The sequence below is a fragment of the Nocardioides gilvus genome, from assembly GCF_003194605.1.
GTDB classification, from domain to species: domain Bacteria; phylum Actinomycetota; class Actinomycetes; order Propionibacteriales; family Nocardioidaceae; genus Nocardioides; species Nocardioides gilvus.
In genome coordinates this window covers 966,577-1,022,521 of the sequence record NZ_QHKY01000001.1, presented here as the reverse complement: position 1 = coordinate 1,022,521, position 55,945 = coordinate 966,577, and the positions used below count along the sequence as shown (strand labels likewise).

Sequence of the window (55,945 nt, the reverse complement as noted above, 5' to 3'; positions counted from 1 at the left end):
GCGTCTCTCACCCCCGGGAGACATGGCATGCGCAATTCGCGCATTCTCGCATTGCGCGCCGGGCCAGGCAGGGACCCGGACAACTTATTGATCGACGAGTGCTGCAACTCGACATTCACGTGTGACGGTCAGTTCACCGATCGGACCCCAAATGGTCATCGCAGGGGCTGGACCTCCGGCTGAATCTTGGTAGTGTTTGGCGCGCAACAGGTGCAAGTTCCAGCAGGTAGACGCCCGCGGAGTTTGTGATCCAACGGCGTTTCTTCAGCGGGTAGGACCCGAGGTAGGGGCGACGTGTCACCGCATCTGGTGTGTGTTCGTTGAATTGACGAACTCTCGCCTCATATCAAGGAGTACAGAGCAATGGCTCAGGGCACCGTTAAGTGGTTCAACGCAGAAAAGGGCTTCGGCTTCATCGCACAGGAGGACGGCGGCGACGACGTCTTCGTGCACTACTCGGCGATCCAGTCGCAGGGCTACAAGTCCCTCGACGAGAACCAGAAGGTCGAGTTCGACGTCACGCAGGGCCCCAAGGGTCCCCAGGCGGAGAACGTTCACGCGATCTGATCGAGTGAGCTGAAGGACAGCACCTGTCCTCAGACATTTGACCGAGGCTCCACCCGCAAGGGTGGGGCCTCGGTTGCGTTCTGCGAGACCCTGTGCGGGGGACTCCGGTGCCCCCGCCCCTGATGGATTGTCAAGAGTCACATCGGGCCATGCCGAGACCCCCTCATCTGGGGGGGTTTTTCCGGATTCCGGTTTTATTGCGCCCACGAGAGGGCACGATTGTTCTCAAGTTAGACGCGGGGCCCAGACGACCATGGGCCGTCAGCCCGCGTGCAATTGGGTCGACCAGGTCAGGAGGCCATGGGTGTCAGATCCCTTCGATGTCACGCTCGAGGACGGCGACCTGCTGGGCGAGGTCGAGATGACCACCATGCTCATCGTCGCTGCGAGTGAGTCCGACGATCGCTTGAGCCAGGACGAGATCGATCGTCTGCTCGGCGTGGTGCCGATCCCGCACCAACGCTGACCCTCACACAAAGCTTCGGTCCCACCCGCGGACCGCCCGCGAGCCCCGCCACCACCTGGTGGCGGGGCTCGCGCCATTTCCCACCGCTGCCCTTGATTTCGATACCCCCCAGGGGTATGCATGAGGTGTGGAACACCAACACGGGTACATCAGCGACAAGTCCGCCCACCTCAAGCGCCTCAAGCGCATCGAGGGGCAGGCGCGCGGCCTGCAGCGCATGGTGGAGGAGGAGAAGTACTGCATCGACATCCTCACCCAGGTCGCGGCCATGACCAAGGCTCTGGAAGCTGTCAGCCTCGCGTTGCTCAGTGAGCACATGAGTCACTGCGTGGTCTCCGCTGCCCGCGCAGGAGATGACGAGGCGGGCGAGAAGATCGACGAGGTCATGGCCGCCATCGGTCGCCTCGTGAAGTGACGCCCGCCGGTCCGGCAGTTCACCACCACCACCACCACCCCTCAACGCACACCAGGAGCAGCCATGAGCACCAGCACCAGCACCTACACCGTCACCGGCATGACCTGCGGCCACTGCGTCGCCTCGGTCACCGAGGAGATCAGTGAGATCGAGGGCGTCACCTCCGTCGACGTCATCCTCGAGACCGGTCTGGTGACCGTCACCGCCGATATCGACCTCGACCCGCTCGCCGTCCGGACCGCCATCGCCGAAGCCGGCTACGCGGTCGCTGATTCGCGCTGATCATCAGTCGGCGTTGATTCACCTTGAATCACGCCGCAACCACCCGAACGATCCAGCAGAAGAGGAACAGACATGAGTACGCCGTTACGGCTGGCAACCTTTGCGGCCGGCGTGGTCGTCGTCTTCCTGCTCGCCTTTGGCGTCGGCCAAGCCCTCGGGCCCTGGTCTTCACAGACGCCCGAGCCTGCACGGACGCCCGCCCCGACCCACGGTGAGAGCCACAGCGACAGCCAGGCACCTCACGACCAGACCCGCACGGAGGCGCCAGATGTCGATTGAGTCGCTCACGACGAAGCCCGCAGGCATACGCCAGGTCGAGCTCGACATCTCAGGCATGACCTGCGCGTCCTGCGCCAACCGGATCGAACGCAAGCTCAACAAGCTCGACGGGGTCACTGCCACCGTCAACTACGCCACCGAGACCGCTCGCGTGCACCACAGCGACGACTTGGGCCTCGACGTACTGCTGGCGGCTGTGGAGTCCGCCGGCTACTCCGCCACCGTCCCGCCTCCGCCCTCCGCCCCCGACGCTTCGCCGGCCGCGGGGGGAGTGGTTGATCGTCGCGACGCCGAGGTCGAGGCCCTGCGCCAACGCCTGGTCCTCTCCGCGCTGCTCAGCGTCCCGGTGATCGCGATGGCGATGACTCCGGCGCTCCAGTTCACCTACTGGCAGTGGGCCTCGTTGACCCTCGCTGCCCCCGTCGTCGTCTGGGGCGCCTGGCCGTTCCACCGTGCGGCCTGGGCCAACCTGCGCCACGGCTCCGCGACCATGGACACCCTCGTCTCGATGGGTGTGCTGGCGGCCTTCGGCTGGTCGCTGTACGCCCTCTTCCTCGGCACCGCCGGCGAGACCGGGATGACGCACCCGTTCGAGTTCACCATCGAACGCGGTGACGGGGCGATGAACATCTACCTCGAGGCCGCCGCCGGGGTCACCACCTTCCTGCTCGCCGGGCGCTGGTTCGAGAAGCGCGCGAAGCGGCAGAGCGGTGCGGCGCTGCGGGCGTTGCTCGACCTGGGTGCGCGCGAGGTGAGGGTCCTACGGGCAGGTCGCGAGATCCCTGTGCCGGTGGAGGAGCTGCGCGTCGGCGACGAGTTCGTCGTACGCCCCGGGGAGAAGTTCGCCGCCGACGGGGAGGTCCTCGAGGGCACGTCCGCGGTTGACACCTCGATGCTGACCGGCGAGTCCGTCCCGGTCGACGTCGGCCCGGGCGATCCCGTGGTCGGCGCCTGCGTCAACGCTCACGGCCGCCTCCTGGTGCGCGCCACGAAGGTCGGTTCGGAGACCCAACTGGCCCAGATGGCCCGTCTGGTCGAGGACGCCCAGTCGGGCAAGGCCGAGGTGCAGCGACTGGCCGACCGGATCTCCGGGGTCTTCGTGCCGATCGTGCTGCTGCTCGCCGCTGGCACCCTCGGCTTCTGGATCGGCGTCGACGCCGGCGCCAGCGCGGCCTTCACCGCCGCGGTCGCGGTCCTGATCATCGCTTGCCCTTGCGCGCTGGGCCTCGCCACGCCCACCGCGCTGCTGGTCGGTACCGGCCGCGGAGCCCAGATGGGCATCCTGATCAAGGGCCCTGAGGTGTTGGAGTCCACCCGCCGTGTCGACACGGTCGTGCTCGACAAGACCGGCACCGTCACCACCGGCGTGATGGCCTGGGTCGAGACCGTGGCCGCCGATGGCGAGGAGGTCGCGCTGGTCCAGGCGCGGGCCGCCGCGGTCGAGGCCGGCTCTGAGCACCCCATCGCCACCGCGATCACCGCCGCCACCCCGACCCGCCCCACCGCCACGGACATCACCGGACTCCCCGGGCTCGGCGCACGCGGCGAGGTCGACGGCCTCACCGTCCTGGTCGGGCGCGCCTCACTCTTCGACGAGGTCCCGCCCGAGCTGGGCGACGCGATCGCTGCGGCCGAGGCCGAGGGACGTACGCCCGTGGTCGCGGGTTGGGAGGGCCACGCGCGCGGCGTGCTGGTCGTCTCCGACACGATCAAGCCCAGCTCCGCCGAGGGCGTACGCCAGCTCAAGGCACTGGGCCTGACGCCTCTGCTGGTCACCGGCGACAACGAGGGGGCGGCCCGTGCGGTCGCCGCGGCCGTCGGCATCGACCGGGTGATCGCCGGGGTGCTGCCAGCCGACAAGGTCGACGTCGTACGCAGCCTCCAGGCCGAGGGCAAGGTCGTCGCGATGATCGGTGACGGCGTCAACGACGCGCCAGCGCTAGCCACCGCCGACCTCGGCCTCGCGATGGGGGCCGGCACCGATGTCGCCATCGAGGCCAGCGACCTGACGCTGGTCCGCAGCGACCTCACTGCCGCAGCCGACGCCGTACGACTCTCCCGGCGCACCCTGGGCACCATCAAGGGCAACCTCTTCTGGGCGTTCGCCTACAACGTCGCCGCGTTGCCGCTGGCGGCGGCCGGACTGCTCAACCCGATGCTGGCCGGGGCGGCGATGGCCTTCTCGTCGGTCTTCGTGGTGACCAATTCGCTCCGGTTGCGTCGCTTCCGCTGAGGGGGACTTGCTTCACCCCTGTTTCGTGTCGGCCGCACCTGCCACGATGGCTGCATGGCCGCCATTGAACTGCGTGACGTCGTCAAGACCTTCGGTGCCGTACGCGCCCTCGACGGGTTCGACCTGGAGGTCGAGGCGGGTGAGGTGCACGGCTTCCTGGGGCCCAACGGCTCCGGCAAGTCGACGGCGATCCGGCTCCTGCTCGGGCTGCTGCGGCCCGACTCGGGGGGTGCGACCCTGCTCGGCGGAGACCCGTGGCGCGACGCCCCGACGCTGCACCGGCGTCTGGCCTACGTGCCGGGTGAGGTCAACCTGTGGCCCAACCTGACCGGGGGTGAGGTGATCGACCTGCTCGGTCGGTTGCGCGGCGGCCTGGACCAGCGGCGGCGCGCCGACCTGGTGGAGCGGTTCGGTCTCGACCCCACCAGACGCTGCGGCACCTACTCCAAGGGCAATCGGCAGAAGGTGGCGCTGGTGGCGGCGCTGGCCTCCGACGTCGAGCTCTACCTGCTCGACGAGCCGACGTCGGGGCTCGACCCGTTGATGGAGGCGGAGTTCCAGACGTGGGTGCGGGAGTCGCGCCCCGAGGGGTCCACCGTGCTGCTCTCCAGCCACATCCTGGCCGAGGTGGAGGCGCTCTGTGATCGGGTCAGCATCATCCGGGCAGGGCGTCGCGTGCAGTCGGGCACGCTCGCCGACCTGCGCCACCACACCCGTACGACGGTGGTGGCCGACACGTCCGCCGACGACGAGACGACCGCCGCTGCCCTGCGCGGATTGGCGGGCATCCACCACCTCAGCCTCGAGCGGGGCCGGCTGGTGATGGAGGTGGAGAGCCACGATCTCGCCGGCGTGCTGCGTCACCTCGCCGACCTCGGGGTCACTTCGTTGCAGGCGCATCCGCCGACCCTCGAGGAGCTCTTCCTCCACGAGTACGGCGAGGTGCCGACGTGAACGTGGGCCACGCGCCGGACGTCCAGCGCCCCTCCGCCGCTCCTTCCAGCGACGGCTCCGCCGGACCCTTCACCGGGACGGGACAGCTCTTCCGTCTCGCGGCTCGACGTGACCGGGTGCGGCTGCCGGTCTGGCTGATCGGCCTCACCGCCGTCATCGGAGCCTCGACCAACGCGCTCGTCGGCTTCTACGACACTCCGGTCAAGCAGGCGGGTTATGCCGCGACCGTCGAGAACAGCGCAGTCTCCCGGTTGATGGGCGGCACGCCCTACGACGTCGACACCTTCGGCGGCATCCTCGCCTACGAGATCACCGCCGTGGCCGGGGTGACGGTCGCGTTGATGGTCATCTTCCTCGTCACCCGGCACATCCGCGGTGAGGAGGAGTCCGGCAACGCCGAGCTCGTGCGCAGTGCTGTCACCGGTCGCCACGCCGCGCTCGCCGCCACCCTTGCCCTTGCCTCGGTCGCTTCCGGGCTCGCCGGGCTGCTGGTCGCCGGGGTGCTGGCGCTCTCCGGCGTTGCGGTCGGTCCCTCGCTGCTCTTCGGCGCCGGTCTGGCCGCCATCGGGTTGGCCTTCACTGCGGTTGCTGCGGTGGCCGCCCAGGTCGCCTCCACGGCCCGTACGGCGCTGGGTGGCGCGATCCTGGTCATGCTGGCGCTCTTCATCGTCCGCGGGATCGGGGCGGTCGAGGACAACTGGCTCACCTGGCTCGCACCCTTCGGTTGGCAGGACGAGATCCGTCCCTTCGGCGAGCGGGCGCAGGGCTGGCCCCTGCTGGTCTCGATCGGATTCGCTGCGGTGGTGCTGGCGCTCGCGGCCTGGCTGGCGGCCCGCCGCGACTTCGGGGCTGGGTTGCTGCAGGCCCGCGCCGGGCGTCCCACCGCGGCCGGGTGGCTGCGTACGCCGATGGCCCTGGCCTTCCGGATGCAGCGGGGACTGCTGCTGGCCTGGGGGGTCGGACTCGTGGTGCTCGCCGCGGTCTTCGGAGCGGTGGGTCGCGAGGTCCGGACCATGATCGACTCCAACCCCGAGGTCGGGCAGGTGATCCTGGGGCAGATCGACGACGTGGTGCTCGGCTACCTCTCCTTCGTCACCCACTTCATGGGCGTGACCGTCGCGACGTACGCGGTGGTCTCTGCCCTGCGTCTGCGCCGCGAGGAGGAGTCCGGGCGCGCCGATGCCGTGTTGGCGGGTGGGGTCTCGCGCACCAGGTGGGCGCTGTCCGGGATCGTCGTCACGGCAGGGTGCTCGGCGCTCATGGCCGTTGCGGTCGGTCTCGGGGTGGGGCTCACCCACGGGCTGGTCTCCGACGACATGGCCCGGGTCGGCCCCCTGCTCGGGGCTGCGCTCGGGACCCTGCCCGCGGTCTGGACCCTGGCTGCGGTGGCATTCGCCCTGCACGGCTGGGTGCCGCGCTGGACGGCCCTGGTCTGGCTCCCGACGGCGTGGGCCTTCATCCAGGCCTATCTCGGGGACCTGCTCGACTTCCCCGACGGGATCTCGGGGCTCTCGCCCTTCTGGCATCTGCCCAAGGTGCCCGCCGAGTCGTTCGAGCCGGTCGCGTTCGTCGTGCTCACCGGGCTCGCGCTGGCGCTCACCGCGCTCGGTGTGGCGGGCCTGCGCCGTCGCGACCTGGCCTGACCTGAGAGGCTGACGTCATGCCGTGGACCCGTCCTGAGCCGACGCCCGACATCATCGCCGCTGGGGCCGTCGTGGTCCGCAAGCGCAACGGCGGGTACGAGGTGGTGCTGGTGCACCGTCCTCGCTACGACGACTGGTCCATGCCCAAGGGCAAACTCGACCCCGGTGAGCACGTCACCGCCTGCGCGGTGCGCGAGGTGCGTGAGGAGACTGGTCTGCGGGTTCGTCTCGGCGTGCCGTTGGCCGACCAGCGCTACCGGGTCGCCGGGCTGCGGCGAAAGACGGTGCACTACTGGATGGCCCGGGTCCGCGGCGACGACGATCTCTCGGGCTACAAGCCCAACCACGAGGTCGACGCAGTGGAGTGGGTCCCGTTCGACGACGCTCTCCACAGGCTCACCTACCGCCGGGACCGGGCCGTGCTGGCGGAGGCCCGCGCCGACCTGCGCCGCAGCCAGGTGCTGGTGGTGCTGCGGCACGCCCACGCGTACCCCCGCAAGAAGTGGGACCGCGACGACCGGCTGCGACCGCTGCTCGACGAGGGACACGCACAGGCGGCTGCGCTGGTGCCGGTGCTGCAGGCGTACGGCGTGAGCGACCTGCTGTCGTCGACGTCGACGCGCTGCCTGCAGACGCTGGAGCCGTACGCGAGCGCCGCCGGACTGGAGGTGGTGCGTGACCCGGCGCTGAGCGAGGAGGACGTCGACGCAGCACGGATCGCGGAGCTTCTGGGCGCACGGACCGCCGGAGCACGGGCGTCCGTCGTGTGCAGCCACCGCCCGGTGCTGCCGCTGCTCTTCGAGACCTTGGGCTTGGAGCCGCGTCGGCTCGAGCCGTCCGCGATGGTGGTCGTGCACCACCGGGGCGGCGAGGTGCTGGCCCGGGAGGCCTGGCCGGTCACTCCAGAGTGACCGATCGTGTTCACCCTTCGTTCACTAAGGGCGCAGGGTCTGGTCACCTGAGGCGTTCACGATCATCTGGACAACACTTTGAGAGATCCAGGAGACCTGAAGTGATTCGCACTTCTCTGCGTCGGGCAATCGTGCCCGGCATTGCTTCACTCGCACTTGTCCTTTCCGCCTGTGGTGGCGACGACGCCGAGAGCGTGGACGGAGACGTCACCGGCGAAGTGGCCGTCGATGGCTCCTCGACCGTCTACCCGATGAGCGCAACCGCCGAGGAGATGCTCGCCGAGGAGGGCTCGGCCGTCGAGGTGTCGGTCGGCTTCTCCGGGACCGGCGGCGGCTTCGAGAAGTTCTGCGCCGGCCAGACGGACGTCTCCAACGCATCGCGTCCGATCAAGGACGAAGAGGCAGCAGTCTGCGAGGAGAACGGCGTCGAGTACACCGAGCTGCTGGTCGCCACCGACGCGCTCACCGTCGTCGTCCACCCCGACCTGGCCGTGGACTGCCTGACCAGTGACCAGGTGGTCGAGCTCTTCAGCCCCGACTCCAAGGCGAAGAAGTGGTCGGACCTCGACGCGAGCTTCCCCGACACCGACATCGCCGGCTTCATCCCCGGCACCGACTCGGGCACCTATGACTACATGGCCGCCGACGTCGTCCAGCACGAGACCGAGGCACTGCGCAACGACTTCGAGGCCTCCGAGGACGACAACATCCTGGTCCAGGGTGTGTCTGGCACCGAGGGTGGTGTGGGCTTCTTCGGCTACACCTACTTCGAGGAGAACGCCGACAAGCTCAAGGCTCTCTCCATCGACGACGGCGCTGGCTGCGTCGAGCCGTCCGCGGAGACCGCCCAGGCTGGCGAGTACTCCCCGTTGGCCCGTCCGCTCTTCATCTACGTCGACAACGCGAAGTACAACGACAACGAGGCCGTCGCCGCCTACGTCGACTTCTACGTCGAGAACCTGACCACCGTTGCCGAGACCGCCCAGTACATCCCCCTGAGCGAGGAAGCACTCTCCGAGACCGAGGAGAAGCTCGCCGGCATGGCTGGCTGACGCCAGCAGGCCGAACAGCTGTACACCACATGTCAGTGAGCAGTACGACGCAGGCAGGCTCGCCCTCGGGGGCGGGCCTGTCCGCTGCGCCCCCGGACCTGAGCGCGAAGCGCCGGCCGGGCGAGATGGTCATCAAGTTGATCCTGAGGATGGCGACCCTCCTGTCGGTCGTCATCACCTTCGGGATCATCGCCGCGCTCATCGATCCGGCTCTCGCCTTCTTCCGCGAGGTGCCTCTGAGCGACTTCTTCTCCGCCACGGACGAGCCCGGAGCCGTACGCTCCGCGGTCTTCCCGCTGATGGTCGGCACCGCCCTGACCACGGTGATCGCGCTGGCGTTGGCCGTACCCATGGGGCTCGGAGCCGCGATCTACCTGGCCGAGTACGCCTCGCCGCGGTCCCGCAAGTGGCTCAAGCCGACCGTCGAGCTGCTGGCCGGTGTGCCGTCGGTGGTCTACGGCTTCTTCGCACTCTTCTTCGTCACCCCCGTGGTGCTGCAGGGCTGGCTCGGCCTCGACGTGAACTTCACGAACTCCTGGGCCGCCGGGCTGGTCCTGGGCGTGATGATCATCCCCACGGTCGCCTCGCTGTCCGAGGATGCCCTCTCAGCCGTGCCGCAGGCCCTGCGGCAGGGCTCGTTGGCGTTGGGCGCCAACCGGATGCAGACCACGCTCCGGGTCGTCCTGCCTGCCGCCCTCTCCGGGGTGGCGGCTGCCGTCGTCCTCGGCCTCTCCCGCGCCGTCGGCGAGACCATGATCGTGACCATGGCCGGTGGTGCGGTGAAGAACATGGCGCTCGACCCGGGTGAGCCCCACATGACGATGACCGCCTTCATCGCGATCACCGCCCAGGGGGAGAACCCGGTCGGTTCGACCTCCTACAACATGCTCTTCGCGGTCGGTCTGCTGCTCTTCGTGATCACCTTCGTGATCAATGCGATCAGCGTGACCGCCGTCCGACGGTTCAGGCAGGAATACTGATGAGTGTCGCCACGAGGTCAGCGCGGGAGACCGTGGAGATCAGGTTGTCGGACGGTCGCAGTCGCGAGCGGAACCCAGCGTCGATCCTCTTCCTGATCGCGTTGTGGTTCTCACTCTTCTTCGGTGTGATCGTCCTGGTCTCGCTGATCGTCGACACCGCCATCTCCGGCGCCGGTCGCTTCGACGCGAACCTGTTCACCAACTACGAGTCCAAGCTCGACAAGTCCACGACCGGTTTCCGGGCCGGCATCCTGGGCTCGATCTGGCTGATGGCCTTCACCGCACTGCTGGCGATCCCGCTGGGCATCGCGGCCGCGATCTACCTGGAGGAGTTCGCCGACCGGCGCTCCCGCTTCAACCGGCTGGTCGAGATCAACCTGCAGAACCTGGCAGCGGTCCCGTCGATCATCTACGGCATGCTCGCCGTCGCGGTGATGGGCCTACTGGGGTATCAGTTCAAGGGGATCGTGCTGGGCGGCGCGATAGCGCTGGCGCTGCTCATCCTCCCGGTCATCGTCATCACCACCCGTGAGGCGATCCGGGCCGTGCCGCAGGAGATCCGCCAGGGCTCGCTCGCGCTGGGTGCGACGGTGTGGCAGACGACGTGGCGCAACACGCTCCCGTCGGCGGTGCCGGGCATCGCGACCGGCACCATCCTGGGCCTGTCCCGGGCGATCGGTGAGGCCGCCCCGCTGCTGATGCTCGGCATGGCCATGGTCCGGTGGGACCCGTCCAGCATCGAGTCGAAGGTGACCGCTCTGCCGATGCAGATCTACCACCTCTCCTCCATGCCCCAGGAGGAGTACCAGGTGGCCGCGTCCGCCGCCATCATCGTCCTGCTCGTGATGATTCTGGGCATGAACGCCTTGGCCATCTTCATCCGCAACAAGTTCCAGAAATCTTGGTGATTCTCATGAACAAGACTCCCAGTACCATCACGATCACGCCCGACCACGACCCGTACACGCCCCATGGGACGGAGAACTCCGTGAGCCAACTCGCCACGCCAGTCCGCGACCAGCCCGGTGAGCTCCCGCTCGTCCCGCCGGACCCGGTGATGGACGCTCGCGACCTGAACGTCTTCTACGGCGACTTCCACGCTGTGCACGACGTCAACCTGAAGTTCGGGCGCAACGACATCACCGCTCTGATCGGTCCCTCGGGATGCGGCAAGTCGACGGTGCTGCGCTGCCTGAACCGGATGAACGACCTGGTCACCGGCGCGCGAGTCGAGGGGGCGGTCAACTACCACGGCCAGAACATCTACGCCAAGGGCGTCGACCCGATCGCGGTGCGCACCCACATCGGCATGGTCTTCCAGAAGCCCAACCCGTTCCCCAAGTCGATCTACGAGAACATCGCCTACGGCCCCAAGGTCACCGGCATGAAGGTCGACAACATGGACGACCTGGTCGAGGAGGCGCTGCGCGGCGCGGCGCTGTGGGACGAGGTCAAGGACAAGCTGAAGCAGTCGGCGTACGGGCTCTCGGGGGGCCAGCAGCAGCGGCTCTGCATCGCCCGCACCATTGCCACGCGACCCGACGTGATCCTGATGGACGAGCCCTGCTCGGCGCTGGACCCGATCGCGACCTCGCGGATCGAGGACCTGATGCTCGACCTGAAGCAGGACTACACGATCATCATCGTCACCCACAACATGCAGCAGGCCGCCCGGGTCTCCGACCGCACCGCCTTCTTCACCGCGCGGCCCGACGAGACCACCGGCAACCGGACCGGTCTGCTCGTCGAGTTCGGGCTGACCAGCACGATCTTCTCCAACCCGCGCGACAAGCGCACCGAGGACTACATCTCGGGTCGCTTTGGCTGAGCGGCAGCTCGGCTCGGCTCGAAAACTGGCGGGTTGATGGTGCTGGGAGTTCCCGGCTCGACATCAACCCGCCAGTTGCGTCAGCGGCGGACGATCCTGACGGTCTTCTTCTTCGACTTCGAGGCCTTGACCTTCCTCGAGCCGACGTACTTGACCGTGAGCTTGTGCTTGCCGACACGCAGGCTCTTCAGGCGCAGGGTCCGCTTGCCCTTCTTGAGCTTGACCTTGCCGACCAGCTTCTTGCCGGCGTAGACCTTGACGGTCCCGGTGGCGGTGGTGCCCTTGGCGCTGACCTTCACCGTCACCTTGATCCGGGCCTTGGCCTTGCCCTTCGCGCTGACGCGCTCGGCGACCTTGAGGGTCGCCTGCGAGGCGACCTTCCCGGCCGTGGGCGGTGTCGCGATCGCGGCCACCTTCACCGTCGGCGAGGCCACTGCACCGGGGGCGTGCCCGGGGAGGTTGCCGGTGGTCACCACAGCGAGGGAGCGGCCGGCGTCGGCGGTGACAACGACGTACGTCTCGCCCTTGGCGCCGCTGATCGGCTGACCGTCGCGCAACCACTGCCGCGACTGCGTGACACCCGGGAGGCTCCAGGTGACCTGGGGCGCCCGCAGCGTGGCGCCGACCTTGCCGGTGCCGGTGGGCGCCTCCACTCCGGTCGCTCCGGGCGCGTCGCCGCGCCCGACGGTCAGGCTCTGGCTGGAGGCCTCCGCGTCCTCGTGGCCCGGGACCGCGCCGACGTAGCGCACGCTGATCCGGGTGCCGAGGTCTCCGGCGGCCAGACGGTAGGTGGGGCGGGTCGCGCCGGCGATCGGGCGACCGTCACGCAACCACTGGCTGCTGGACTGGACTCCCGTCGCGGCCCAGGTGGGCGGCGTGGCCGTCAACGTGGATCCCACCTTCGCGGCGCCGTGCACCGTCGCAGGGCTCTGCCACCACGTCGCGTCCCCGAGGGCCACGGTGACCGGCTCGGAGTCGACCGTCCCCGGCGCGTACCCGGGGCGGACGGCGGTGAAGCGTACCGAGATCGCCCGACCGAAGTCGGCGGCGACCGGCTCGTACGTCGGGCCCTTCGCTCCGGAGATCGGCTCGCCGTTGCGCAACCACTGTGAGGAGGTGGTGACGCCCGGCAGGGACCACCACGGCGTCGCGGCGCTGAGGGTGCCTCCGACCTTGGGCGCTCCCGAGAGGGTCGGGCGCACCTCTGCCTTGGCTGCCTCGCCGACTCCCACCTTCACCGAGGCGGAAGTGGTGCTGCCGGGCGCGTACCCGGCCTTCTCGGCGGTGACCCGCACGGAGATCAGGCGGTCGAGGTCATCGTCGGCGATGGCGTACGTCGCCTGGGTGGCGTTCGGGATCTCCCGCCCGTCAGCCAGCCACTGGTAGGAGGGGTGGGCGTCCGACTCGTCCCACCGCGGGGGGACGACGCTCAGCGTGTTGCCGACCTTGGCCGCGCCCTCGATGACCGGGGTCGTGGTGGCGCGTGGTGCTGCGCCGAGCACGCCGCGGACGGCGTTGCTGGTCACCAGGGTGGGCAGACGTCCGGGCCTGGTGCCGGTGACCCGCAACGTGACGGGCTTGCCCACGTCAGCTGCGGTGACGGCGTACGTCCCAGCGGTGGCACCGGGGATCTCGCTGCCGTCGCGCAGCCACTGGTGGACCACGCGCACGTCGTCGTCACGCCAAGTGGCGGGTGTGGAGGTCAGGGTTGTCCCGACGGCTCCGGTCCCGCTGATGCGCGGGGTGGCCGTGGCCTCCGGTCCGGCTCCGGGCTGGCCCTCGACGGTGTTGCTGATGGAGGTGCCCACGCCGAACTCGGAGGAGACGCCGGTGGCCCGGACACGGATCTTCCGGCCGACGTCGTCGACGGTGACTCGGTACCGCTCACCGGTGGCGTCCTCGATCGCTTCGCCGTCGCGCAACCACTCGTAGGTGTTGACGACGCCTGCGCGGTTCCAGGTCGGGCCGGTGACGACCAGGTCCGTGCCCAGGGTCCCCGAGCCTGCGAGGTCGGTTTCGACGACAGGGCTGGGCGGTCCGCCGATGGTGAACTTCCGCCAGCTGCTCTGCCCGAGCACCCGCTTGTCGGTGTCGAGGGACTCGACCTGCCACTCGTAGTCGGTGTCGACCACGAGCCCGCTCGGCGCGAAGGACGTGGCGGCCGTGACAGCCGCCGTGGTCGTCGAGGCGCCCACCTTGCGGTACTGCACACGGTGGCGCGTGGATCCGACGACCGGTTCCCACGTCAGGGTCAACGCCCGCGGACCGACAGTCGATCCGTCGAGCGGTGTGAGGGGAGTCGGGTCCGCGGAGACGACCTTGAAGCGCTCGGGCTCGGTCCACCTGCCGCGGTTGCCGCCAGCGTCGACGCGGCGCACCCGCCACACGTACGGGGTCGCTGAGGGCAGGAGCGGGGAGGACCCGATGCCGGTGGTCCAGGAGGCCCGCTTGGTGCTCTTCGTGGTGGTCACGAGGTTGGCCGTGGAGAAACTGGTGTCCTCGTTGGCCGCGATCTGGATCTCGTACGCACTGGCGAAGGGCTGCGGCTTCCAGGAGAAGGCGACGTGAAGGCTCACCGATTCGCCCGCCGAGGGAGCGAGCAGCTCCGGCGCGGGACTCGACTTGGTGAAGGTCCGGGTCTCGGACCACCCCAGTTTGTTGCCATGACCGTCAATGGCACGGACCCGCCAGTGGAGGGGACCTTCGGGATACATCTTGCCGGCCGAGGTGTAGGTCGTCTGGTCGACGGTCGCAGTCTCGAGCACCGTGCTGAAGGTCGAGTCAGTGGCCACCTGGAGCTCGTAGGACATCGCCGACTGCGTGCTGGTCTCGCGGGTCTCGTGGTACGTGGTGGCGCGGTTGGTCGCCAGGTAGTCCTTCCAGTCGAACCTCACCGCGGTGCTGTCGACGTCTGCCTGGACGGCAGGGGTGATCAGTTCCACCCGCGGGGAGGTCTTCCGGAAGGCGTGCTGGGCGGGCTTGACCATGGAACGCGGGTCAGGTCCGCACTGGGTGGTGGTCTTGCAGGGCTGGATGACCCAGTGGTAGGCCGTGTTGGCCTGGCTGTCGGGCAAGGCAGCCGCGGCGTGACCGGCCCGGGGAGTCCATCGAGTGTTGACCGTGCTCGCCGGGCCGTCGAGGACACCGCTGGTGAAATCGTTGTCCCGCGAGACGTGCACGCGGTAGAACGAGGCGTACGGGACCCCTGTCCAGTCCAGGACGGGGGTGGTGGGGACGCTGTCGCACCAGTTCGTGGGGCCGGTGACGAGCGACTTCGTGCAGGCGTCGTCGGCGTCGAGCCCGGCGCCCGACAGGGCGAGGCGGTGACCGCTGACGGCCGGGAGCGCGAGCACCTTGGCGGTGGCGGTCGGTCCGGTGTGCAACGTCGCGCCCGACTTGTCGTGGGCGGTGACGTACCACTCGTAGGTCCCGTCGCTCAGGAGAGCGGCGGAGACGTCCGTGGCGGCGGGGAACTCCCACTTGGTGGAGAGAAGGGGCGCGTGGTCCTCGTGGAACCAGACGGGCGTCGCGGTGTCGCGGAGGTGCACCCGGTAGTGGTCGGTGCCGATCCTCTTGTCGCCGGGATTCTCGTCAGCCAGGGGGGACCAGGAGAACGACGGAGCGTCGTAGGTCGGCGCCTTCTTCACCGGCATCAGCGCGTCGGCTGACTCGTCGACATCAGGGCGCGTGACCCCGAAGCTCCGGGAGGCGATGGCCGTGGTGTTGCCCGAGATGTCGACGGCGTTGATCCGCACCCGGTAGGCGCTGCTCTTGTCCAGGTCGAACGCGGAAGGGGTGTACGACGTGGAGAGGGTGGTGGCACTGAGCACCATCTTGTTGGTCGCGTCGAAGAATTCGAGGACGTACTTCTCGGTGCTGTCGACCGGCTCCCAGGAGACGGTGGGGACATCCACGGTTGCGCCCGCGGCGGGCGTGAGGAGGGTGAACGCGCTCTTGTCGTTGTAGATGAAGGCCTGCGGCTCGGAGAAGATCCCCTCCACGCCTGTACGCCCGTACGGCTTGTCGAACGCTCGGACCTTCCAGTAGTGGACGGTGCCCTCGGTCGAGGGCATGCACGGATCCTTGAGCTCACCGGGCGTGTAGGTGGTCCCCATGACCAGGCACTGTCTGGTGTTGGCGGAGGGGGTGGTGAAGTGGGGGTCGGTGCTGACCCACACCTCGTAGTGCGACGCGTTCCGCACCGGTGTCCACTCGTAGTGGAGGTCGTCGCCGACCGTCTGCACGGCCCGTTCGGTCCCGGGGTTCTCTGCGACTGCCGGGTCGGAGGGGTGGACCAGGGTGGGGGTATCGCGCCAGACCCGCTCGAACTCGTGGTGGTCTCCGTCGGCCAACTTCACCCAGGGGGACTCGTTGCCGTCGGCGTCGACGGCGCGCACGCGCCAGTAGTACTGGCCGTTGCCGAATGTCGTCGTAGGTGAGTATCGGATGCCGAGGATCTTGTCGGGCACCCCGGTGACGGGACTGGAGAACGCATGGTCGTCGTCGACCTCGAGGTTGTAGTGCTTCGCGCCGGGCACCGGCTTCCACTCGAGCACCACGTCGGTGATGTCGTCGCCATTGCGGGGAGCGACGACCTCAGGGGCCGGCAGGGCGAAGACCTGATAGGTCCGGGTGTCGGAGAAGGCGGTGAAGACGCCGCTCGCCAGCGTCGCCCGGACCCGCCAGTGGTACTCCTCGCCGGGGCTCTGGTTGGCCGGGACAGCCAAGGAGGCGGACTTCGTCGTGTACGAGGTCGGGTCGATGAAGTCCGGCTCGGTGTCGAGCTCAACGACGTAGCTCTGCGCGCCCGTCGTGGGCTTCCAGACGAGCAGGGGCGTGTCATTCGGCTGGGCGAGCTCGGCTCGGTGGTCGGGTGAGACGAGTTCCGGTCCGTCCGTCTCGTCCATGGTGAAGGAGCTCTCGCTCCAGTCGCTCCAGGCCGCGCGGGAGTCCCGGGCGCGCACTCGCACCGTGTAGGTGCCCCGAGCCAACGGTTCCAACGGCACGGAGACGGTGTTCGTCGTCACCGCAGGCTTCCACTCGGGTGAGGTGAAGTTGGAGTTGTCGTCGACCTGGACCTCGTAACCGGTCGCACCGATTGAGGCCTCCCAGGCCAAGAGCGGCTGTCCGGTCACGGTGCCTGACGGCCCGATGATCACTGGCGGGGCGGGGGCTGCGACGGCCGGCAGCGCCTGGAAGGCAGCCGAAGTCACCGCGACGGCCAGGGCTCCGCGAGCCCAGGTCCGGGCCGACGGGAACGCCGCCGCACGTGAGCGTGCAGCGCGTGGCGCGGTGCTGGACGTGGACATGGACAGGGCCCCCTGAAAGTGAAATGCAGACAGGGCCAGACGCTAGTCATCCCCCGCCCGGAGTGACCCGGAAACGGGGGATGAGTGGCCCGAACGGGCCATGCTGCTCAACCGATCAGGGCAGGAACGGCGCCAAGGTCCAGTAGGACAGTGCCGCGACCAGGGCGGCCATCGGGAAGGTGAGCACCCAGGCCCAGAGGATCGACTTGGCGACACCCCACCGCACCGCGGAGAGGCGCTTGGTCGCACCCACACCCATGACGGCGGAGGTGATGGTGTGCGTCGTGGAGATCGGCGCCTGCCAGACGTACGCGGTGGTGTAGAGCACCGACGCGGCGACGGCCTCGGCGGCGAAGCCACGCGGGGGGTCGAGGTGGATGATGCGGCGACCGAGCGTCCGCATGATCCGCCATCCGCCCGACCAGGTGCCGAGCGAGATCGCGGCGGCGGCCGAGAAGATGACCCACAGCGGCAGGTCGTCGGCGGGGGTGACGAACTCGCCGGCGAGCAGCGCCAGGAAGATGACACCCATCGTCTTCTGCGCGTCCTGGAGACCGTGACCGAGCGCCATGGCGGCGGCCGAGACGGTCTGGGCGATCTTGAAGCCGCGGTTCGCCTTCGACGGGTTGGCCCGGCGGAAGGCCCACATGATGGCGAGCATCAGGAGGAAACCGAGCGAGAACGCCACCAGCGGCGAGATCAGCATCGGCAGGACGACCTTGTTGCGGACCGTGTCCCAGCTGACATAGACGCTGGCTGCCAGCGCCGCTCCGACCAGGCCGCCGATGAGGGCGTGCGAGGACGACGACGGGAGGCCGTAGTACCAGGTGATCATGTTCCAGGCGATCGCTCCCAGCAGGCCCGCCATCACGATGGTGAGGGCGTGGGCGCCGGTGCCCGGATCGATCGTGTCGGAGACGGTCTGGGCGACCTTCTGGCCCAGGAACGCTCCGACGAAGTTCATGACTGCGGCCATACCGAGCGCGACCCGAGGGGTCAGAGCTCGCGTCGACACCGAGGTGGCGATGGCGTTGGCGGCGTCGTGGAAGCCGTTGGTGTAGTCGAAGATCAGGGCGACTACGACGACCGCGATGATGATCGCGAGTACCATCAGGTCAGGACTCCTTGACCGCGATCTGCTCCACGGTGTTCGCGATCTTCTCGAAGGCGTCGATGGCACCCTCGAGCGAGCTCACGATGTCCTTGAGCTTCAGGACGTCCATCGGCTCGTACTTGCCGGAGAAGAGGCTCGCCAGGATGCGGCGGTAGCTCTTGTCGCCGGTGTTCTCGAGGCGGTTGATCTCGATCCAGTACTCCTCGAGGTCACGCATCGACTTCAGCCGCGGCATCGCCTCGTGGGTCAGCTCGGCACAACGCTGGATGACCTCGACCTGGTTGGAGAGCTCGCTCGGCAGCACCGAGGGCTCGTACAGCAGGATCATGTCGACCGCTTCGTCCATCATGTCCATGATGTCGTCGAGGCCCGACGCGAGGTCGTAGATGTCCTCGCGGTCGAAGGGGGTCACGAAGGTCGAGTTGACCTGCTTGATGATGCGGTGCGTGGTGTCGTCGCAGTCGTGCTCGGCCTCACGCATCAGCTTGGCCACCGCTTCACGGTCGGCGCCGTCAGCGAGCATCTGGGCCAGCAGGCCCGCCCCCCTGACGATGTGACCGGCTGACTCATGGAAGAGGTCGAAGAATGACGCGTCGACAGGACGGAATTTCAAACCCACAGGAAACTCCTGGTGAGGAGGACGAGAACGCCAGCCATGCTAAGGGCATCTGTCGCGCTCGGCGCAACTCAGGGCACCCGTGGGCGTTTCAGCGGCGGCGTCGCTGACGCTCGATGAGCGCGTCGTGGAGATGCACCTCACCCTGGTGCAGGGTCCAGGTGCCGTCGGGGCCGAGGTCCCACGCGGTCGTGCCGGGGTCGAAGGCCAGGTCCAGCATCGACTCGACCCGCTCGCGGATCGACTCCTGCGGCAGCCGTACGAGCACCTCGACGCGGCGGTCCAGGTTGCGGTGCATCACGTCGGCTGATCCGATCCAGACGGTCGGCTCCCCGCCGCCGGCGAAGGAGTAGATCCGACTGTGTTCGAGGAAGCGCCCCAGCACCGAGCGCACCTCGATGGTCTCCGAGAGCCCCGGGATCCCGGGACGCAGGCCGCAGATGCCGCGTACGAGAAGCTGCACCGGCACCCCCGCCTGCGAGGCGAGGTAGAGCGCGTCGATGACGCCCTCGTCGACCACGGAGTTGGCCTTGAGACGGATCCGCGCGGGGCGTCCCGCGACGTGGTGCGCGATCTCCTCGTGGATGGCCGAGACGATCCCGGAACGCACGGTCTCGGGCGCGACGAGCAGGTGGTCGTAGTGGGCGTTGCGGGAGATGCCGGAGAGATTGTTGAAGAGGTGGGCGACGTCCTCACCGATCGCCTCGTCGGCGGTCAGCAGGCCGAGGTCCTCGTAGAGTCGCGCGGTCTTCGGGTTGTAGTTGCCCGTGCCGATGTGGGTGTAGCGGCGGATGCCCTCCGGCTCCTCGCGCACCACCATCGACAGCTTGCAGTGGGTCTTGAGCCCGACGACGCCGTAGACCACGTGGCACCCGGCCTGCTCGAGCTTGCGGGCCCAACGGATGTTGGCCTGCTCGTCGAAGCGGGCCTTGATCTCCACGATGACCAGCACCTGCTTGCCGGACTCTGCGGCGTCGATCAGGGCGTCGATCACCGGAGAGTCGCCGGAGGTCCGGTAGAGGGTCTGCTTGATCGCGAGCACGTGCGGGTCGGCCGCCGCCTGCTCGATGAAGCGCTGCACCGACGTGGCGAACGAGTCGTACGGATGGTGCAGGAGGACGTTGCCGTGACGGCGCAGCGCCTCGAAGACGTCGACCGGGGAGGACGACTCCACCTCGGCGAGCAGGGGATGGGTCGACGGCACGAACGTCGGGTAACTGAGGTCGTCGCGGGGCAGGTCGGCGATCCCGTGCAGACCGCGCAGGTCCAGCGGCCCGGCCAGGTGGAAGACCTCCGCGGGGGAGACGTCGATCTCGGAGACCAGGAGCTCGAGCATGCGTTCGTCCATGGTGGCCTCGACCTCGAGGCGTACCGGCGGCCCGAAGCGGCGCCGCAACAGCTCCTTCTCCAGTGCCATGAGGAGGTTCTCGGCGTCGTCCTCCTCGACCTCGAGGTCCTCGTTGCGGGTGACCCGGAAGGTGTGGGTGGAGACGATCTCCATGCCGGGGAAGAGTCGCTTGAGGTGCTCGGCGATGACGTCCTCGAGCGGCACGAAGCGCTGGTTGCCGACCGGCACGAACCGGTTGAAGGTCTGCGGCACCTTGACCCGGGCGAAGTGCTCCTTGCCGGTCTTGGGGTGGCGCACGATCACGGCGAGGTTGAGCGAGAGCCCGGAGATGTAGGGGAAGGGGTGGGCCGGGTCGACGGCCAGGGGCGTCAGGACCGGGAAGATCCGCTCCTTGAAGAACTTCTTGCAGTACTTCTGCTCCTCGCGGTCGAGCTCCTCCCACCGGCACAGCTCGATGCCCTCGGCTCGCAGCGCCGGGATCAGGTCGTCGGCGAAGACCCGCACCTGACGGCGCATCAACTCCCCGGCCTCGGTGTGGATGGCTGCGAGTACCTCACGCGGCAGCATCCCGGAGGCGGCTCGCACGGCCACCCCGGCAGCGATGCGTCGCTTGAGACCGGCGACCCGGACCATGAAGAACTCGTCGAGGTTGCTGGTGAAGATCGCCAGGAAGCGGGCCCGCTCCAGCAGCGGGAGGCTCGTGTCCTCGGCCAGCTCCAGGACGCGTTGGTTGAAGCGGAGCCAGCTGAGCTCGCGGTCCCCGAAACGGTCGGTGAAGGCCGCCACGGCCGCGAGTGCCTCGGCATCGGGCACGTACGGAGGGTCGACGTCGAAGGTGTCGTGGGGGTGCTCGCGCGAGGTGCTGTCAGCGGGGCCTTCGTCGGGGGCGACACCGTCACGCGGCGAAGTGAGCGTCATGCCTGTCAGTCTGGCACCGCAGGGTGAACAGCAGAAGGCGCTCCGGCGAACGGGTGTGGAGAAGGCGCTCCGGCGCACCGGTGTGGAGAAGCCGCGGCGGGTGGCGGGGGAGGGCGCACGGTTCAGCGTTCGAGGATGAGCGTGACCGGCCCGTCGTTCGTGCTGCTCACCGCCATGTCGGCGCCGAAGACCCCGCTCTCGACGTGGGCGCCGAGCCTGCGCAGCTCGTCGCAGAACCCCTCGTACGTCGGCTCGCTCACCGGCCCCGGCGCGGCGGCGCTCCACGAGGGTCGCCGCCCCTTGATCGCGTCACCGTAGAGAGTGAACTGGCTGACCACGAGGATCGGTGCAGCCAGCTCGGAGGCGGAGCGTTCGTCGCGCATGATCCGCAGGTCCCAGATCTTGCGCGCCATCCACGCGACCTGCTCGGGCCCGTCGTCGTGGGTGACGCCGAGGTAGACCAGCAACCCCGGGCCGGCGTCGGGGGTGATCTCACCGACGACGTCACCGGCGACGACCACGCAGGCGGAGGTGACGCGTTGGACGACGGCCCGCATCAGGCTGCCCGCATCAGTAGACGATCGCCTGGACGCCTTCGCCCAGGATCTCCTCGGCGAAGGAGGCGGCGCCCGCTATCCGTACGCCGGCCAACAGGTCGTCCTCGCCGATCTCGCGCCGCGCTGCGCACTGCGAGCAGACGGTCAGGGTGCCGCCGGCGATGACGGAGTCGCGCAGGGCTGCCAGTGGCGTGGCCAGGGGCAGTTCGAACTCCTCGGCCGGGCCCGGGAGCCCCAACCACGCGGCTTCTCCGGTCAGCCACAGCGAGACCTGGGCCCCGGAGGCGACGGCTGCGGCGGCGACGGTGAAGGCCTGGTTGAGGCGTTCGGGGTCTTCGGTGCCGCAGGTGACCTTGACGACGAGTTGGCGTGCCATGGGTCAACACTAGAGTGGAGCCCATGGCGTTCGAACTCCCCGACAATCTTCACCCCAATGCCGGCCCCCTGGCCTGGCTCCTCGGCACGTGGCGCGGCAACGGTCACGGTGACTACCCGACGATCGAGAAGTTCGAGTACGGCCAGGAGTTGATCTTCACCCACGACGGCCGGCCGTTCTTCCACTACATGGCGCGCTCGTGGATCACCGACGAGGAGGGCAACCGGGTGCGCGACGCCGCGATCGAGACCGGCTTCCTGCGCTTCCCCGAGGCCGGTACGGTCGAGATGCTGCTCACCCACGCCAACGGCATCAGCGAGCTCTGGCACGGCACCGCCGCCGACGGCAAGATGGAGCTGACCACCGACGCCGTGATGCGCACGGAGACGGCCAAGGAAGTCACTGCCGGCAGGCGCCTCTACGGCAACGTCAACGGCGAGTTGATGTACGCCTACGACATGGCCGCCATGGGCCAGGCCCTGCAGCCGCACCTCTGGGCCCGGCTCAAGCGGGTCTGACCGCCGCCACACCCGCGCGCCCGCAGTGCGAACCAGTAGCCCAGCGACCAGGAGACGTACGTGCCCGATGAGCTCGCCTCACGCCTGCGCGGCAGCGGCTACCGCCTGACCCCGCAGCGCCAGCTGGTGCTGGCGGCGGTGGAGGCGCTCGGGCACGCGACCCCCGACGAGGTGCGCGACCACCTCGAGGGGGCGGTCAACACCTCGACGGTCTACCGCAATCTCGAGGTCCTCGAAGAGCTCGGTCTGGTCCGCCACACGCACCTGAGCGACCGGGCGCCGACCTACCACTCGGCCCGCGAGGCGGAGCACTTCCACCTGGTCTGCCGTCAGTGCCAGCGGGTCACCTCCGTCGAGCCGGCGCAGGCGGGGCCCTTCCTGGAACAGATGCGGGCCGCTCACGGTTTCGTCACTGACGTGGGTCACCTGGCGATCTTCGGCCGGTGCGTCGACTGCTCGGCTGCGGTCGAGGCAGCGCCGCACGAGCACGGCCACCCCCACACCCACCCGACCCGTCCAGACCCAACCCCGGAGCCCTAGATGACCAGCCCCTTCCTCGACCTGACCGGTGCGGTCGCTGCTGACGGCGTCGACGCGCGCGTGGCCGCCCACTACGGTTCGTTCAACGTCGAGCAGCGCACGCTGGTGGCCGGGGACGGCTTCGTCGACCTGTCGCACCGCGACGTCTTCCGGGTCACCGGTCCCGAACGCCTCAGCTGGCTGCACGCGTTGACCACGCAGCACCTCGCCTCGTTGGCCCCGAAGGTCTGGACCGAGGCACTGATCCTCAGCCCGCAGGGCCACGTGGAGCACCACTTCGTCGGCGTCGACGACGGCGAGACCTTCACCGCGCACACCGAGCCCGGCATGGGTGAGGCGTTGGTCGGGTGGCTCGACCGGATGCGGTTCATGACCCGCGTCGAGGTCTCCTCGGTCGACGATCTGGCGGTCTGCTGGCGCCCGGTGCCCGACGTGGAGTCCGGCGGCACCTTCGACCTGGTCCCGCGCGACGCGCTGCTCGCCTACGCCGAGGCGGCAGGCCCCGCTGCCGGGCTGATGGCGTACGAGGCCCTGCGCATCGCCCGCGGCGCACCCCGCCTGGGGATCGACACCGACCACCGGACGATCCCCAACGAGGCCGGCTGGATCGGCCCCGCGGTGCACCTGGACAAGGGGTGCTACCGGGGTCAGGAGACCGTCGCGCGCGTGCACACGTTGGGTCGTCCGCCGCGTCGTCTGACGATGCTGCACCTCGACGGCACCGAGAACCGTCTCCCGGTCGTCGGCTCCGACGTGCTGCTCGGTGAGAAGGTCATCGGTACGGTCGGCTCTTCGGCCCGCCACCACGAGCTGGGCCCGATCGCGCTGGCGCTCCTCAAGCGCAACGTCGCTGTCGACGCGCAGGTGAGCGTGGACGGCATCGCCGCGATGCAGGAGGTCGTGGTCGATCCCGAGGTCGGTCTGCACGTGCGCCCCAAGTTGCGCTGACGCGTACGCCCGCCTGGTGCCGGTGTTGTGTGGCGAGAGCTGCGAGCCAGCCTCAGTCGGGCTGGCGGGCGTACATCACGTGCGTGTCGGCGTCGGCGTGGGTGAAGCCGAGGCCTTCGTACGTCCTCACGGCCGCCTTGTTGGTCGCCTCGACGTAGAGCAGCACCTCGGTGATGCCTTCGTCGGCGAGGTGGTGCAGGCCGGCCAGCGTGACGAGCCGGCCGATCCCGCGGCCCTGTGAGCGTGGGTCGACGCCCACGACATAGACCTCTCCCAGGGTTTCGGAGTGCCGCTTGGTCCAGTGGAAGCCGAGGGTGCCGAGACCGTTGTCGGGCGCGGCGAGGATCAGGCCGGCGGGGTCGAACCACGGCTCAGCCATCCGCTGCGCCATGTTGACCAGGTCCATCGAACCCTGCTCGGGGTGGTCGGCGAAGGCTTCGCGGTTGACCCGGAGCACCTCGTACGAGTCGCCCGTACGTTCGCCGAAACGGTGCAGCTTCACCCCGGCGGGCACCTCGAGCTCGGGGAGCGGTTCGGCGTCGGGACCGAGGGGCCGACGCATGACCCACAGGTCCCGTACGCGGTCCCAGCCGGCGGAGGCTGCGAGCGCGGCGGCGCCGGGGTGGTTGCCGTGGCTCCACGCGCTGCTGAGTTGGGGGTACTGGGCGAGTGCCTCCCCGAGGAGAGCGGTGCCCAGGCCATGGCGTCGCGCCGGCGGGTCGACGACCAGGGTCAGCTCGGTGCCGCGCACGAGGTAGAAGGCGCCGTCGTGCTGGGTCGACTTCACCTGTCCGGAGCGCAACGCCATCAGGGTGGCCTCGTCGAGCGGTGCGGCGCCGTCGGCGGCGGCGGCGCGCTGGGCGATGGCCTCGATGCTGGGCATGGCAGGAGCCTATTGCCCTCGCAGGTGAGACGGCTGTTGCCCTGCCCGAGTCGGACGGCTGCGCCTTGCGGACGCCATCGTGTGCGTACGTCGGGGCGACCGTTCCTGATGACGTCCCGGGTTGGGGGCCTGCGGGCCTTCAGCGGCTGGTGGACTCTGCGGCGGCTGCTGCAGCGGCGTCAGCGCTCGCCTCGGCGGCGTCCGCAGCGGCCTCGTTGGCGGCAGCGGCCTCGCTGCGGTCCTTCTGCAGCACGAATCGGTAGCCGACGTTGCGAACGGTGCCGATCAGGGTCTCGTGTTCGGGGCCGAGCTTGGCGCGCAGACGACGTACGTGCACGTCGACGGTGCGGGTGCCGCCGAAGTAGTCGTAGCCCCAGACCTCCTGCAGCAACTGCTGCCGGCTGAAGACCCGACCCGGGTGCTGGGCCAGAAACTTCAAGAGCTCGAACTCCTTGAACGTGAGGTCAAGGGTTCGAGCTCCGAGGCGCGCTGTGTACGTGGCATCGTCGACCACCACTTCGCCGCTGCGGATGACGTGCGCGTTGGGGTCCGCAGCCTCGCGTTGGGCAGTGAGGCGCCCGATCGCGAGGCGCACCCGGGCCTCGATCTCGGCCGGCCCGCAGGTGTGCAGGATGACGTCGTCCATGCCCCAGTCGTGGGCCACCACGGCGATCCCGCCCTCGGTGACGATCAGCAGGACGGGGATCTCTGCCCCCGTGGTCCGGATCAGCCGGCACAGGTCTCGGGCATGCGCCAGGTCCTGACGGCCGTCGACCAGGAGGAGGTCGGCATCGGGTGCCTCGAGCAGCGCGCTGCCCTCGGCGGGAAGGATCTTCACCTGGTGGCCGAGCAGCGCCAGACCGGGGAGGACCTCCGCGGACGCCTGCAGGGTGCTGGTGAGTAGCAGCAGAGTGCTCATGCGTGCCGCCTCCTCACTTCTTTGGGGTGGGGGTGAGAATATCTTCTATGTCGACCTCAGGTGTGCAGAAGCGTCCATCCGCTGGTCGTGGCGTCGCGCACATCACACTCCGCTACTGGGCCGGGGCGCGCGCGGCGGCCGGCGCCGAGTCCGATGTGATCGACGTCGACGGGCCGGTCTCGGTGGCTGAGCTGCGGGAGCGGGCGCTCGCCCTGCACCCCGACGCGGAGACGCTGCCGCGGGTCCTGGCGACCTGCTCGGTGCTGGTCGACGACCGCCCGCTCGGACTGGCTGATGCCGCATCAGTCCTGGTGCCGGTCGGCAGCACGCTCGAGTTTCTGCCGCCCTTCGCCGGCGGCTGATCCCACTCCCGCGGGACGTCATCGTGCGGGGTCGTCCGGGCGACCGGACGTGATGACGTACGGGGGTGCGACGCGGGACGTCATCGTGCGGGGTCGTCCGGGCGACCGGACGTGATGACGTACGGGGGTGCGACGCGGGACGTCATGGTGCGGGGTCGTCCGGGCGACCGGACGTGATGACGTACGGGGAAGGGCGGGTGGCGGGCTGAGCCGCCACCCGCACGCTTCACTCGTTGGTGCGCATCTCCCACTGGAGGCCGACGCCGACCTTGGCGCCCTGCAGGCCGTCGATCTGCTGCTGGGTCATGCCGGCCGTGTCGAACGAGTACGTGATCTGGTAGGTCCGCTTCTCCGCGCCAGCACCGCCGGCGACAGCCCACTCGCCTGCGGCGGTGTCCCAGTTGTTGACGTTTGCCATGAGGTAGCTCAGCGGAGCGGCGGTGACCGTGGGTGCACCCACGGCGGTGAAGCCGGTGCAGGTGCTGAAGGAGCCGCCGTTGCCGGCCTGGATGGTGATCTTGATCCGGTCCTGGAGGCCCTTGGCGTTGGTGATGTCGGGGGAGACCGTGTAGCCCAGCACGGTCGAGGGCACGCTGGCGTTGGCGGTGACCTCGATGCAGCGGGTGGCGGTGTCGTTGGGGAGCAGGTTGGAGACGCGGAACATGGCGACGCCGTTGTCGTCGTCGGTCAGGTTGATCGAGCCGGTCGACCACTCGTTGCCGGTGTTGTTCGTGGTGCCGGTGAAGGCGGCGTACGAGGCCTGGTAGACGAGCGCGCCGGCGGCAAGGACAGCAACCGGCGTGGCGAGGGCGGCGAGAACTTTGCGGGACTTCTGCATGGGGGGTCCTAGGGGTGGTGTGGTGCGCATTGCCTGGCGCGAGTTCACGCTCAGGTTGTCGTGCGGCCCTCCGAGTTGGGCGCTGGCCGCCACTCCCATCGCTGAGCGATCCAGGAGCTTCTTCACTCCAGACGGTAGGTGTGAATCGACCTCGGCGGGACGGTTATCGGAGAACTTCATACTCAATAATGGGTATGACTTGGATCACATGGGAAAGAGGTGGTTGTCGTGTGCGGAGAGGGCGGTCTGGTGACCCCCCGAAGTGGTCTCGTCGGGTCGGAGTGCCGCCTGTCTGGGCGTCAGCGAGCGTCGTAGTGCGCCTTGACCCGGGCAGCGCTCAGGGCCGAGTGATAGACCGCGACGGCGTCGATGTCGCCGCTGAAGGTCCGCTCGACCGGGAACGGCGTGATGAAGCTGGCGCCGGCGCGGCGCCCCTCACCGATCTGCCACTGGCCGTTGAACGCCGACAGGGAGGAGGTCTCACCCTGGGCGACCTGGACGCCGTTGAGGTAGATGGTCGCGGTGGGACCGCGAGAGCCCGAGCCGGGCACGGAGGTCACGACCAGGTGGTGCCAGGCGCCGTTGTTGTAGCGGGCGGGGGTGGTCACGAGGCTGCGGCCGGTGGTTGTCCAGTGACCGACGACGATCCTGCCGTCGTCCATGTGGACGGTGCGGTTGAAGTTTCCGAGGGCGAAGATGCTGGTGCTCTGGTCCTCGAAGCCGATCAGGTAGCCCTCCTGGGTCGAGGTGGTCTTGAACCAGAGCTCGACGGTGTGGCTGCTCGGAGGGGTGATCTCGGAGGGGTGGAGCAGTGCGCCGCCGCCGGCGAACCGGAAGCTGGTGCCCGGGTTGCGAGCCGTGTGTGCCCCGGGGAGACCACGGGTCACGGTGCCGTCGCGAGTGGTCCCGTCGAGGTAGGTCTGCGATCGGTCACGCACCGCCGTGCCGCTGGTCTCGTCGAGCAGCCAGAATCCACGCGGATTGTCGGTCGTCACGGCTGCGACGTAGGGGAGTTGCCAGCTGCCTGCGGTGAAGGTGTTGGCGACGTTGTTGGTGCTGGAGGTGTAAGTCGCGTTGGCGCTGCCGAAAGCCGTGGTGCCGGCAATGCAGAGGACCAGGGTGGTGAGCACGGCGCGTACGCCGAGCACCCCCAGCGTGCCGCGGGCCAGGACGCGTTCCTCGGTGTCGCTCTCGACGGGAGGCCGCGGCGTGCGCCGGAACTTCTCCCGCAGCAGTCGGCGCATCGTCCACTTGGGCGGCTCGCCCTCGATGTTGCGGGCGGCGAGGAAGAAGGCGGCGACGGTGAGGCTGAGCCAGATGCCGAGCAGGACCCACTGGCCGCTCTGCATCCAGACGATGGGGAGCCCGATGTAGGGCACCAGCAGGATCCCGCGGCCGGTGATGTCCTCGGCGACGATGGGCGTGGTGTCGGGCGTGGTGTTGGCGTCGCCCTGGGTGAGGTAGTCGCCCTCGTTGCGCAGCTCGACGACGCGGTGGACGAGGATGCGCTCGGTGTCGGCCGAGGGGTCCCGGAACATGTAGACGTGCCCGACGTCGACCTTCTCGTCGGCCGCGAACGGGCGGGCCAGGGCGACGGAGCCCACGTCGATGGAGGGCTCCATGGAGGCGGTCTTGATGACGTACGCCTGCCAGCTCAGCAGCAGGGGGGCGAAGGCAATGGCGACGAGGGTCAGCAGCATCGCGCGGTAGATGCGGGCGCCGATGACAGCGGTGAATTCGGCCCATTCGAGCGTCGTCTGGGAGGAGGGCCGAGCCATCTCACTCACCTTCCGGCGCGATCGGGTTGGACGTACGTCTGTGCTCGCGGTGGACGAGCAGGTGGGTGGCGGCCCCGGAGGGCCGCCACCCGACGAGGATCAGGGAGCCTCGTTGGTGCGCATCTCCCACTGGAGGCCGACGCCGACCTTGGCGCCCTGGAGGCCGTCGATCTGCTGCTGGGTCATGCCGGCAGTGTCGAATGAGTAGGTGATCTGGTAGGTCCGCTTGGCTGCGGTGGGTCCGCCGGGGATCGCCCACTCGCCCGCGGCGGTGTCCCAGCTGTTGACGTTTGCCATGAGGTAGCTCAGCGGTGCAGCGGTGACCGTGGGTGCACCCACGGCGGTGAAGCCGGTGCAGGTGCTGAAGGAGCCGCCGTTGCCCGCCTGGATGGTGATCTTGATCCGGTCCTGGAGGCCCTTGGCGTTGGTGATGTCCGGCGAGACCGTGTAACCCTGCACGGTCGAGGGCACGCTGGCGTTGGCGGTGACCTCGATGCAGCGGGTGGCGGTGTCGTTGGGGAGCAGGTTGGAGACGCGGAACATGGCGACGCCGTTGTCGTCGTCGGTCAGGTTGATCGAGCCGGTCGACCACTCGTTGCCGGTGTTGTTCGTGGTGCCGGTGAAGGCGGCGTACGAGGCCTGGTAGACCATGGCGCCGGCGGCGACAACGGCGACCGGTGTGGCCAGGGCCGCGAGAACTTTGCGGGACTTCTGCATGATGCGTCCTAAAGTGGTGAGGGTATGCCTGCAAGACCTGGACGCGGGTGCGTCAGGTGGTGGAGCGCGACCCCCCGGTCACGGGCACTTCCGGCCACTCCGATCGCGAGCGATCAGGGGAGTCCTTCTCTTTGAAGGTAGAGGTGGCATCGTGTTTTTGGGTCAGAATCACCAAATTAGTACACCCAAAATGAGGTATGGCTGCTCACTTGGAGTGCAACGTCGCCGTTTGCGAGAGGAACCGTCGGTTTGTCAACAGGACAATGGGTCTTGCTAGTCGCGGTGGTTCTCGCCGTCTCCTTCGGACTGTGGCGTGCAGCCACGGACGGTCGCTTCCGCGGCACCCACCGGGTGCGCGGCGGGGAGCAACCCGTCCTTCAGGAGTCCAACGACCAGGCCAGCAGTGAGGAGCGGGGTGTGAAGTCGACCGAGTCGGCGGTCGCCGGCACCGCGTACGCCGACCAGCTCGGCGAGCGGGCCACCTTCCTGCAGTTCTCCAGTGCGTTCTGCGCTCCCTGCCGCGCGACCCGGCGCGTCCTCGAGGAGGTCACCGCGGTCGTTCCCGGCGTGGCGCACGTCGAGGTCGACGCCGAGTCGCAGCTGGAGCTCGTACGTCGGGTCAACGTGATGCGCACCCCGACCACGCTCGTGCTCGACGCGTCCGGGCGCGAGGTCACCCGGGCGACCGGGGCGCCCACCAAGCAACAGGTGTTGGCGGCGCTCGCGCTCATCGAATGAGTAGCCACCACGTCGGAGACTCGGGAGTGGAAGCGTGACGTTGAGCGGCACTGAGGCGCTTGATGTGTCGAGTCTCCGACGTGGTGGTCGTCGGCGGCGCGCGGCCTGGTCGACCTGCGGTGCCATCTCACTGATTGGAACGCCTGACCACATCGTGAGACGCCGATTGGCCGAGGTCGCGGACCGCCCCTAATCTCGACTCCATGAGTTCGACTTGGTTGACGAAGCGACGCGCAGTGGATCACTGCCGCGTGCGCTCCTCCCTCTGTCGAATGTCCTGAGGCTGACGCCACCCATTTGTGCCCCGGCTCGCCGGGCCCGATGGCTGGACCGGCCCTCCGCCGCGCTGCGACCCGACGTCGCCCGCGGGCAGCGAGCAGCGATCACGAAGCGCTGATCCCTCCGACTCAGGACGCAGGACGCAGAACATGAGTTCCACCCAGACCCAGACCGGCCACCAGGCAAAGCCCGGCGTCGAGACCCAGCCGCAGCCCGGCCTGCAGATCGACCCCCGCGGCCCGCAGTTCGGCGCGGCCATCACCACGCTCGTGCTGGCGGCAGTGCTCGCCACCGCACCGAGCACCTTCGCGGTGGTCCTGCTCGCCGTGCAGACGGTGCTCTTCGCGGCCGGCGCAGCGTTCGGCGTCGCCCGCACCCCGTACGCCTGGCTCTTCCGCACGGTCGTACGCCCCCGCCTCGCCGCCCCCGCGCATCTCGAGGACCCGGCGCCGCCGCGGTTCGCCCAGGCGGTCGGCCTGACCTTCGCGGTCGTCGGCCTGGTCGCCTTCCTTGCCGGCGCCGAGTTGGTCGCCCTGGTCGCGGTCGGCTTCGCCCTGGCGGCGGCCCTGCTCAACGCGGTCTTCGCCTTCTGCCTGGGCTGCGAGATGTACCTCCTGCTGCGCCGGGCCACCGGGCACTGAGACGCCCCACCTGCCTCACCCACCCACCTCCAGACTGCAAGCACCACCACACCACCGAAAGAGAGACACACCAGCCATGAGCCGCGAAGACTCCCTCGTCAGCGTCCAGTGGGTCGAGGACAACCTCGGCGCCGACGGCATCGTCCTGATCGAGGTCGACGAAGACACCGCCGCCTACGACAAGGGCCACATCCCGACCGCGATCAAGCTCGACTGGACCCAGGACCTCCAGGACCAGGTCCGTCGCGACTTCGTCAACAAGGAGCAGTTCGAGAAGCTCCTCTCCTCGCGTGGCGTCTCCAACGATGACCTGGTTGTCCTCTACGGCGGCAACAACAACTGGTTCGCGGCCTACGCCTACTGGTACTTCACGCTCTACGGCCACAAGAACGTCAAGCTCATGGACGGTGGCCGCAAGAAGTGGGAGCTCGACGCCCGCGAGCTGACCAAGGAGCTCCCGACCCGCGTGGAGACGTCCTACACCGCCACCGAGCAGGACCACTCGATCCGCGCCTTCCGCGACGAGGTCGTCGAGGCGATCGGCGTCCAGAACCTGATCGACGTACGCAGCCCCGACGAGTTCGCCGGCCGTCTGCTGGCCCCGGCCCACCTGCCGCAGGAGCAGTCGCAGCGCGCCGGTCACATCCCCACGTCGCTGAACGTGCCGTGGAGCAAGAACGCCAACGACGACGGCACCTTCAAGTCCGACGAGGACCTGCGCAAGCTCTACGACGAGGTCGGCATCGACGACTCCAAGGACACCATCGCGCTGTGCCGCATCGGTGAGCGTTCGTCGCTGACCTGGTTCGTGCTGCAGGAGCTGCTGGGCTTCGAGAACGTCAAGAACTACGACGGTTCGTGGACCGAGTACGGCTCTCTCGTCGGCGTTCCGGTTGCCCTCGGCGACGAGCCCGGCCAGGCAGACGGGCAGGGCGCCTGATGTGCGGCGCAGTTGAAGGCGGCCTGTCGCTCGACGGCGTCAACGTCGCCAAGGAGGCCGTGATCCAGGGCCAGGTGACCCGCGACGGCGAGCCGATCTCGACCGGCTTCGTGCGTCTGCTCGACAAGTCCGGCGAGTTCACCGCCGAGGTGCCTGTCTCCGCGACCGGCCACTTCCGCTTCTTCGCCGGTGAGGGTGTCTGGACGCTGCGCGCCCTGGCTCCCAAGGCCGAGCCGGTCGACCGCAAGGTCCACGCCGCCATCGGTTCGGTGGCCGAGGTCCAGATCGCGGTCTGAGAACCCCAGCACCACCCAGCACCACACTCTCGGGGAGTGGGTCCGCGTCAGCGCGGGCTCACTCCCCGTCAGCATCTCCTCAGTACAGTCGCCCCACACCACGACCCAGGAGCCCCGCATGACCTACCGCCCCGAGACCCTTGCCGTCCACGCCGGTCAGGAGGAGGCCGACCCGACCACGAACAGCCGGGCCGTGCCGATCTACCAGACCACCTCGTACGTCTTCAACGACACCGAGCACGCCGCCAACCTCTTCGCGCTGGCTGAGCCGGGCAACATCTACACGCGTATCATGAACCCGACCCAGAACGTCTTCGAGGAGCGCATGACGCAGCTCGAGGGCGGCGTCGGCGCCCTGGCGACGGCGTCGGGTTCGGCCGCGATCACGTACGCGGTGCTCAACCTGACCTACGCCGGCGACAACATCGTGGCGCTCTCCACCTTGTACGGCGGCACGTACGCGCTCTTCGCGCACACGCTGCCGCAGTTCGGCATCGAGGTCCGCTTCGTCGACCCCGAGAAGCCCGAGGAGCTGGCCAAGTACGTCGACGAGAAGACCAAGCTGGTCTTCGGCGAGACTGTCGGCAACCCGAAGATCAACGTCATCGACCTGGACGCCTGGTCGGAGGCCGCGCACGCGCAGGGTCTGCCCTTCATCGTCGACAACACCGCTCCGACGCCCTACCTGGTGCGTCCCTTCGACCACGGCGTCGACGTCGTCGTGCACGCGGCGACCAAGTTCATCGGTGGCCACGGCACCTCCATCGGCGGCGTGATCGTCGACTCCGGCAACTTCGACTGGGCAGCCCACTCGGAGCGCTTCCCCGGCCTGACCGGCCCTGACGGCGCCTACCACGGTGTCGTGTGGACCGAGGCCGTCGGCAACCTCGCCTACATCATCCGGGCGCGTACGGTGCTGCTGCGCAACACGGGCGCTGCCTCGACCCCGCTCAACAACTGGCTCTTCCTCCAGGGCCTGGAGACGCTGCACCTGCGCATGGAGCGTCACAGCGAGAACGCGCTCAAGGTGGCGCAGTTCCTGCAGGGTCACGACGCGGTCACCTGGGTCTCCTACCCGGGTCTCGCCGACAGCCCCTACAAGGCGGTCCACGACCGGATCGGCACGGGCAAGGGTTACGGCGGCATCCTGAGCTTCGGCCTGAAGTCGGGTCGTGCGGGCGGCAAGACGTTCATCGAGGCGCTCAACCTCTTCAGCCACCTCGCCAACATCGGTGACGCGAAGTCGCTGGCGATCCACAACGCCACGACCACGCACAGCCAGTTGACGCCCGAGGAGCTGGAGTCGGCCGGTGTGCCGGAGGAGCTGGTGCGTCTCTCGGTGGGCATCGAGAACGTCGACGACCTGATCGACGACCTCACCCAGGCCCTGGCGGCCACCACCAGCTGATCGCTGGAGTGAACTGATTCAACGGGGCACCCAGCCTCACGCAAGCCCGGTCGTCCCCACGGACGGCCGGGCTTCGTCGTACGTCTTCAGTCGGCGGCGGCGTCGAGCGTCCGCGCGTCCTCGTCGGGGATGGTGACGGTGAAGGTGGTGCCGAAGCCCGGGTTGCTGGTGACCGTGACCTCGCCGTCGTGGGCCTCCACGATCGACTTCACGACCGAGAGGCCGACCCCGAGCCCCTGGATGGCCTGGGCGTTGGCGTTGGCAGTGCGGTAGAAGCGGTCGAAGGCGTGGCGCTGCTCGGCGGGTGTCAGCCCGGAGCCGGTGTCGGCGACGCGGAGTCGCAGCGCGTCGTCCTTCCGGTCCAGGCAGACGCTCACCGAGCCGCCCGGCGGGGTGTGCTTGAGGGCGTTGGAGACCAGGTTGTCGACGACCTGTTCGAAGGCGTCGGGGTCGACGCTGCCCTTCAGGTCGTGCTCGACCTGGTGCTGCAGTTGCACCGTCAGGGTCTCGGCGCCGGGGTGGTGCTTGGTGAGTGCGGTCTCCACGAGGGCGGGGAGGTCGACCCGGCGGCGTTCGATCGCGCGGGTCTCGCCGTCGCCGGAGGCCTGCAGCAGTTGGCCGACGCGGTTGAGCAGGATCTGGGCGTTGCGCTGCGCGACCGCGAGCATCTTGAGCACCGGGGCGTCGGCCGGGTCGATCGCGTCCTCGAGCAGCTCGTGGTAGCCCATGATCGAGGTGAGTGGCGTGCGCAGCTCGTGGGAGACCGTGGTCAGGAACTCCTCCCTCACCCGGATCGCCTGGAGCAGGTCGGTGACCTCGAGGCCGACGATCACGTAGCCGTGGCGCACGTCGTCGCCGGCCCGCCGGATCTGTCGCGCGGAGAGCAGGTGGGCCTGCTGGTCGCCCGGCTCGCCGAACCACGTCAACTGGGCGTCGAACTCCTCGCCGCGGTGGGCGCGGGCGAGCGGGATCTCGTCGCGGCGCAGCGCGGTGACCTGGTCCTCGGCGTAGATGCGGAGCTGACCGGCGGGGTGTCCTGCAGTGGTGATCCCGGCGCGCTCGGCGACCGCCACAGCCGCCGGGTTGTCCCAGATCAGCTCGCCGTCGGCGTCGTAGGCGACGATCACGGCGTCGATGGTCTCGAGCACTCCGCGCAGCATCAGCAACTGGTCCTCGGAGCTGTCGAGGGTGGAACGCAGCTCGCGGGCCTGGGCGACGAGTTGGTGCTCGCGGCGCGCGAGCGTGGCGGCGATCTGGTGGGCGCCGAAGAGCAGGCCGATGCCGCTCAGGGGGATGGGGAGGAACTGCAGCCACCCCGGTCCGCTGCCCGAGGGGATGACGTCCACGAGGTAGACCATGGTCAGGATCCCGGCGAGCGCGACGACCGCGACGACGAGACCGCGTCGGCCGAATTCGAAGACCAGCCACAGCAGGGGGATGGTCATCACCATCGTGGCCATCGGCATCACGGGCAGGATGTCGGCGCCCATCACGGTCAGCGCGCACAGCGACATCACGGGCACGACGATGCGCCAACGTGGGGTCAGCAGCCGGGAGTAGGTCAGGGACGCAACGGCGCTGAGGAGTGCCAGGAAGCCGAGACCGGCGTAGGTCGGCCAGCCGACGGTGCCCGGCTCTGCGAAGGTCAGGACGCCGGCGGCGACGAGAGCGGTGAGCGCGAAGGTGGAGACCTGCCAGACCACGTACGTGTGCCGGTGGAGCGCGTAGCTCTTCGACGACTCGGACATGCGCGCGACGATCCCTCTCCGTGAGTTCGACACTCGGTGACTCGGCCGAGCCTAGTGTGTCGCTCGTCACGAAGAGGCGAAACCCCCGGATGGGGGGGCGTGGTCACACGATGGCGATGACTCCGTTGCCGGGCGGGGAGAAGCCGGGCGCGGTGTAGGTGAAGGCGAGGCCGTCGACCGCGTAGTACGTGATGTGCTGGGCAGCGGTGTCGCGTCGCGCGTCGAAGCGCAGGGGCAGGGTGCCGCCGGAGAAGAGGCCGCCGCCGGGCTGCAGGGCCTCGGTGTAGGTGAAGGTCACGATGGCGTAGCGGTTGTCGGTGCCGTTGAGGAAGTAGCGAGGAGGGCCGGCGACCCAGCCGTTGGAGACGTCCTTGACGACCAGGTCACGGTCGGTCGTGCCGAGGTCGCTGCGCACGAAGCGGTGGGGGAAGGCGACGTTGACCTTGAGTGTGTTCGGCGCGATCACGCGTGAGTCGCGGGTGGTGACGATGCGGATGCCGCTCAGGGAGGTCGAGGTCTGGCGACCGACCTCGAGCCAGCGCTTCCCGCTGGTGATGTTCCACGTGGCGGTGGCCCCGGTCAGCGGGTACCAGGTGTCGCGGGCGCCCGAGGCCGCGAAGGCGGGAGCGGCCGCGGCCACGGTGACGGCCGGGACCGACCAGGCGGCGGTGCGGACGACCGTACGGCGGCTGAAGCCGCGACGCGCGGGTGACTCGTGGAGGTCGAAGGGGCGGTGGGTGCTCACAGGGGTTTCCTTGGGGGAGGCGATTGGAACACAATCAAATTACCACTCAGTAACATACTTTCGGTATTCGAACGGGTGACTCCTCCGTCACACCCGGGAGAGCGCCGGTGGGCCGCGTGACGCACCCGTGTCCACCCCGGCACCCTGACGGCGCGTCGCACCGGGCGCGCATGGGATCATGCTCAGGTGAGCGGCCCCCTTGACTACGTCGAGACGCAGCGGGTCGTCCTCTTCACTGAGGGCGACCCGCTGCGTCTGCGTGGCGGCGGCAGCCTCGACCACGTCGAGGTGGCCTACGAGACGTACGGCGAGCTCTCCCCGGCCCGCGACAACGTCATCTTCGTGTGCCATGCGCTGACCGGCCACGCGCACGCCGCGGGCCTGCACCTGGGCGCCAAGAAGCGCGGCTGGTGGGACAACATCATCGGCCCCGGCAAGCCGCTGGACACCGACAGGTTCTTCGTCGTCTCGCCCAACATCCTGGGCGGCTGCTCGGGCACGACCGGGCCGCTGTCGACCAACCCGGCGACGGGCGAGCCGTACTACCTCGACTTCCCGTTGCTGCACATGAGCGACCTGGTCGCGGTGCACCGCCGGCTCATGGCCCACCTCGGGGTGGAGCGGCTGTACGCCGGTGTCGGGGGTTCGCTGGGCGGCATGCAGATCCTGCAGTGGGCGATCGACGCCCCCGACGAGGTGGAGCGGGCCGTGCTGGTCGCGGCCTCGTCCAAGCTGAGCACCGAGAACATCGCCTTCTCCTCGGTCGCGCGCACCGCGATCATGGAGGACCCGGAGTTCTACGGCGGGCGCTACGTCGAGCACGGCACCGTCCCGCGGCACGGCCAGAAGGTCGCGCGGATGATGGCCCACATCACGTACGTCTCGGGGCAGTCGCTGGAGACCAAGTTCGGCCACCGTCGCGACACGGTCGGCGACGAGATGCAGCTCGAGCCCGACTTCGCCGTCGAGCACTACCTGCAGCACCAGGGCAATGTCTTCCTGGACCGTTTCGACGCGCTCAGCTATCTCTACCTGACGCGGCTGCTCGACTACTTCGACCCGTTCGCCGACGAGTGGACGCCCTTGCGCCTGGCTGCGGCGCGGACCCGCTTCCAGGTCACCTCGTTCGACACCGACTGGCGTTTCGACACCCGACAGTCGATGCAGATGGTCGAGCAGTTGGAGGCGTGCGGGGTCGAGGTCGACTTCGCCGAGCTCAGCTCACCCTTCGGCCACGACTCGTTCCTGCTGCAGCCGGTCGGCTACCACGAGCGGATCGCCGGGTTCCTGCAGAGCTGACAGCAGGTCTGCGGCGCCCAGAGTCAGCCCGGGAGGAACGAGACCCAGGCTGGTGCGCCGGGCATGTTGCTGGCCGCGGACCGGACCGAGACCGCAGGCGCGGTGGTGGGCAGATTGGGCATCTGCGCCGTCACCGAGAAGCTGATCGTGGTGCTGCTCTGGGCTGCGAGTTGGCGGGGAGCGTTGAGGGTGACCGTGAGGATGCTGCCGCTGTTGGCGAAGCCGGTGAGGGTCCAGTTGCCGATGGTGCTCGACAGGGTCATCGCCGGGGTCCCGCTGGGCAGGTAGCTGGACGGCATGGAGAAGATCGCCTGCAGTCCGGTCGTAGCGGTGGTGGTCGGGTTCTTGATGACCACGGAGCCGGTGATCTTCCGGGCACCCGTCGATGTCGTGGTGATGGTCGCGGCCGGGCTCACGGCGGCCAGCTTGGTGCCCGCCACGGGCGCTTCTCCGGACGTGGCGAAGGCGGGCGCCGCGGTGGCCAGGGTGATGGCCGGCACGCTCCAGGCGGCGGCGCCGAGGAGGGCGCGACGCGACGGCGAGGCGTGCGTACGGAGTGGCGTTGCGGTGGCTTCGTGGGCCATGAGGGAGGGGCTCCTGCGACGTGTCGGCCCGAGGGCTGACGGTGCGTGTGGACACCCGAGATTGCTCGAAGTCAACCAACGCAGGCGTGGCAGGTGGTGCGGAACTGACCACGCACAGGGGCTGGGCGGACGAAATCCCCAACCGTGGGTAGTACGAACGATCGGGCCGCATGGCCCATGGTGGAGGTTGCTACCCCATTCGGCATAGACCCCCGCTCAGGTGAGGGTCAGCCGCCCCAGTTCCCGTCGAAGTGGAGGATGGCCGGGCTGGAGTTCGCAGCGATGCCCCAGCCCGCGCTCTCGGCCGCGGCCTGGTCGACGAACTCGTACGCCAGGGCAATCGGGTCGGTGGTGTAGGAGAGGTCGACGCCGCGCACGAAGGCGGTGAACGAGAGGCGATCGATGTGGGGGTTGAAATCGCCCAGGGGCAGTCCGAAGGGGTGCGCGAAGGAGAGCGAGTTCCTCGTCAGGATCGCCCCGTCGACGGGAGAGACGGAGGGGCTCCAGTTGCCGAAGTCGGAGAAGTCGCCCCCGTAGGTGACGGTCACGTCGCGGGTGCCGCTCTCGGTCCATGAGTCCGGGAAGGTCACGTGGACGATGACGGCAGGGCTCGGGCCCGGCTCGTCGGTCTCGATGAAGTACTCGATGGCGCCGTCTACCCACGGCTCCTCGGGCTCGACTCCCTCCATGTCGGGCCACGTGTAGGTGAGCGCGTCGAAGCTGACGAAGCGCGTTGCTGCGGCGGGTCCGGTGGAGTCGGCGTACGCCGGCGCTGCGGAGACGACCGTGATCGCGGGGACGCTCCACATCGCCGTACGCAGGATCCCCCGGCGGGTGGAGCCGCCGGGGGACGCCGGCAGGGCGAGGTGAGACTCGGGGACGCTGCTCATGAGACCTCGTTGGGCTGGAATCAGACAGAAACTGACAGGGGCGCGCGGAGGCGTCCGAGTTCGCCTGGTCCGTGTGAGGCGTCAGCCTAGAGAAGGCGCCGACGGCATGGCCGTGGTTCCAGAAAACTGGCTCACGGTCGTTCACCTGGGCTTCACCTTGCCGCGCCATCATGCGGATCTCCCCGAAGCGTTGTCCCTGCGGACACCTGTCGAAAGGTTCCTCATGAAGCGCGTCCTCGCCTCTCTGGCCACCCTGCCCCTCGCGGCCACCCTGCTCAGCGCCGGCCTCCTCGCCTCCTCCTCGACCACCGCCCACGCCGACGACCGTGTCTGCCGCGGCACGATCGGCAAGGTCACGATCGACGACAACATCGTCGTGCCGCGCGGGGCGACCTGCACCCTCACCCGTACGCGCGTCGAAGGCAACATCGAGGTCAAGGGGGACGGCTACCTGATCGCCCGCGGTGTCCGCGTCGACGGCAACATCCAGGGCAACAAGGCCAGGCGGGTGGCCGTTCGCGCATGGCAGGGCCAGCGCAGCGTCGTCGCGGGCAACATCCAGCTCAAGCGCGGCACCCGCGGCGGCAAGATTCTCGACACCGTCGTCGACGGGGACATCCAGCTCACCAGCAACCGGGGCAAGCGGTTCGTGGTGAAGCGCAACGTCGTCGACGGCAACCTCCAGTGCAAGTCCAACAAGCCCGCGCCCCGGGGCGGCAAGAACAGGGTCGAGGGCAACAAGGAAGGTCAGTGCCGCCGGCTCTGACGAATCACCCCGGCTCGTCCCCAGTGACCCTCGTCCCTGCGCCGTCGCTGCCAGTTGGGACGCGCTCGCCCGCGAACCGATCAGTGCCGAGAGAGTCGACGCATGGACGAATTGGTGGTGCAGCCCGAGGCCCTGATCCGACGCGCGATGAGTTGGGAGGAGGTTGCCGAATGGCTCCGTGATTCGGAGCGGGAGCTTGCGGCGCTCTCGCTCTCGCTCTCGGCGTCGGGGGAGGCCGTACGCCCGGCAGCGGCGCGCTTCTGGGCGGCGGCCCGGGGGCGTACGCAGGCAGGGGTGCGCGCTGCGGACGGGTTGGCGGAGGCGTTGCGCGGCGTGGTCGCCGACGTGGGTGACGTGGACCGGCGGGTGGCCGAGGGGTTGGGTGGGTGAGGCGGCGTGCTCACAGTCAAGCGGGAGTGACGGCCCCGCTGACCTGGCCCATGTTGCTGGTGGTCACGGTGGCAGTGATGGCGCCCGGCCGCTGCGGCTTGACGTGCACTTTCAGACTGACCGCGACCGGGCTGGTGAGGATCGGTGTCCTCCGGACAACGGAGACCATGAGGCCGCCGGGGCTGAACACGGTCTGCCAGTCGGCGCCCGGGCCGGTCTGCAGGGACATCTCGGTCTGGCTGCCCGCGGCGGCGGGGACCGCAAACGTGAAGATGAGGTTCTGGGGCGTCTGGTTCCCTGAGTAGGAGGCGGTGGCGCTGAGGGTGAGGTTCACTCCCTTCCACTCGGCGGCGACCCCGGCGAGGGTCAGCTGCTCGGGTGTCGATGTCGCGAAGGCTGGCGCGGCGGCGGCGATCTGGATCGCGGGCACTGCCCAGATGGCGGTGCGCAGGACCGTACGGCGGCTGGCGGTGGCCCCGGAGCTGTCGGAGTCGTGCGGCATGCGGATCTACCCCTCGGCTCGGCGCTGTCCGCCGTCTGGTGACGGAAGAAGGACGAGCGATCAGGGGTCCAGCAGAGCGTGAATGGGTGACGCTTGAGTCTGTTTACGACCGGGAATGTCCCTTTGCTGGGATCTACCCAAGACGGCATACGTTGACTCGGTGGTTCAACTTGGTCGCCGTCCTCAATAGGGCGTAACTAGTGAGACCGGATCGGTGAGGTGGTGGGGCGACTGGTCTAGACCGGTAGGTAGCCGCGTGGCGCCCACAACCGCCCTTGCCTTACGCGTCCCCCGGCGGCTGGGTACGAGCGCGCGCGTCGGCGACGGGTGACGCCCAGAGTCCTTCCATGGAAGACGATATTCAGCGACCCGTGGGTGAACCCGCCGCGTTGGAGGGCTGGGCCCGGGCGGTCCTGACGTTGGCGGCCCGCCACGAGGAGTGCTGCGAGTTGGCGGTGCAGCGCTGGCGGAAGAACGCCTGGGCGGGGCAGGCGTACAGCGCTCACGTGAAGGCGACGCGGCGCCTTGGAGCCGAGCATCAACAGTGGGTCAGGGCTTGCCGGGAGTTGGGGCGGGCGGTGCTGGCGTACGCGCGCGACCTGCGCACCTGGCAGGACGAGTTCGACGCGCCCGTCGCGGGGGAGTTGGTCGACCTCAAGGCGCGGGTGGCGACCGGGGAGGGGCACTTCATCGCGGCCCTGGAGGAGGCGGCCGCGACGGCGGAGGCGTTGACCCGGGACGGTCCGGCGCCGTGGTGGTCGGCGCGCTCCCGGACGCCCCCTCGGCTGCCTGCAGAGGTCGACGGGGCGGGACCGCGAGAGGTGGCGAAGTGGTGGCGGGGTCTGGACGAGGGGGCGCGGTCTGCGGCGCTGGCTGAACACGGGGAGGGGTTGGGCAGTCTTGACGGATTGCCGGCTGCGGTGCGCGACGAGGCCAACCGGTTGTCGTTGGCCGCGGGCGTGCTGTTCGCGTCGGCGAAGCAGCGGGACGGAAGTCTGAACGCACGCGAGGCCAGGTCGTTGAAGAACTCGCGCGCTGTCGAGAAGGCGCTGTCGGGAGGTGAGGACCGGGCCCTCTGGTTGCACGACCCGGGCGCCCACGGTGGAGACGGCCGCGTCGCGATCGCGTCGGGCGACCTGGACGAAGCCGACGAGGTGACGCTCCTGGTGCCGGGGGCCGGCTCGGAGACGAGTGGGGTCGAGGGCCAGGTGCGTCGACTCGAGCGGCTGCTCGCAGCTGCACAGGAGGCGGGCGCCCAGGACCCGGCAGGGCTCTACTGGCTCGCGTACGACGCCCCGGACGGCCCCACCGACCCGGCGCTGCGGACGACCACGCGCGCGGAGGAAGGCGGTGAGGCCTTGGCCACCGCCGTGGAGGGACTGGGTGCGACGCGCGCCGGAGACGGGTGGCGCCTGACGACGATCGGCCACAGCTATGGCTCCACGACCGTGGCCACGGCAGCGGCGACGTGGGGGTTGGACGTGGACGCGGTGGCCCTGGTCGGTAGTCCGGGAGCGGGCCCGGCGCGGACCGCGGAAGACCTGGGGGTGGGGGCCAACAACGTCTTCGTGGCCCGGGATAGCCGCGACCTGGTGGGGACCTTGGGCGACGAAGGGTGGGTCGGGAAGAGCGGGCAGGGGTTGGGTCGGGACCCGTCTTCCGACGACTTCGGCGCCGTCCGCTTCCGCGCGGAGCGGGAGGAGAAGGAGGCGACCTGGTGGCTGGGGGATGCACACTCGGGCTACTTCTCCGACTCCAGTGAAGCGCTGGACAACCTCGGCGCGATCATCGCCGGACGCGACGAGCTGATTGAAATCGCCGAGCACACGTACGACCCGTGGTGGGACGCGCCGTACGACCCGGAGTGGGGGCGGCGGGTGCGGTGAGGTGCTGGGCACTCCTGCTTGGGTCGTCCGCGACAATCAACCCGTGACGACTCCGTGGACCGCCCTCGCTCGATTCGCCCTGCTGGTCCACATCATCTTCTTGGCCTGGGTGTTGTTCAACCCGACGCCAGACGTCGCCATCGGCACTGTCGGTGGTGTCGCAGATCGGCTGGCGGCGCTGGGTGTGCCTGAGAGGTTGATTGCGGGTGGCCGCGTCGAGTTTGTCCTCAATGCGTTGATGTTCGCGCCGCTGCCGTTCCTTGGTGCCCTGGCATTCCCGCGATTGCGGTGGAGTGACTGGGTGGCCTGGACGTTCATCGGCTCAGCGGGCGTCGAGATCACCCAGGGGCTCTTTCTCTCCGGGCGTTCGGCGCAGTTCGTCGACGTCGTGGCCAACACGCTCGGCGGGCTGCTCGGCGCGGTGTGTGCGCTGATCGTGGGGGTAGTTCTCAGGAGGGCGCGGGATCAGGACGCTTTCGAAAAGTCCGGCGCGTAGACTGCCCCGGGAATTGCCCCTTTCGGGAAGCAGGGACGTGTGCACACAAAGGTCGTAGCGGTGACTTTGTCCGACGACCCGACACATAGTTCTTCTCGGATGCGCCGTGGGGGTGTTCGATGACGCTGGACCGTAACGGCAAGCTCTATGGAGCGTTGAGCAGCGTGCGGCGGACTTCGATCCGCATCGCCAAACGACTGCACTCCGTGCATCCCACCGCCTACGTGCACCACCGCGCCACCGTCAGTCGAGACGTCAAGGCGGAGGAGTGGGTCTTCATCGCCGCCGGTGTGCACCTGGATCCTCTGGTCCGGATCGGGCGGTACAGCATGCTTGCCGCAGGTGTGGCGGTCGTGGGCGACGACCATGTCTGGGACGTCGTCGGAGTGCCTGCTCAGTTCACCGGTCGGCCCCGCCAACAGGTCACCACCATCGGTCGCGACGTCTGGGTGGGGCGAGGTGCGCTGATTCGTCGAGGTGTGACGATTGGCAACGGGGCAATCATTGGTGCTCGGGCCGTTGTGACCCAGGACGTCGACCCCTACGCCGTGGTCGTGGGAGTGCCAGCAAGGACTCTGCGGACGCGCTTCATCGACCCGGTGGACCGGGCTGCGCATGAACGCATGCTCAACGGGCCGGTGATGCCACGGCGCGTGGCCGAGCCGCTCGAGAGGAGTGGAGACGAGTGACGGAGCCGGTCCGTTTGTCCGTCGTCTATCCACACCTGCCGCACTACCGCTACGGGGTCTTCGCAGCACTCGCGGCAGATCCGCGTCTGGACGTCACCTACGTCGCCGATGACTTCGAATCCACCGGCACGATCGAGACGATTCCGCTGGCCGTTGTCCCGTCGGTAGAGGTCCGCAACGTGCACGTCCGAGGGCTCTTGTGGCAACACGGTTTGATGCGCGCAGTGGGGCGAGGACGACCTGACGCCGTCATATTTCTTGGCGACGCGAGTTATCTGAGCACGTGGGTACTGGCTCTGCTGCTGCGACTGCGGCGTGTCCCCGTCTTCTTCTGGACGATTGGCTGGCATCGCCCGGAGACCGGTGTGAAGCGCTTCATCCGGATGGCCTTCTATCGGCTCGCCGACGGACTGTTGCTCTATGGGGATTGGGGGGTCGCGCTGGGCGAGTCACACGGATACCCGGGCTCGCGCTTGTTCCGCGTCGGCAACAGTCGGACGTCCTCGATGGCGGAGATCCCCATGTCGGCCGCAGAGACAGAACGGCTTAGATCAGGTCTCGAAGGGATGCAGGACGATGTCGTCGCCGCGATCGTCAGGCTCAACCCGACAAAACGTCTCGACCTGCTCGTGGACGCCGCCGGCATTCTGAAGCGCCGTGGCACGCCCACGACGCTGTTGGTCGTCGGCGACGGTCCCGAGCGTGATCGATTGGAACGCCAAGCGGCTGAACTGGGCGTGGACGCACGGTTCCTCGGCGCGCTCTACTCGGAGGAGGCCCTCGCCCAGGTCTATGCCGCCGCTGACCTGACCGTCCTGCCGTCGGCTGCTGGGCTGACGGTGATCCAGAGCCTTGAGCACGGCACGCCTGTAGTGACCCACGACGACCCACATCAGCAGATGCCCGAGGCCGAGGCCGTACGCCCCGGTGTCACCGGTGACACCTTCCGCGTCGATGACGCGGAAGATCTGGCACGCGTCATGAAGAGTTGGTTCGGCGGGCGGGCTCGCACGGCTGCAGTCGCAGAGGCCTGCCGCGGCGAAGCGGCCGAGCGGTGGTCTCCGGAGTCGCAGGCGGAGTGCATTGCGCAGGTGGTCCTGGCGGCTGTCCGCAAGGACCGGGTCGAGGTGTGAAGTAGTGGCTGCCTCTGCCCTGGGGGCAGCGTTCGCCGTCTACGGTGGCCGGTTGACCTCGGCGCTGGCCCAAGCGATCGCGCTGGTTTTGCTGGCTCGTGAGGTCGCCCCAGAGTCGTTGGGCGTCGTGACCATCGCCGTGGCCCTGGTCTCGCTGGCAGGTCTGCTCGCGGACCTGGGCATGGAGACCTCGTCGGTCCGTACGCTCGCCGCCGGCGACCGACCTGAAGCAGCAAACACGACGCGATTCCACTTCCGCGCCATGCTGCTGGCAGCCGTGGCGGTCGGAGCAGTGCTCCTGGCGCTCCACCAGTGGGCTCCTGACCTCGTGCCCGCTTCCTTCCTGCTCCTCGCCCCGTGGATCGCAGTGGAGCGACGCAACAACCTGCGCATCTCACTCACCGTGGCGGTGGGTGAGGAGAGGCGTGCCGGGACGTCGTTGGGCACGTCGAGACTCGTGGCCTTGGTGGCCTATGCAGGCCTCGCCGGTGCTGATTTCGTCAGCCCGCAGGTCGAGTACTTCACCTTTCTCATCGTCTCCGCGCTCCTGTCCCAGCTGCTTCTCCGCAAGGGCCTCGGCGACGTGCTGGGAGGCGTGGGCACGGACACCTCGTACAAGTCTGCGGTCCGCATTGCCCGGCCGTACTGGCTGGCCAGCCTCTCCGGCCAGGCTCGCACCATGGACACAGTGGTCCTCGGTGCCCTGGGCAGCCCGGCGATGGCGGGTCTGTATGCCCTCCCGGCCCGTGCCGTGGGCCCCCTCCGTCTGGCGGCGACCTCCATCTCAGTCGTTGCCATGCCTCGCGCGGCTCGCGGTGACTGGGCGCAGGTGCGGGCGTTGGAACGCGGTATGTGGGGCTGCCTCGTCCTCTTCGTCGGCCTCATCGCCGCCATCGCGATGTGGGGTGAAGAGGTGCTGGTGGCCATCCTGGGAGCCGAGTACGCCGGCGCCGGAGCGATCCTGACCATCCTCATGCTGGGCGTAATGGTCAACATCCCGGGTGCGCTGTGGAGTGGAGTGCTGCAGGGCAGCGGTCGCCAACACACCGTGGCGAAGATCGGCCTGTGGCTGGTCCCTGCCTTCTACCTGTTTATCATCGCCGGGTTGCTACTCGGCGGCGCGCAGGGTGCCGCGTGGGGTGTGAGCGCCACCTTCCTGTTGCAGTTCTTGATCATGCTGCGCTTTCGTCTGTTCGGTCATTGGGGGCAAGAGGCATGACAGTCCTGATCGGGATCCCGACCTATCGCAGGCCTGAGGCACTCCGACGGCTGTTGCGCTCATTGGTCGTCGCCGTGCCAGCGGGCGCGGCCGAGGTGTGCCTCGTCGACAACGATCCGGAGGAGTCCGCTCGCGCCGTGGCGGAGGAGTTCCGCGATCAGTTGACCCTGACCTACCTGACCGAACGCCGACCCGGTGTGGTTCACGTCCGCAACCGATTGGTCGCTCAAGCGATGGAGCACGACGCCTTGGTCTTCGTCGATGACGACCAGTGGGTGACCCCCGGCTGGTTCACGGCGCTCATGGAGGTGAGCCGCACCTACCCCGAAGCTGTGGTCGCCGGTCCGGTCCCTTACGTGGTCGCGGACAGCGCTCCTGAACAGATTCGCACTGGGGGCTTCTTCGAGCGGCCACAGCACGAGAACCTGTCGCTGCGACCCGTCACCGCCACCGGCAACTCACTGATTCCCCGAGCTGTGCTGGCGCAGTTTGGGCCCGAGCCGTTCGATCCCGCGTTTGCGCAGATCGGCGGGGAGGACACGGACTTCTTCCAACGTGTCACTGCGGCAGGCACAGAGATCCGCTGGGCCGCCAGCGCGTTGGCACACGAGGAGATCCCCCTCGAGAGAGCCACGATGTCAGAGGCTGTGAAGCGGTATCGCCGAGCGGGTTACGTCCTGGCGACGATCGCGAGCAAGAGCCAGCCACGACCCCGACTGGTGGCAGGGGGTGTCGCCCGAGTGCTCATGGGGGCCGTGAAGTACGCACGCCGTCGAATCACTCGCCGCCCCCTCCGCGGCCAGGACGTTGCCAAGTTGCACGGCGGCCTCGGATACCTTGCAGCCGCTCTCGGCCGGCCGCTGCGGGTCTACGGCGGTGGCGAACTGTGATTCTCAGCGACAACGTGACGACTCTGTGGAACGACCGAGGTGATCTGGCTTGGCTGGCGCGACCGTCGGCTCGAGTCGGCTACCTGGGCTGGCTAAATCGCGGCAACCTCGGGGACGAAGCGATGTACTTGGCCCATCAACAAACCTCTCCGGTGGAACTGCGGAGAGTCCCGCAGCAAAGCGTCGGCTGGCGGCTCGCCTCCCGGGGCCGCGTCAGGACCTTGGTACTGGGCGGAGGCACGCTCTTGGGCCGCCGGGAGTGGACTGAACGTCTTGAGCGGGCAATGGACGTGCTCCGACCCGATCGCGTTGTCACCTTGGGAGTCGGCGTCGAAGAGCCCGAGTTCGCGCTCACCAAGGGCCTGATCACCGAGAACGAATTGCAGCGGCAGGTGTCGCTGCTCCAGCGCTTCGACCGGATCGGGGTGCGGGGGCCTCGCTCTGTCGCGTCCCTTGCTTCGCTCGGGGTCAATGCCGAGGTGCTCGGAGATCCGGCTCTGGCCCTGGCAGTCCCCGACGCCCAGCGCTCCGGCTCACGCCCCACCGTCCTGCTCAGTTTGGCGCACGTGTCGAACGGCTACGCCAAGGATGCGCAGGAAATGCGTCGACGCGTGGCTGCAGCGTCTGCACAGGTGGCCGCTGACAACGGGTCCCAGTTGGTCGGACTGGCCATGGAGCCCCAGGACCGTCTCGTGCTGAGGGAAGCGATGCCCGACGCCGAGATCGTGGTCCCGCGCAGCGTGCCTCAGGCTCTCGCCGTGATCGCAGATGCCGACCTGGTGATCGGAGAGCGACTGCACGCCAACATCCTGGCCGCGGCGATGAGGACCAAGTTCGTCGCCATCGGCTACAAACCCAAGACATTCGACTTCGTGGAGAGTCTGGGTGGGGTTGGATGTGTCGTGGACAGCCGCGCCGTCGAGATCGATGATCTGCATGACAAGGCGATGGCTGTCCTCGATTCAAGCAACGAGACCGTGGCTGCCCGCGTCGGTGAACTGGCCGCTCGTTTCCACGAAGCCGCCCGGAAGGAACTCGGATGAAGTCCGCGTCGCCGATCGTCGGACGAGTCAACTCGATCCTGGATCGTGTGTTGCCGAAGGACCGAGTCCGCTCCGTCGGTCTCAACTTTCTCTGGGGGATTCTCTTTCTCTACCCGGTGCTCTTCGCCATCCTCAACGGACGGCAAACCTATTCGGCCTACGGCGGAGAGGTGAGTCCCCTTCAAGCGCCCCTGTCGTTGGTGGCGCACGCCACAGTGCTCGCGTGCTGCGCCCTGCTCCTGCTGCGACTCGGTTTGCCCGACGTCGTACGAGGCCGCTGGTCAATGCGCCGAGCGATCCTCGTCTACTTGGGCGCCCAGTTCGTCGTGATCGTGGTCCACACATCCTGGGATGCGCTTCCGGGCTGGCTGGTGGTATTCCTGGTCCTCCTCGTCGTCGTGGCCGGCTACGAACCCGTCGATCAGGTCGAGAGACGGATCCGGTGGTGGCTTCGCGCTCTGATCTTGGGAAGTCTGGTCGTGATGGTCGTGATCCCGGACTGGGCCCTCGTCCCGCCGGAGCACACCAGCCGGACCCTCATAGGGACCAAATTGCGGCTCATCGGTCTGACCGACAGTTCGAACTACATCGGTCTCCTCGCCTGCATCTCGTTCGCGTTGGAGGCGGGTGCCAAGAAGCGCAGAGTGCGATTCTCCGCACTCTTCGCGGTTGCCGCTCTGGTGGCTTGCACCCTTTCCCAGAGCAGAATCCCGCTACTCGCCATCGCTTTAGTGGTCGTGGTCTATCTGGCCCACCGCTTCGTCCCGCGCGCCTTCAACCGTCCGAGGATCTCGTGGCTGATGGGGCTCAGTTTCGCTGGCGCCCTTGCCGTCCCGATTGCGGTGGCGACGTCGGTCTTCTTGAACAGCCAGGACTCCATCGAACGTTTCACCACCGGCCGGCTGAGCATTTGGGTTTGGACGTGGCAGGAGTTCAAGCAGAAGCCGTTCTTCGGACAGGGGCACTGGGTCCTTACACCGGAGTACTGGAAGACCCACCTGGGACGCGGGTATGACCAGGAGCCGCTGCCCAACGCCCACAACCAAGTGCTCGAAACTCTGGTGAGAGGTGGCCTCCTTGAGGGCCTCGGACTGCTCCTTATGGTCGTGGCCTTGCTCGTCCTGGTGAAACAGGCTCGACTGCGGCCGTACGGGATGACGGTCCTTTTCCTCGGGGTGGTGACCTTCTCGCAGTTCATCTTCGGGACGCCCTTCCGCACAGCCGGCATCACTTGGAATCTGGTCCAGTTGGCCGCACTGGTGGCCATCGGGGTGGCCGCCGTCAGGGACGAACCCGTGCGGCCGTCAGGCCTGACGATTACGGACGATGTCCACGAGACAGAGGAGTCTTCGGCATGAAGATCATGACCATCGTCGGCACCCGGCCGGAGATCATCCGTCTGGCACGGGTGATCCACCGTCTCGACCACACCGAAGGCGTCGAGCACGTCTTGGTGCACACCGGTCAGAACTATGACTACTCGCTCAACCAGGTCTTCTTCGACGACTTGCGTCTGCGTGCTCCAGACCACTACATGGGTGTAGACACCTCGAGCCTGGGTGCCGTGCTGGGTGGCGTGCTCATGGGCACGGAGAAGGTGCTGCTGGAGGAGAAGCCCGACGCGCTGCTGGTGCTGGGGGACACGAACTCGTGCGTGGCGACGGTCATGGGGAAGCGCATGCGAATCCCGACGTATCACATGGAGGCGGGCAACCGGTGCTTCGACGAGAACGTGCCGGAGGAGACCAACCGACGCCTGGTCGACCATGTGGCTGACTTCAACCTCGCCTACACCGAGCACGCGCGACGCAACCTTCTGGCGGAGGGACTGCACGCTCGCCGCATCCTCGTGACCGGGTCCCCGATGCGCGAGGTGCTGGAAGCGTTCCGCGACCAGATCGACGCCTCCGATGCCGTGCAGCGCTTGGGTCTGACCCCGAGGGAGTACTTCCTCGTCAGCGCTCATCGCGAGGAGAACGTCGACCTGCCTGAGCGCCTGGAACAGTTGCTTGGGTGCCTGGTCGCGGTGAGGGAGAAGTTCGGCCAGCGCGTCGTGGTCTCCACCCACCCGCGCACACGTAAGCGGCTCGAGGCGTTGCAGAGTGACCTGGACCTGACCGGCATCGACTTCATGGAGCCGTTCGGCTTCCACGACTACAACAAGCTCCAGATGGAGGCAGCGTGTGTCCTCTCCGACTCTGGCACCATCTCGGAGGAGTCGTCGATCCTGGGCTTCCCGGCCATCACGTTGCGTGACTCCATCGAGCGCCCGGAGGCACTCGACAGTGGGTCGATCATCATGACCGGGCTGAACGTTGACGACGTCGTACGTGGCGTGGGCATCGCGGTGGCCGACGGCCCCGTCGTCTCCTCCCATCCGGCCGGCTACGAGATCAACGACACGAGCAACCGCGTCGTTCGCTTCATCTCGTCCACCGCCGGCCGCCACCACCAATGGGCCGGCATCCGCAGCGCGGAGCATTGACGCTCAGCGACCGATACACCTCTCGGGTGACGAACCCCCTAGACTGACCCGGCAATTGCCTAAATTCGGGGAGAACTGATCTTGCACACGCTGACTGCAGCCAGTGACGCGACAGTTCTGGTGACCGGTGGCACTGGTTCGTTCGGTTCGACCGTGGTCCGGCAACTGCTTGACACCGATGTCCGCGAGATCCGCATCTTCAGCCGTGACGAGTTGAAGCAGGACGACATGCGCCGGGCCTTGGGCGATTCCCGGGTGCGCTTCCACCTCGGGGACGTCCGCGACTACGACAGTGTCGACCGCGCGACCCGTGACGTGGACTTCGTCTTTCACGCTGCGGCGTTGAAGCAGGTCCCGAGCTGCGAGTTCTTCCCGCTCGAGGCGGTGAAGACCAACATCCTCGGCTCGTCCAACGTGATCGAGGCCAGCAACGCCAACGGTGTCGCCTCCGTCGTGTGCCTGGGCACCGACAAGGCGGCCTATCCCGTCAACGCGATGGGTCTGAGCAAGGCCATGATGGAGAAGGTGGCCCAGGCTTTCGCCCGGAACAACCCTAATTCCGCGACCACGGTGTCAACGGTGCGGTACGGCAACGTCATGGCGTCTCGTGGCTCCGTCATCCCGCTCTTCGTGGAGCAGTTGCGTGCCGGCAAGCCGTTGACGCTGACCGACCCCCACATGACCCGGTTTCTCATGTCGCTGGACGAGGCCGTCCTCTTGGTCGACCACGCGTTTGCCCACGCGGAGCCGGGTGACCTCTTCATCCGCAAGGCCCCTGCGAGCACCGTCGAAGTCCTGGCGCGGGCGGTCGCGAAGACGATGGGCATCGAGCCGGAGTTGCAGGTGATCGGCACAAGGCACGGCGAGAAGCTCTTCGAGACCTTGGCGACCCGCGAGGAGCTCGCTCGTGCTGACGACCAGGGCGACTACTTCAGGGTCTCCGTCGATGCGCGCGACCTCAACTACGGTCAGTACTTCGACGAGGGGGACAAGCAGGAGTCCGAGCTGGACGACTACCACTCCCACAACACCGAACGACTCGGTGTCGACCAGGTGGTCGACCTGTTGATGTCGTTGCCGGCTTTTCGTCGGCTGATCGCCGCCGGAGGCTGACGACGTGCTCGCGTTCTTCGTCGCGTTCGTCACCGCCCTGGTGCTTGCGTGGCTACTCATTCCGATCCTGCTCAGGGCTGATGTCCTCGACGTCCCGAATCAACGGTCGTCGCACACCGCCCCCGTGCCGCGAGGAGGGGGGATCGCCGTTCTCGCCGCGATCATCGTGGCCGTGGCTGCCCATGAGGCCGTCGGAAGTGACGGGCCGTGGCGGATCATCCTGCTGGCCGTGGCCCTCGCGGCTGTCGGTTTCGCCGACGACAGGCGCCCTGTCTCCAGCCTTCTGAGGCTAGCTGTACAGGTTCTCGCTGGCGTCTTGGTTGCCTATGTGTCCGTTGGCTCTGGAACCGCTGGATTGCCAGCCCTACTCTTCGGGGCAATTGTGGTCCTCGTGGTTGCGGGCTACGTCAACGCCTACAACTTCATGGACGGCATCAACGGGATCTCCTCGCTTACTGCGGTCATCGCGGGGTTGTGGTGGGTCTGGGTGGGCGCTGACCACGACCTCGTCCAAGTGCAGGTGCTGGGGGCAGCGGTGGCCGGCGCGATGCTCGGGTTCCTTCCGTGGAACGCTCCCAAGGCCAAAATCTTCCTTGGTGACGTCGGCACATATGGGCTCGGACTATTGATCGTGGCGCTGAGCGTGCTCGGCTGGGCAGCAGGCGTGTCTTCACTTGTGGCTGTCGCGCCCCTCGCGGTCTACGGGGCCGACACTGGCTGGACGCTGTGCAAGCGAGCAATAGGTGGACGACCGCTCATGGAGGCACACCGGGAACACGTCTACCAGCGACTAGTCGTCGCAGGTTGGTCCCACATGGCCTCGGCTCTTCTCTGTGCCGGAGCGACTGCTGGTGTCTGCTTCGTGGTCGCGGTTACTCCCCTCCAGGTGGGCCTACCGGTCGCGGCGCTCATCGTCGTCGCGTACCTCAGCGCTCCGTCGCTCATCCGAGTGCGAGCAACCCGGTGAAGATCGCTTTCGTCACCCAGTGGTACGACCCCGAGGTCGGGTCAGCTGCCATTCCCGGCTCCATCGTCCGGGCGCTGATTGCGCGCGGCCACCAGGTGGAGGTCGTCACCGGGTTCCCCAATTACCCGGTCGGCAAGGTCTACGACGGCTACCGGTTACGCCCCTACCAATGCGAGATCATCCGCGGAGTGACGGTCCACCGGGTCCCCTTGTATCCGAGCCACGATGGCTCCGCCGTCAAGCGGATCCTCAACTTCCTCTCCTTCATGGTGTCGGCGAGCACGCTGGGTGCCGTGATAGCGCGTCGAAGTCAGGTCACCCTCGTGTACTCGACGCCCGGCACCGTGGGCATGGCCGGGATCGTCCTGCGCAGGTTGCTCCGGCGCCCCTTCGTCCTCTACATCCAGGACGTGTGGCCAGACACGGTCACCGCGACCGGCATGCTCCCCGCCAGGTGGGTGCGCCCGGCCGAGTGGATGCTGCACCGGTTCTGCAACCAGGTCTATCGATCCGCTGGGCACATCGCCGTCATCTCGCCTGGCATGAAGACGCTCCTGGTGGAGCGCGGTGTCGATCCAGACAAGGTCAGCGTCGTCTTCAACTGGGTGGACGAAGAGGTCTTCAGTCCGGTGCCTTCGACGGATCGGGCTGGTAGACCCTTCGAGGTCATGTACGCCGGCAACATCGGCGATGTCCAAGGTCTCGACACAGCTGTCCGTGCGGTCCGTCTGGCGGCTGACAGATCCGACGTCGTCCTTCGTCTCGTCGGGCACGGTGTGGCTCAGGACAGTCTTGAGAAGTTGGCACGAGAGCTGGGCATCAGCGAGCGGGTCCGTTTCGAGGGCTCGCGCACGTTGGCGGAGATGTCGGCGGTGCTGGCCGATGCCGACGTGCAACTGGTCTGCCTCAAGGACGACCCGCTCTTTCACTTGACCATGCCCAGCAAGATCCAGGCCATCCTGGCCTCGGGACAGCCATTGATCACCAGCGCGCCCGGGGATGCTGCCACCATCACCGACGAGTCCGGCGCCGGTTGGTCCGCCCCGGCCGGTGATGCCGAGGCGCTCGCCGAGGTGTTCGTGCAGGCGAGTCGAGTGCCCCCCGCCGAACTGGTGGCCCGTGGGCGTCGAGGCCGTGACTTCTACGTCGATCGACTCTCGGCTGCCGTCGGTGCGGAGCGACTTGAGAGCGCGCTCGGCCGTTCTTTGGCAGGCTCCTCCCATGACTGACCGCATCGTGCTCTTCGGCGCCTCGGGATTCGTCGGCTCTGCGGTGGCGAACGCTCTGGCGTCCACCGCGGAAGTGGTCGCCGTACCGGCCCCGAGGCTCACCTCCACCGCCCGTACCGCAGGTGAGATTCGGGCGGAGGGGTCGCGCTCGCCCGAACACGATCGACTGGTTCAACTGCTCACCGGCGTGACAACTGTTGTCAACGCAGCTGGTGACCCGGACGCCTCGTCCCTCGACGAGAACGGCCTCTTCGGCGCCAACGCCCTGTTGCCGGCAGTGCTCCTCGCTGCCGCGCGCGACGCGGGGGTGGGCCGGTTCGTCCAGATCAGTTCTGCCGTGGTGCAGAACGACAAGCCGGTCCTGGACTCCTCCGAAGACCTGCGCCCGTTCTCGCCCTACTCCGCCTCGAAGGTGGTGGGCGAAGAGGTGGTGCGCGAGAGCGACCGGGGCGCCATGCAGGTGGTGCGGTACCGGCCCCCGTCGGTCCATGACCACAGTCGCCGCGTGACCCGGATGATCCGCCGCATCGCTACCTCGCCGGCCGCGACGGTGGCGCGGCCGGGCGACCAGCCGACCCCGCAGGCGCTGCTCCCCAACGTGGCCTCTGCCGTGGCCTTCCTCGCCACGACCCCCGAGTCGGTCCCGGAGGTGGTCCACCACCCCTCGGAGTCCGTGACGGTCTCGCGGTTGATGGAGGACCTCTCGGGTGGGCGCTCACCGGTCCGTATCCCGCGTGGGGCGGCTCGCCTCGGCGTCCGTGGGGCCAAGGCGCTCGGACGGCTCCACCGCCCGACCGCCGCCAACGCGCGTCGGGTGGAGATCCTGTGGCTGGGCCAGGACCAGGCGAAGAGTTGGTTGACCGAGGCGGGATGGACCCCGCCCGTCGGACGTGAGGGCTGGCACGCCCTCGCCCAGGAGGAAGCAGCAACGCCATGAGAGTCGCGATCACCGGCGGTTACGGCTTCTTGGGCTGGCACACCGCATGCCGCCTCCGCGCCCTGCACCAGATTGAGCCGGTACGCCTGGGACGCTCAGACTTCGCCGACCCGGAACTGCTCGCCGCCACCCTGGCCGACGTCGACGTTGTGCTCCACGTGGCCGGCGTCAACCGGGCCGACAGCGACGAGACCGTCGAGAGCGGCAACGTCGAACTGGCACGTACCTTGGCGACGGCCCTGAAGAGCAACGGACGTCCGGTGGACGTCGTGTACGCAAACTCGATCCAGGCCGAGCAGGACAACGCCTACGGGCGGGGCAAGGCTGCAGCTGCGGCCTTGCTGGCCGACGCGGTCCGCGGACTGGGCGGGCACTTCGCAGACCTCTTGCTTCCCAATCTCTTCGGCGAGCACGGGCGTCCCGGTTACAACTCCTTCGTCGCGACCTTCGCCCACGAAGTCGTCAATGGACGGACGCCGACGGTCTCGGGGGATCGTGAGATCGAGCTCCAGCACGCCCAGGACACGGCCGCGGCATTGATCGAGGCGATCGGCACGGATGTGCGGGAGACCGTGCGCGGAGAGGCCATCCGGATCGGCGCAGTGCTCGAGGCGTTCCAGCTGATGCACGAGATCTACCGCACCCGAGGGGAGATCCCCGATGTCTCGACGCCGATGCAACGCAATCTCTTCAACACCTACCGTGCTGCCGCCTTCCCCGAGATGTGGCCGCTGTCGCCGCAGGTCCACGCGGACAACCGGGGCGATCTCTTCGAGACGGTTCGGTCTCACGGCGGCACGGGCATGGCATTCATGTCCACCACGCTGCCCGGCCAGAAGCGCGGCGAGCACTATCACCTCCACAAGGTGGAGCGGTTCTTCGTCGTGAAGGGGGAGGCGGAGATTCAACTGCGGCGCCTGCTGCACGACGATGTCGTGACATTCCGCCTCAGTGGCGACAGGCCCTCGTTCGTGGACATGCCCGCGCTGTGGGTGCACAACATTCGCAACGTGGGTGACGGCGAGTTGGTGACCATGTTCTGGGCCGACCAGTTGCTGGACATGGAGAACCCGGACCAGTTCCCGGAGACGATCGCCTGAGTTCCGGCGCTATCCGTGACCGGGTCACGTTTTCATTACGGTGGTGATGTGACGGGCCGGGTTGCTGGACTTCGCCATGCGTTCGGGTTCAGATGCCCTCCACTCATCCACGGGAGGTGCTTCACATGCGCAGGAACCTGTACGAAGCCTCAGAGCCGTTGCCGCCAGAGATCGCCGAGTG

The 55,945-nt window shown here is 68.2% G+C and carries 56 protein-coding genes (1 of these 56 cut by a window edge); 40 read left to right on the top strand and 16 right to left on the bottom strand.

The genetic code is table 11. The features are described from left to right. The first annotated feature begins 363 nt into the window (after window positions 1-363). The 13 genes from cspE (at window position 364) to pstB (ending at window position 11,610) form a co-directional block, all read left to right on the top strand. Complete coding sequence (gene cspE, locus DNK52_RS04970; RefSeq protein WP_110239812.1) at window positions 364-567, top strand: transcription antiterminator/RNA stability regulator CspE; 204 nt, start codon at window positions 364-366, stop codon at window positions 565-567. Between the two features lie 304 nt (window positions 568-871). Then, entirely contained in the window at window positions 872-1,033 is a 162-nt protein-coding gene (locus tag DNK52_RS16100) for a hypothetical protein (protein WP_204163367.1), read from the top strand. A 127-nt stretch (window positions 1,034-1,160) separates the two neighbouring features. Beyond that, window positions 1,161-1,448 carry a metal-sensitive transcriptional regulator gene (locus DNK52_RS04965; RefSeq protein WP_110239811.1) on the top strand — a complete coding sequence of 96 codons (288 nt, stop codon included), beginning with the start codon at window positions 1,161-1,163 and terminating at the stop codon, window positions 1,446-1,448. Window positions 1,449-1,511: 63 nt separating this feature from the next. Then, on the top strand, window positions 1,512-1,730 hold the full coding sequence (locus DNK52_RS04960) for a heavy-metal-associated domain-containing protein (RefSeq protein WP_110239810.1): 219 nt from the start codon (window positions 1,512-1,514) through the stop codon (window positions 1,728-1,730). Between the two features lie 72 nt (window positions 1,731-1,802). Then, a complete protein-coding gene (locus DNK52_RS04955) occupies window positions 1,803-2,009 on the top strand; it encodes a hypothetical protein (RefSeq protein WP_110239809.1) in 207 nt (68 codons plus the stop codon). Beyond that, the gene (locus DNK52_RS04950; protein WP_110239808.1) at window positions 1,999-4,242 is read left to right on the top strand and encodes a heavy metal translocating P-type ATPase; all 2,244 of its coding nucleotides are present in this window, start codon (window positions 1,999-2,001) and stop codon (window positions 4,240-4,242) included. The genes DNK52_RS04955 and DNK52_RS04950 overlap by 11 nt, the downstream gene beginning before the upstream one ends. Before the next feature lie 54 nt (window positions 4,243-4,296). Beyond that, window positions 4,297-5,196 (top strand): ABC transporter ATP-binding protein, encoded by a 900-nt coding sequence (locus DNK52_RS04945; RefSeq protein WP_110239807.1) that lies wholly within the window; start codon window positions 4,297-4,299, stop codon window positions 5,194-5,196. Next, window positions 5,193-6,839: an ABC transporter permease gene (locus DNK52_RS04940; RefSeq protein ID WP_110239806.1), complete on the top strand. Its 1,647-nt coding sequence runs from the start codon at window positions 5,193-5,195 to the stop codon at window positions 6,837-6,839. The genes DNK52_RS04945 and DNK52_RS04940 overlap by 4 nt, the downstream gene beginning before the upstream one ends. Before the next feature lie 17 nt (window positions 6,840-6,856). Next, window positions 6,857-7,750, top strand: a complete 894-nt coding sequence (locus DNK52_RS04935; RefSeq protein WP_110239805.1) for an NUDIX hydrolase — start codon at window positions 6,857-6,859, stop codon at window positions 7,748-7,750. Between the two features lie 101 nt (window positions 7,751-7,851). Then, entirely contained in the window at window positions 7,852-8,802 is a 951-nt protein-coding gene (locus DNK52_RS04930) for a PstS family phosphate ABC transporter substrate-binding protein (RefSeq protein WP_110239804.1), read from the top strand. A gap of 29 nt (window positions 8,803-8,831) precedes the next feature. Continuing rightward, window positions 8,832-9,782 (top strand): phosphate ABC transporter permease subunit PstC, encoded by a 951-nt coding sequence (gene pstC / locus DNK52_RS04925; protein ID WP_110239803.1) that lies wholly within the window; start codon window positions 8,832-8,834, stop codon window positions 9,780-9,782. Then, window positions 9,782-10,690, top strand: a complete 909-nt coding sequence (gene pstA, locus DNK52_RS04920; protein ID WP_110239802.1) for a phosphate ABC transporter permease PstA — start codon at window positions 9,782-9,784, stop codon at window positions 10,688-10,690. The genes pstC and pstA overlap by 1 nt, the downstream gene beginning before the upstream one ends. Before the next feature lie 149 nt (window positions 10,691-10,839). Next, entirely contained in the window at window positions 10,840-11,610 is a 771-nt protein-coding gene (pstB, locus tag DNK52_RS04915) for a phosphate ABC transporter ATP-binding protein PstB (protein ID WP_204163401.1), read from the top strand. An 80-nt stretch (window positions 11,611-11,690) separates the two neighbouring features. Here the strand turns inward: pstB and DNK52_RS04910 are convergent, their stop codons facing one another. The 6 genes from DNK52_RS04910 to DNK52_RS04880 all read right to left on the bottom strand — a co-directional run bounded on the left by DNK52_RS04910 (window position 11,691) and on the right by DNK52_RS04880 (window position 21,848). Next, complete coding sequence (locus DNK52_RS04910; protein WP_162598612.1) at window positions 11,691-16,919, bottom strand: Ig-like domain repeat protein; 5,229 nt, start codon at window positions 16,917-16,919, stop codon at window positions 11,691-11,693. A 115-nt stretch (window positions 16,920-17,034) separates the two neighbouring features. Beyond that, window positions 17,035-18,030 carry an inorganic phosphate transporter gene (locus DNK52_RS04900; protein ID WP_110239798.1) on the bottom strand — a complete coding sequence of 332 codons (996 nt, stop codon included), beginning with the start codon at window positions 18,028-18,030 and terminating at the stop codon, window positions 17,035-17,037. 4 nt (window positions 18,031-18,034) lie between these two features. After that, a complete protein-coding gene (locus DNK52_RS04895) occupies window positions 18,035-18,652 on the bottom strand; it encodes a DUF47 domain-containing protein (protein ID WP_110239797.1) in 618 nt (205 codons plus the stop codon). A gap of 88 nt (window positions 18,653-18,740) precedes the next feature. Beyond that, complete coding sequence (locus DNK52_RS04890; protein ID WP_110239796.1) at window positions 18,741-20,915, bottom strand: RNA degradosome polyphosphate kinase; 2,175 nt, start codon at window positions 20,913-20,915, stop codon at window positions 18,741-18,743. 122 nt (window positions 20,916-21,037) lie between these two features. After that, window positions 21,038-21,472, bottom strand: coding sequence for a D-aminoacyl-tRNA deacylase (gene dtd, locus DNK52_RS04885; RefSeq protein WP_110239795.1), 435 nt, complete (start codon window positions 21,470-21,472; stop codon window positions 21,038-21,040). 13 nt (window positions 21,473-21,485) lie between these two features. Next, a complete protein-coding gene (locus DNK52_RS04880) occupies window positions 21,486-21,848 on the bottom strand; it encodes a DsrE family protein (RefSeq protein ID WP_110239794.1) in 363 nt (120 codons plus the stop codon). A 23-nt stretch (window positions 21,849-21,871) separates the two neighbouring features. Here DNK52_RS04880 and DNK52_RS04875 point away from each other — a divergent pair, with 23 nt between their 5' ends. The 3 genes from DNK52_RS04875 to ygfZ are packed head-to-tail and all read left to right on the top strand — an operon-like array spanning window position 21,872 to window position 23,854. Next, entirely contained in the window at window positions 21,872-22,366 is a 495-nt protein-coding gene (locus tag DNK52_RS04875; protein ID WP_110239793.1) for a heme-binding beta-barrel domain-containing protein, read from the top strand. Between the two features lie 60 nt (window positions 22,367-22,426). Further along, window positions 22,427-22,906: a Fur family transcriptional regulator gene (locus tag DNK52_RS04870; RefSeq protein ID WP_110239792.1), complete on the top strand. Its 480-nt coding sequence runs from the start codon at window positions 22,427-22,429 to the stop codon at window positions 22,904-22,906. Continuing rightward, entirely contained in the window at window positions 22,907-23,854 is a 948-nt protein-coding gene (ygfZ, locus tag DNK52_RS04865; protein ID WP_110239791.1) for a CAF17-like 4Fe-4S cluster assembly/insertion protein YgfZ, read from the top strand. A 52-nt stretch (window positions 23,855-23,906) separates the two neighbouring features. On the opposite strand, the gene mshD is transcribed toward ygfZ, so the two are convergent. Further along, on the bottom strand, window positions 23,907-24,737 hold the full coding sequence (mshD, locus tag DNK52_RS04860; protein WP_110239790.1) for a mycothiol synthase: 831 nt from the start codon (window positions 24,735-24,737) through the stop codon (window positions 23,907-23,909). A 139-nt stretch (window positions 24,738-24,876) separates the two neighbouring features. Further along, a complete protein-coding gene (locus DNK52_RS04855; protein ID WP_110239789.1) occupies window positions 24,877-25,656 on the bottom strand; it encodes a response regulator transcription factor in 780 nt (259 codons plus the stop codon). A gap of 47 nt (window positions 25,657-25,703) precedes the next feature. Here DNK52_RS04855 and DNK52_RS04850 point away from each other — a divergent pair, with 47 nt between their 5' ends. Further along, window positions 25,704-26,018 (top strand): MoaD/ThiS family protein, encoded by a 315-nt coding sequence (locus DNK52_RS04850; RefSeq protein ID WP_110239788.1) that lies wholly within the window; start codon window positions 25,704-25,706, stop codon window positions 26,016-26,018. 226 nt (window positions 26,019-26,244) lie between these two features. On the opposite strand, the gene DNK52_RS04845 is transcribed toward DNK52_RS04850, so the two are convergent. From DNK52_RS04845 to DNK52_RS04835, 3 genes are all read right to left on the bottom strand, one after another. Continuing rightward, a complete protein-coding gene (locus DNK52_RS04845; RefSeq protein WP_110239787.1) occupies window positions 26,245-26,856 on the bottom strand; it encodes a M73 family metallopeptidase in 612 nt (203 codons plus the stop codon). A gap of 299 nt (window positions 26,857-27,155) precedes the next feature. Continuing rightward, the gene (locus tag DNK52_RS04840; RefSeq protein WP_110239786.1) at window positions 27,156-28,634 is read right to left on the bottom strand and encodes a signal peptidase I; all 1,479 of its coding nucleotides are present in this window, start codon (window positions 28,632-28,634) and stop codon (window positions 27,156-27,158) included. 99 nt (window positions 28,635-28,733) lie between these two features. Next, a complete protein-coding gene (locus DNK52_RS04835) occupies window positions 28,734-29,351 on the bottom strand; it encodes a hypothetical protein (protein WP_110239785.1) in 618 nt (205 codons plus the stop codon). A 270-nt stretch (window positions 29,352-29,621) separates the two neighbouring features. Here DNK52_RS04835 and DNK52_RS04830 point away from each other — a divergent pair, with 270 nt between their 5' ends. The 5 genes from DNK52_RS04830 (at window position 29,622) to DNK52_RS04810 (ending at window position 33,653) form a co-directional block, all read left to right on the top strand. Beyond that, window positions 29,622-30,089, top strand: coding sequence for a TlpA family protein disulfide reductase (locus tag DNK52_RS04830; protein ID WP_239455385.1), 468 nt, complete (start codon window positions 29,622-29,624; stop codon window positions 30,087-30,089). Window positions 30,090-30,517: 428 nt separating this feature from the next. Continuing rightward, window positions 30,518-31,009, top strand: coding sequence for a DUF4395 domain-containing protein (locus DNK52_RS04825; protein WP_204163365.1), 492 nt, complete (start codon window positions 30,518-30,520; stop codon window positions 31,007-31,009). Window positions 31,010-31,085: 76 nt separating this feature from the next. Beyond that, window positions 31,086-31,949, top strand: coding sequence for a sulfurtransferase (locus DNK52_RS04820; RefSeq protein ID WP_110239783.1), 864 nt, complete (start codon window positions 31,086-31,088; stop codon window positions 31,947-31,949). Next, on the top strand, window positions 31,949-32,245 hold the full coding sequence (locus tag DNK52_RS04815; protein ID WP_110239782.1) for a DUF1416 domain-containing protein: 297 nt from the start codon (window positions 31,949-31,951) through the stop codon (window positions 32,243-32,245). The genes DNK52_RS04820 and DNK52_RS04815 overlap by 1 nt, the downstream gene beginning before the upstream one ends. A 118-nt stretch (window positions 32,246-32,363) precedes the next feature. Further along, a complete protein-coding gene (locus DNK52_RS04810) occupies window positions 32,364-33,653 on the top strand; it encodes an O-acetylhomoserine aminocarboxypropyltransferase/cysteine synthase family protein (RefSeq protein ID WP_110239781.1) in 1,290 nt (429 codons plus the stop codon). A gap of 86 nt (window positions 33,654-33,739) precedes the next feature. Here DNK52_RS04810 and DNK52_RS04805 read toward each other — a convergent pair whose 3' ends face one another. Next, on the bottom strand, window positions 33,740-35,401 hold the full coding sequence (locus tag DNK52_RS04805; protein WP_110239780.1) for an ATP-binding protein: 1,662 nt from the start codon (window positions 35,399-35,401) through the stop codon (window positions 33,740-33,742). Between the two features lie 103 nt (window positions 35,402-35,504). Continuing rightward, window positions 35,505-36,146 (bottom strand): hypothetical protein, encoded by a 642-nt coding sequence (locus DNK52_RS04800; RefSeq protein ID WP_110239779.1) that lies wholly within the window; start codon window positions 36,144-36,146, stop codon window positions 35,505-35,507. A 186-nt stretch (window positions 36,147-36,332) separates the two neighbouring features. Between DNK52_RS04800 and metX the strand changes: the two genes are divergently transcribed. Then, window positions 36,333-37,445 (top strand): homoserine O-acetyltransferase MetX, encoded by a 1,113-nt coding sequence (metX, locus tag DNK52_RS04795; protein ID WP_110239778.1) that lies wholly within the window; start codon window positions 36,333-36,335, stop codon window positions 37,443-37,445. A 23-nt stretch (window positions 37,446-37,468) separates the two neighbouring features. On the opposite strand, the gene DNK52_RS04790 is transcribed toward metX, so the two are convergent. Both DNK52_RS04790 and DNK52_RS04785 read right to left on the bottom strand, forming a co-directional pair. Beyond that, on the bottom strand, window positions 37,469-38,029 hold the full coding sequence (locus DNK52_RS04790; protein ID WP_110239777.1) for a hypothetical protein: 561 nt from the start codon (window positions 38,027-38,029) through the stop codon (window positions 37,469-37,471). A 227-nt stretch (window positions 38,030-38,256) separates the two neighbouring features. Beyond that, the gene (locus tag DNK52_RS04785) at window positions 38,257-38,919 is read right to left on the bottom strand and encodes a hypothetical protein (RefSeq protein ID WP_110239776.1); all 663 of its coding nucleotides are present in this window, start codon (window positions 38,917-38,919) and stop codon (window positions 38,257-38,259) included. Window positions 38,920-39,142: 223 nt separating this feature from the next. On the opposite strand from DNK52_RS04785, the gene DNK52_RS04780 reads away from it, so the two are divergent. After that, a complete protein-coding gene (locus tag DNK52_RS04780) occupies window positions 39,143-39,685 on the top strand; it encodes a hypothetical protein (RefSeq protein ID WP_110239775.1) in 543 nt (180 codons plus the stop codon). A 102-nt stretch (window positions 39,686-39,787) separates the two neighbouring features. Then, entirely contained in the window at window positions 39,788-40,075 is a 288-nt protein-coding gene (locus DNK52_RS04775) for a hypothetical protein (protein WP_110239774.1), read from the top strand. 16 nt (window positions 40,076-40,091) lie between these two features. Here DNK52_RS04775 and DNK52_RS04770 read toward each other — a convergent pair whose 3' ends face one another. After that, complete coding sequence (locus tag DNK52_RS04770) at window positions 40,092-40,577, bottom strand: hypothetical protein (RefSeq protein ID WP_110239773.1); 486 nt, start codon at window positions 40,575-40,577, stop codon at window positions 40,092-40,094. 347 nt (window positions 40,578-40,924) lie between these two features. Here DNK52_RS04770 and DNK52_RS04765 point away from each other — a divergent pair, with 347 nt between their 5' ends. From DNK52_RS04765 to DNK52_RS15965, 15 genes are all read left to right on the top strand, one after another. After that, the gene (locus DNK52_RS04765; RefSeq protein ID WP_110239772.1) at window positions 40,925-42,463 is read left to right on the top strand and encodes an alpha/beta hydrolase; all 1,539 of its coding nucleotides are present in this window, start codon (window positions 40,925-40,927) and stop codon (window positions 42,461-42,463) included. A 43-nt stretch (window positions 42,464-42,506) separates the two neighbouring features. Then, window positions 42,507-42,959 carry a VanZ family protein gene (locus DNK52_RS04760; RefSeq protein WP_162598611.1) on the top strand — a complete coding sequence of 151 codons (453 nt, stop codon included), beginning with the start codon at window positions 42,507-42,509 and terminating at the stop codon, window positions 42,957-42,959. Window positions 42,960-43,078: 119 nt separating this feature from the next. Beyond that, complete coding sequence (locus tag DNK52_RS16420; protein ID WP_110239770.1) at window positions 43,079-43,648, top strand: LbetaH domain-containing protein; 570 nt, start codon at window positions 43,079-43,081, stop codon at window positions 43,646-43,648. Next, complete coding sequence (locus tag DNK52_RS04750) at window positions 43,645-44,781, top strand: glycosyltransferase family 4 protein (protein ID WP_110239769.1); 1,137 nt, start codon at window positions 43,645-43,647, stop codon at window positions 44,779-44,781. The genes DNK52_RS16420 and DNK52_RS04750 overlap by 4 nt, the downstream gene beginning before the upstream one ends. 4 nt (window positions 44,782-44,785) lie before the next feature. Further along, window positions 44,786-46,000 (top strand): lipopolysaccharide biosynthesis protein, encoded by a 1,215-nt coding sequence (locus DNK52_RS04745; RefSeq protein ID WP_162598610.1) that lies wholly within the window; start codon window positions 44,786-44,788, stop codon window positions 45,998-46,000. Next, on the top strand, window positions 45,997-46,890 hold the full coding sequence (locus DNK52_RS04740; RefSeq protein ID WP_110239767.1) for a glycosyltransferase family 2 protein: 894 nt from the start codon (window positions 45,997-45,999) through the stop codon (window positions 46,888-46,890). Before DNK52_RS04745 ends, DNK52_RS04740 begins: the two co-directional genes overlap by 4 nt. 122 nt (window positions 46,891-47,012) lie before the next feature. Then, entirely contained in the window at window positions 47,013-47,933 is a 921-nt protein-coding gene (locus DNK52_RS04735; protein WP_110239766.1) for a polysaccharide pyruvyl transferase family protein, read from the top strand. Then, complete coding sequence (locus tag DNK52_RS04730; protein WP_110239765.1) at window positions 47,930-49,291, top strand: O-antigen ligase family protein; 1,362 nt, start codon at window positions 47,930-47,932, stop codon at window positions 49,289-49,291. The genes DNK52_RS04735 and DNK52_RS04730 overlap by 4 nt, the downstream gene beginning before the upstream one ends. After that, on the top strand, window positions 49,288-50,418 hold the full coding sequence (gene wecB / locus DNK52_RS04725) for a non-hydrolyzing UDP-N-acetylglucosamine 2-epimerase (protein WP_110239764.1): 1,131 nt from the start codon (window positions 49,288-49,290) through the stop codon (window positions 50,416-50,418). Before DNK52_RS04730 ends, wecB begins: the two co-directional genes overlap by 4 nt. 81 nt (window positions 50,419-50,499) lie before the next feature. Next, a complete protein-coding gene (locus DNK52_RS04720) occupies window positions 50,500-51,531 on the top strand; it encodes a polysaccharide biosynthesis protein (RefSeq protein WP_275426131.1) in 1,032 nt (343 codons plus the stop codon). A 4-nt stretch (window positions 51,532-51,535) separates the two neighbouring features. Continuing rightward, window positions 51,536-52,498 (top strand): MraY family glycosyltransferase, encoded by a 963-nt coding sequence (locus DNK52_RS04715; protein ID WP_110239763.1) that lies wholly within the window; start codon window positions 51,536-51,538, stop codon window positions 52,496-52,498. Continuing rightward, window positions 52,495-53,727: a glycosyltransferase family 4 protein gene (locus tag DNK52_RS04710; RefSeq protein ID WP_162598608.1), complete on the top strand. Its 1,233-nt coding sequence runs from the start codon at window positions 52,495-52,497 to the stop codon at window positions 53,725-53,727. The genes DNK52_RS04715 and DNK52_RS04710 overlap by 4 nt, the downstream gene beginning before the upstream one ends. Continuing rightward, window positions 53,720-54,664, top strand: a complete 945-nt coding sequence (locus DNK52_RS04705; protein WP_162598607.1) for an NAD-dependent epimerase/dehydratase family protein — start codon at window positions 53,720-53,722, stop codon at window positions 54,662-54,664. Before DNK52_RS04710 ends, DNK52_RS04705 begins: the two co-directional genes overlap by 8 nt. Further along, window positions 54,661-55,764: a polysaccharide biosynthesis C-terminal domain-containing protein gene (locus DNK52_RS04700; protein WP_110239760.1), complete on the top strand. Its 1,104-nt coding sequence runs from the start codon at window positions 54,661-54,663 to the stop codon at window positions 55,762-55,764. The genes DNK52_RS04705 and DNK52_RS04700 overlap by 4 nt, the downstream gene beginning before the upstream one ends. A 125-nt stretch (window positions 55,765-55,889) precedes the next feature. After that, on the top strand, window positions 55,890-55,945 hold the 5' end (the start) of the coding sequence (locus tag DNK52_RS15965) for a hypothetical protein (protein WP_162598606.1). It continues 121 nt past the right edge of the window; only the first 56 of its 177 coding nucleotides appear in the window; its start codon is at window positions 55,890-55,892; the stop codon falls past the right edge of the window.

Excerpts from the sequence above, each read along its gene's own strand:
- cspE (WP_110239812.1), top strand. The coding sequence starts at position 364 with ATGGCTCAGGGCACCGTTAAGTGGTTCAACGCAGAAAAGGGCTTCGGC.
- DNK52_RS04960 (WP_110239810.1), top strand. The coding sequence starts at position 1,512 with ATGAGCACCAGCACCAGCACCTACACCGTCACCGGCATGACCTGCGGC.
- DNK52_RS04955 (WP_110239809.1), top strand. The coding sequence starts at position 1,803 with ATGAGTACGCCGTTACGGCTGGCAACCTTTGCGGCCGGCGTGGTCGTC.
- DNK52_RS04950 (WP_110239808.1), top strand. The coding sequence starts at position 1,999 with ATGTCGATTGAGTCGCTCACGACGAAGCCCGCAGGCATACGCCAGGTC.
- DNK52_RS04945 (WP_110239807.1), top strand. The coding sequence starts at position 4,297 with ATGGCCGCCATTGAACTGCGTGACGTCGTCAAGACCTTCGGTGCCGTA.
- DNK52_RS04935 (WP_110239805.1), top strand. The coding sequence starts at position 6,857 with ATGCCGTGGACCCGTCCTGAGCCGACGCCCGACATCATCGCCGCTGGG.
- pstC (WP_110239803.1), top strand. The coding sequence starts at position 8,832 with ATGTCAGTGAGCAGTACGACGCAGGCAGGCTCGCCCTCGGGGGCGGGC.
- pstA (WP_110239802.1), top strand. The coding sequence starts at position 9,782 with ATGAGTGTCGCCACGAGGTCAGCGCGGGAGACCGTGGAGATCAGGTTG.
- pstB (WP_204163401.1), top strand. The coding sequence starts at position 10,840 with ATGGACGCTCGCGACCTGAACGTCTTCTACGGCGACTTCCACGCTGTG.
- DNK52_RS04910 (WP_162598612.1), bottom strand. The coding sequence starts at position 16,919 with ATGTCCACGTCCAGCACCGCGCCACGCGCTGCACGCTCACGTGCGGCG.
- DNK52_RS04900 (WP_110239798.1), bottom strand. The coding sequence starts at position 18,030 with ATGGTACTCGCGATCATCATCGCGGTCGTCGTAGTCGCCCTGATCTTC.
- DNK52_RS04890 (WP_110239796.1), bottom strand. The coding sequence starts at position 20,915 with ATGACGCTCACTTCGCCGCGTGACGGTGTCGCCCCCGACGAAGGCCCC.
- dtd (WP_110239795.1), bottom strand. The coding sequence starts at position 21,472 with ATGCGGGCCGTCGTCCAACGCGTCACCTCCGCCTGCGTGGTCGTCGCC.
- DNK52_RS04880 (WP_110239794.1), bottom strand. The coding sequence starts at position 21,848 with ATGGCACGCCAACTCGTCGTCAAGGTCACCTGCGGCACCGAAGACCCC.
- DNK52_RS04875 (WP_110239793.1), top strand. The coding sequence starts at position 21,872 with ATGGCGTTCGAACTCCCCGACAATCTTCACCCCAATGCCGGCCCCCTG.
- ygfZ (WP_110239791.1), top strand. The coding sequence starts at position 22,907 with ATGACCAGCCCCTTCCTCGACCTGACCGGTGCGGTCGCTGCTGACGGC.
- mshD (WP_110239790.1), bottom strand. The coding sequence starts at position 24,737 with ATGCCCAGCATCGAGGCCATCGCCCAGCGCGCCGCCGCCGCCGACGGC.
- DNK52_RS04855 (WP_110239789.1), bottom strand. The coding sequence starts at position 25,656 with ATGAGCACTCTGCTGCTACTCACCAGCACCCTGCAGGCGTCCGCGGAG.
- DNK52_RS04850 (WP_110239788.1), top strand. The coding sequence starts at position 25,704 with ATGTCGACCTCAGGTGTGCAGAAGCGTCCATCCGCTGGTCGTGGCGTC.
- DNK52_RS04845 (WP_110239787.1), bottom strand. The coding sequence starts at position 26,856 with ATGCAGAAGTCCCGCAAAGTTCTCGCCGCCCTCGCCACGCCGGTTGCT.
- DNK52_RS04840 (WP_110239786.1), bottom strand. The coding sequence starts at position 28,634 with ATGGCTCGGCCCTCCTCCCAGACGACGCTCGAATGGGCCGAATTCACC.
- DNK52_RS04835 (WP_110239785.1), bottom strand. The coding sequence starts at position 29,351 with ATGCAGAAGTCCCGCAAAGTTCTCGCGGCCCTGGCCACACCGGTCGCC.
- DNK52_RS04825 (WP_204163365.1), top strand. The coding sequence starts at position 30,518 with ATGAGTTCCACCCAGACCCAGACCGGCCACCAGGCAAAGCCCGGCGTC.
- DNK52_RS04820 (WP_110239783.1), top strand. The coding sequence starts at position 31,086 with ATGAGCCGCGAAGACTCCCTCGTCAGCGTCCAGTGGGTCGAGGACAAC.
- DNK52_RS04815 (WP_110239782.1), top strand. The coding sequence starts at position 31,949 with ATGTGCGGCGCAGTTGAAGGCGGCCTGTCGCTCGACGGCGTCAACGTC.
- DNK52_RS04810 (WP_110239781.1), top strand. The coding sequence starts at position 32,364 with ATGACCTACCGCCCCGAGACCCTTGCCGTCCACGCCGGTCAGGAGGAG.
- DNK52_RS04805 (WP_110239780.1), bottom strand. The coding sequence starts at position 35,401 with ATGTCCGAGTCGTCGAAGAGCTACGCGCTCCACCGGCACACGTACGTG.
- DNK52_RS04790 (WP_110239777.1), bottom strand. The coding sequence starts at position 38,029 with ATGGCCCACGAAGCCACCGCAACGCCACTCCGTACGCACGCCTCGCCG.
- DNK52_RS04785 (WP_110239776.1), bottom strand. The coding sequence starts at position 38,919 with ATGAGCAGCGTCCCCGAGTCTCACCTCGCCCTGCCGGCGTCCCCCGGC.
- DNK52_RS04780 (WP_110239775.1), top strand. The coding sequence starts at position 39,143 with ATGAAGCGCGTCCTCGCCTCTCTGGCCACCCTGCCCCTCGCGGCCACC.
- DNK52_RS04775 (WP_110239774.1), top strand. The coding sequence starts at position 39,788 with ATGGACGAATTGGTGGTGCAGCCCGAGGCCCTGATCCGACGCGCGATG.
- DNK52_RS04770 (WP_110239773.1), bottom strand. The coding sequence starts at position 40,577 with ATGCCGCACGACTCCGACAGCTCCGGGGCCACCGCCAGCCGCCGTACG.
- DNK52_RS04765 (WP_110239772.1), top strand. The coding sequence starts at position 40,925 with ATGGAAGACGATATTCAGCGACCCGTGGGTGAACCCGCCGCGTTGGAG.
- DNK52_RS16420 (WP_110239770.1), top strand. The coding sequence starts at position 43,079 with ATGACGCTGGACCGTAACGGCAAGCTCTATGGAGCGTTGAGCAGCGTG.
- DNK52_RS04740 (WP_110239767.1), top strand. The coding sequence starts at position 45,997 with ATGACAGTCCTGATCGGGATCCCGACCTATCGCAGGCCTGAGGCACTC.
- DNK52_RS04735 (WP_110239766.1), top strand. The coding sequence starts at position 47,013 with ATGTACTTGGCCCATCAACAAACCTCTCCGGTGGAACTGCGGAGAGTC.
- DNK52_RS04730 (WP_110239765.1), top strand. The coding sequence starts at position 47,930 with ATGAAGTCCGCGTCGCCGATCGTCGGACGAGTCAACTCGATCCTGGAT.
- wecB (WP_110239764.1), top strand. The coding sequence starts at position 49,288 with ATGAAGATCATGACCATCGTCGGCACCCGGCCGGAGATCATCCGTCTG.
- DNK52_RS04705 (WP_162598607.1), top strand. The coding sequence starts at position 53,720 with ATGACTGACCGCATCGTGCTCTTCGGCGCCTCGGGATTCGTCGGCTCT.
- DNK52_RS04700 (WP_110239760.1), top strand. The coding sequence starts at position 54,661 with ATGAGAGTCGCGATCACCGGCGGTTACGGCTTCTTGGGCTGGCACACC.